At 45.3% G+C, this 57,671-nt stretch carries 51 protein-coding genes (1 of these 51 cut by a window edge); 32 read left to right on the top strand and 19 right to left on the bottom strand.

The features are described from left to right. From accC to purD, 7 genes are all read left to right on the top strand, one after another. Positions 1 to 820, top strand: the 3' portion of a protein-coding gene (gene accC, locus OA79_RS05330) for an acetyl-CoA carboxylase biotin carboxylase subunit (RefSeq protein WP_063332177.1). 521 nt of this gene lie to the left of the window's left edge; only the last 820 of its 1,341 coding nucleotides appear in the window; its start codon lies off the left edge, out of view; its stop codon occupies positions 818 to 820. A gap of 117 nt (positions 821 to 937) precedes the next feature. Next, positions 938 to 1,828, top strand: coding sequence for a 50S ribosomal protein L11 methyltransferase (gene prmA / locus OA79_RS05325; RefSeq protein ID WP_063332176.1), 891 nt, complete (start codon positions 938 to 940; stop codon positions 1,826 to 1,828). Between the two features lie 45 nt (positions 1,829 to 1,873). After that, entirely contained in the window at positions 1,874 to 3,280 is a 1,407-nt protein-coding gene (locus OA79_RS05320; protein WP_063332175.1) for a zinc-ribbon and DUF3426 domain-containing protein, read from the top strand. Positions 3,281 to 3,446: 166 nt separating this feature from the next. Continuing rightward, positions 3,447 to 4,415 (top strand): tRNA dihydrouridine synthase DusB, encoded by a 969-nt coding sequence (dusB, locus tag OA79_RS05315; protein ID WP_082825384.1) that lies wholly within the window; start codon positions 3,447 to 3,449, stop codon positions 4,413 to 4,415. Positions 4,416 to 4,518: 103 nt separating this feature from the next. Continuing rightward, a complete protein-coding gene (gene fis / locus OA79_RS05310; protein ID WP_013795600.1) occupies positions 4,519 to 4,797 on the top strand; it encodes a DNA-binding transcriptional regulator Fis in 279 nt (92 codons plus the stop codon). Positions 4,798 to 4,879: 82 nt separating this feature from the next. After that, complete coding sequence (purH, locus tag OA79_RS05305; RefSeq protein ID WP_063332204.1) at positions 4,880 to 6,457, top strand: bifunctional phosphoribosylaminoimidazolecarboxamide formyltransferase/IMP cyclohydrolase; 1,578 nt, start codon at positions 4,880 to 4,882, stop codon at positions 6,455 to 6,457. A 59-nt stretch (positions 6,458 to 6,516) separates the two neighbouring features. Further along, positions 6,517 to 7,803, top strand: a complete 1,287-nt coding sequence (gene purD / locus OA79_RS05300) for a phosphoribosylamine--glycine ligase (protein WP_063332173.1) — start codon at positions 6,517 to 6,519, stop codon at positions 7,801 to 7,803. Between the two features lie 86 nt (positions 7,804 to 7,889). On the opposite strand, the gene OA79_RS05295 is transcribed toward purD, so the two are convergent. Next, a complete protein-coding gene (locus OA79_RS05295; RefSeq protein WP_063332172.1) occupies positions 7,890 to 8,141 on the bottom strand; it encodes a hypothetical protein in 252 nt (83 codons plus the stop codon). Between the two features lie 58 nt (positions 8,142 to 8,199). Here OA79_RS05295 and OA79_RS05290 point away from each other — a divergent pair, with 58 nt between their 5' ends. The 4 genes from OA79_RS05290 to pdxH are packed head-to-tail and all read left to right on the top strand — an operon-like array spanning position 8,200 to position 12,193. Next, a complete protein-coding gene (locus OA79_RS05290; protein ID WP_231908805.1) occupies positions 8,200 to 10,518 on the top strand; it encodes a 7TMR-DISM family protein in 2,319 nt (772 codons plus the stop codon). Positions 10,519 to 10,557: 39 nt separating this feature from the next. After that, the gene (locus OA79_RS05285; RefSeq protein ID WP_063332170.1) at positions 10,558 to 10,899 is read left to right on the top strand and encodes a histidine triad nucleotide-binding protein; all 342 of its coding nucleotides are present in this window, start codon (positions 10,558 to 10,560) and stop codon (positions 10,897 to 10,899) included. A 14-nt stretch (positions 10,900 to 10,913) separates the two neighbouring features. Continuing rightward, complete coding sequence (gene coq7 / locus OA79_RS05280) at positions 10,914 to 11,546, top strand: 2-polyprenyl-3-methyl-6-methoxy-1,4-benzoquinone monooxygenase (RefSeq protein ID WP_063332169.1); 633 nt, start codon at positions 10,914 to 10,916, stop codon at positions 11,544 to 11,546. 2 nt (positions 11,547 to 11,548) lie between these two features. Further along, positions 11,549 to 12,193: a pyridoxamine 5'-phosphate oxidase gene (gene pdxH / locus OA79_RS05275; protein WP_063332168.1), complete on the top strand. Its 645-nt coding sequence runs from the start codon at positions 11,549 to 11,551 to the stop codon at positions 12,191 to 12,193. A 32-nt stretch (positions 12,194 to 12,225) separates the two neighbouring features. On the opposite strand, the gene OA79_RS05270 is transcribed toward pdxH, so the two are convergent. After that, positions 12,226 to 12,783, bottom strand: a complete 558-nt coding sequence (locus OA79_RS05270) for an alpha-ketoglutarate-dependent dioxygenase AlkB family protein (RefSeq protein WP_063332167.1) — start codon at positions 12,781 to 12,783, stop codon at positions 12,226 to 12,228. Positions 12,784 to 12,806: 23 nt separating this feature from the next. On the opposite strand from OA79_RS05270, the gene OA79_RS05265 reads away from it, so the two are divergent. The 4 genes from OA79_RS05265 to yfaE all read left to right on the top strand — a co-directional run bounded on the left by OA79_RS05265 (position 12,807) and on the right by yfaE (position 17,691). Then, positions 12,807 to 13,550, top strand: a complete 744-nt coding sequence (locus OA79_RS05265; protein ID WP_063332166.1) for a heparan-alpha-glucosaminide N-acetyltransferase — start codon at positions 12,807 to 12,809, stop codon at positions 13,548 to 13,550. 302 nt (positions 13,551 to 13,852) lie between these two features. Then, the gene (gene nrdA, locus OA79_RS05260) at positions 13,853 to 16,117 is read left to right on the top strand and encodes a class 1a ribonucleoside-diphosphate reductase subunit alpha (RefSeq protein WP_063332165.1); all 2,265 of its coding nucleotides are present in this window, start codon (positions 13,853 to 13,855) and stop codon (positions 16,115 to 16,117) included. Between the two features lie 127 nt (positions 16,118 to 16,244). Further along, entirely contained in the window at positions 16,245 to 17,378 is a 1,134-nt protein-coding gene (gene nrdB, locus OA79_RS05255) for a class Ia ribonucleoside-diphosphate reductase subunit beta (RefSeq protein WP_063332164.1), read from the top strand. Then, the gene (yfaE, locus tag OA79_RS05250) at positions 17,362 to 17,691 is read left to right on the top strand and encodes a class I ribonucleotide reductase maintenance protein YfaE (protein ID WP_082825383.1); all 330 of its coding nucleotides are present in this window, start codon (positions 17,362 to 17,364) and stop codon (positions 17,689 to 17,691) included. Before nrdB ends, yfaE begins: the two co-directional genes overlap by 17 nt. A 7-nt stretch (positions 17,692 to 17,698) precedes the next feature. Here yfaE and OA79_RS05245 read toward each other — a convergent pair whose 3' ends face one another. Beyond that, complete coding sequence (locus OA79_RS05245; protein WP_063332163.1) at positions 17,699 to 18,304, bottom strand: CDP-alcohol phosphatidyltransferase family protein; 606 nt, start codon at positions 18,302 to 18,304, stop codon at positions 17,699 to 17,701. A 79-nt stretch (positions 18,305 to 18,383) separates the two neighbouring features. Here OA79_RS05245 and OA79_RS05240 point away from each other — a divergent pair, with 79 nt between their 5' ends. Continuing rightward, on the top strand, positions 18,384 to 19,139 hold the full coding sequence (locus OA79_RS05240) for an alpha/beta fold hydrolase (RefSeq protein WP_063332162.1): 756 nt from the start codon (positions 18,384 to 18,386) through the stop codon (positions 19,137 to 19,139). Between the two features lie 27 nt (positions 19,140 to 19,166). Here the strand turns inward: OA79_RS05240 and OA79_RS05235 are convergent, their stop codons facing one another. The 3 genes from OA79_RS05235 to OA79_RS05225 are packed head-to-tail and all read right to left on the bottom strand — an operon-like array spanning position 19,167 to position 22,998. Further along, entirely contained in the window at positions 19,167 to 20,033 is an 867-nt protein-coding gene (locus OA79_RS05235) for a hypothetical protein (protein ID WP_063332202.1), read from the bottom strand. A gap of 53 nt (positions 20,034 to 20,086) precedes the next feature. Then, positions 20,087 to 22,126, bottom strand: coding sequence for a TonB-dependent receptor plug domain-containing protein (locus OA79_RS05230; RefSeq protein ID WP_063332161.1), 2,040 nt, complete (start codon positions 22,124 to 22,126; stop codon positions 20,087 to 20,089). 5 nt (positions 22,127 to 22,131) lie between these two features. Beyond that, on the bottom strand, positions 22,132 to 22,998 hold the full coding sequence (locus OA79_RS05225; protein ID WP_063332160.1) for a prephenate dehydratase: 867 nt from the start codon (positions 22,996 to 22,998) through the stop codon (positions 22,132 to 22,134). Positions 22,999 to 23,091: 93 nt separating this feature from the next. On the opposite strand from OA79_RS05225, the gene yidD reads away from it, so the two are divergent. Then, entirely contained in the window at positions 23,092 to 23,349 is a 258-nt protein-coding gene (gene yidD / locus OA79_RS05220; RefSeq protein WP_082825382.1) for a membrane protein insertion efficiency factor YidD, read from the top strand. Between the two features lie 19 nt (positions 23,350 to 23,368). On the opposite strand, the gene OA79_RS05215 is transcribed toward yidD, so the two are convergent. From OA79_RS05215 to OA79_RS05200, 4 genes are all read right to left on the bottom strand, one after another. Beyond that, a complete protein-coding gene (locus OA79_RS05215) occupies positions 23,369 to 24,022 on the bottom strand; it encodes a response regulator transcription factor (RefSeq protein ID WP_063332158.1) in 654 nt (217 codons plus the stop codon). 29 nt (positions 24,023 to 24,051) lie between these two features. Continuing rightward, positions 24,052 to 26,010, bottom strand: coding sequence for an acetate--CoA ligase (gene acs / locus OA79_RS05210; RefSeq protein WP_063332157.1), 1,959 nt, complete (start codon positions 26,008 to 26,010; stop codon positions 24,052 to 24,054). 140 nt (positions 26,011 to 26,150) lie between these two features. Then, positions 26,151 to 26,891 carry a class I SAM-dependent methyltransferase gene (locus OA79_RS05205; protein WP_063332156.1) on the bottom strand — a complete coding sequence of 247 codons (741 nt, stop codon included), beginning with the start codon at positions 26,889 to 26,891 and terminating at the stop codon, positions 26,151 to 26,153. A gap of 83 nt (positions 26,892 to 26,974) precedes the next feature. Next, entirely contained in the window at positions 26,975 to 27,595 is a 621-nt protein-coding gene (locus OA79_RS05200) for an HAD family hydrolase (protein WP_063332155.1), read from the bottom strand. A 290-nt stretch (positions 27,596 to 27,885) separates the two neighbouring features. On the opposite strand from OA79_RS05200, the gene OA79_RS05195 reads away from it, so the two are divergent. The 8 genes from OA79_RS05195 (at position 27,886) to OA79_RS05160 (ending at position 38,663) form a co-directional block, all read left to right on the top strand. Further along, on the top strand, positions 27,886 to 28,914 hold the full coding sequence (locus tag OA79_RS05195; protein ID WP_063332154.1) for a TAXI family TRAP transporter solute-binding subunit: 1,029 nt from the start codon (positions 27,886 to 27,888) through the stop codon (positions 28,912 to 28,914). Positions 28,915 to 29,009: 95 nt separating this feature from the next. Beyond that, the gene (locus OA79_RS05190) at positions 29,010 to 31,133 is read left to right on the top strand and encodes a TRAP transporter permease (protein ID WP_063332153.1); all 2,124 of its coding nucleotides are present in this window, start codon (positions 29,010 to 29,012) and stop codon (positions 31,131 to 31,133) included. A gap of 262 nt (positions 31,134 to 31,395) precedes the next feature. Beyond that, positions 31,396 to 32,082 (top strand): response regulator transcription factor, encoded by a 687-nt coding sequence (locus OA79_RS05185; protein WP_063332152.1) that lies wholly within the window; start codon positions 31,396 to 31,398, stop codon positions 32,080 to 32,082. Next, positions 32,079 to 33,461 (top strand): sensor histidine kinase, encoded by a 1,383-nt coding sequence (locus OA79_RS05180; protein ID WP_063332151.1) that lies wholly within the window; start codon positions 32,079 to 32,081, stop codon positions 33,459 to 33,461. The genes OA79_RS05185 and OA79_RS05180 overlap by 4 nt, the downstream gene beginning before the upstream one ends. Positions 33,462 to 33,588: 127 nt before the next feature. Further along, a complete protein-coding gene (locus OA79_RS05175; RefSeq protein WP_063332150.1) occupies positions 33,589 to 35,556 on the top strand; it encodes a TonB-dependent receptor domain-containing protein in 1,968 nt (655 codons plus the stop codon). 74 nt (positions 35,557 to 35,630) lie between these two features. Then, positions 35,631 to 36,809 (top strand): ABC transporter substrate-binding protein, encoded by a 1,179-nt coding sequence (locus OA79_RS05170; RefSeq protein WP_063332149.1) that lies wholly within the window; start codon positions 35,631 to 35,633, stop codon positions 36,807 to 36,809. After that, positions 36,802 to 37,908: a FecCD family ABC transporter permease gene (locus tag OA79_RS05165; RefSeq protein WP_063332148.1), complete on the top strand. Its 1,107-nt coding sequence runs from the start codon at positions 36,802 to 36,804 to the stop codon at positions 37,906 to 37,908. The genes OA79_RS05170 and OA79_RS05165 overlap by 8 nt, the downstream gene beginning before the upstream one ends. Further along, positions 37,905 to 38,663: an ABC transporter ATP-binding protein gene (locus OA79_RS05160; protein ID WP_063332147.1), complete on the top strand. Its 759-nt coding sequence runs from the start codon at positions 37,905 to 37,907 to the stop codon at positions 38,661 to 38,663. Before OA79_RS05165 ends, OA79_RS05160 begins: the two co-directional genes overlap by 4 nt. 1 nt (position 38,664) lies before the next feature. On the opposite strand, the gene OA79_RS05155 is transcribed toward OA79_RS05160, so the two are convergent. Further along, positions 38,665 to 40,035 carry a peptidoglycan DD-metalloendopeptidase family protein gene (locus OA79_RS05155; RefSeq protein WP_063332146.1) on the bottom strand — a complete coding sequence of 457 codons (1,371 nt, stop codon included), beginning with the start codon at positions 40,033 to 40,035 and terminating at the stop codon, positions 38,665 to 38,667. A gap of 405 nt (positions 40,036 to 40,440) precedes the next feature. Here OA79_RS05155 and fdhD point away from each other — a divergent pair, with 405 nt between their 5' ends. Together fdhD and OA79_RS05145 are read left to right on the top strand one after the other, a co-directional pair. Continuing rightward, positions 40,441 to 41,280: a formate dehydrogenase accessory sulfurtransferase FdhD gene (gene fdhD / locus OA79_RS05150; RefSeq protein WP_063332145.1), complete on the top strand. Its 840-nt coding sequence runs from the start codon at positions 40,441 to 40,443 to the stop codon at positions 41,278 to 41,280. Next, positions 41,270 to 43,603, top strand: a complete 2,334-nt coding sequence (locus OA79_RS05145) for an FdhF/YdeP family oxidoreductase (protein ID WP_063332144.1) — start codon at positions 41,270 to 41,272, stop codon at positions 43,601 to 43,603. The genes fdhD and OA79_RS05145 overlap by 11 nt, the downstream gene beginning before the upstream one ends. Positions 43,604 to 43,625: 22 nt before the next feature. Here the strand turns inward: OA79_RS05145 and OA79_RS05140 are convergent, their stop codons facing one another. After that, positions 43,626 to 45,080, bottom strand: coding sequence for a TrkH family potassium uptake protein (locus tag OA79_RS05140; RefSeq protein ID WP_063332143.1), 1,455 nt, complete (start codon positions 45,078 to 45,080; stop codon positions 43,626 to 43,628). Between the two features lie 196 nt (positions 45,081 to 45,276). Between OA79_RS05140 and OA79_RS18545 the strand changes: the two genes are divergently transcribed. Further along, entirely contained in the window at positions 45,277 to 45,399 is a 123-nt protein-coding gene (locus OA79_RS18545) for a hypothetical protein (RefSeq protein WP_269447822.1), read from the top strand. 50 nt (positions 45,400 to 45,449) lie between these two features. On the opposite strand, the gene OA79_RS05135 is transcribed toward OA79_RS18545, so the two are convergent. From OA79_RS05135 to OA79_RS05110, 6 genes are all read right to left on the bottom strand, one after another. Further along, the gene (locus OA79_RS05135) at positions 45,450 to 45,860 is read right to left on the bottom strand and encodes an acyl-CoA thioesterase (RefSeq protein WP_063332142.1); all 411 of its coding nucleotides are present in this window, start codon (positions 45,858 to 45,860) and stop codon (positions 45,450 to 45,452) included. 1 nt (position 45,861) lies between these two features. Further along, positions 45,862 to 47,715: a feruloyl-CoA synthase gene (locus OA79_RS05130; RefSeq protein WP_063332141.1), complete on the bottom strand. Its 1,854-nt coding sequence runs from the start codon at positions 47,713 to 47,715 to the stop codon at positions 45,862 to 45,864. 154 nt (positions 47,716 to 47,869) lie between these two features. Next, entirely contained in the window at positions 47,870 to 48,637 is a 768-nt protein-coding gene (locus tag OA79_RS05125; RefSeq protein WP_063332140.1) for an SDR family NAD(P)-dependent oxidoreductase, read from the bottom strand. Between the two features lie 46 nt (positions 48,638 to 48,683). Continuing rightward, on the bottom strand, positions 48,684 to 49,445 hold the full coding sequence (locus tag OA79_RS05120; RefSeq protein ID WP_063332139.1) for a crotonase/enoyl-CoA hydratase family protein: 762 nt from the start codon (positions 49,443 to 49,445) through the stop codon (positions 48,684 to 48,686). A 188-nt stretch (positions 49,446 to 49,633) separates the two neighbouring features. Beyond that, complete coding sequence (locus tag OA79_RS05115) at positions 49,634 to 50,836, bottom strand: thiolase family protein (protein ID WP_063332138.1); 1,203 nt, start codon at positions 50,834 to 50,836, stop codon at positions 49,634 to 49,636. Positions 50,837 to 50,864: 28 nt separating this feature from the next. After that, positions 50,865 to 52,430, bottom strand: coding sequence for an acyl CoA:acetate/3-ketoacid CoA transferase (locus OA79_RS05110; RefSeq protein WP_063332137.1), 1,566 nt, complete (start codon positions 52,428 to 52,430; stop codon positions 50,865 to 50,867). 283 nt (positions 52,431 to 52,713) lie between these two features. Between OA79_RS05110 and OA79_RS05105 the strand changes: the two genes are divergently transcribed. The 4 genes from OA79_RS05105 to OA79_RS05090 all read left to right on the top strand — a co-directional run bounded on the left by OA79_RS05105 (position 52,714) and on the right by OA79_RS05090 (position 56,210). Next, positions 52,714 to 53,748 (top strand): TRAP transporter substrate-binding protein, encoded by a 1,035-nt coding sequence (locus tag OA79_RS05105; RefSeq protein ID WP_063332136.1) that lies wholly within the window; start codon positions 52,714 to 52,716, stop codon positions 53,746 to 53,748. A 26-nt stretch (positions 53,749 to 53,774) separates the two neighbouring features. Then, positions 53,775 to 54,278 carry a TRAP transporter small permease gene (locus OA79_RS05100; protein WP_231908804.1) on the top strand — a complete coding sequence of 168 codons (504 nt, stop codon included), beginning with the start codon at positions 53,775 to 53,777 and terminating at the stop codon, positions 54,276 to 54,278. Then, positions 54,271 to 55,590, top strand: a complete 1,320-nt coding sequence (locus OA79_RS05095) for a TRAP transporter large permease (RefSeq protein ID WP_063332135.1) — start codon at positions 54,271 to 54,273, stop codon at positions 55,588 to 55,590. Before OA79_RS05100 ends, OA79_RS05095 begins: the two co-directional genes overlap by 8 nt. Before the next feature lie 161 nt (positions 55,591 to 55,751). Continuing rightward, entirely contained in the window at positions 55,752 to 56,210 is a 459-nt protein-coding gene (locus tag OA79_RS05090; RefSeq protein ID WP_063332134.1) for a MarR family winged helix-turn-helix transcriptional regulator, read from the top strand. A 79-nt stretch (positions 56,211 to 56,289) separates the two neighbouring features. Here OA79_RS05090 and OA79_RS18540 read toward each other — a convergent pair whose 3' ends face one another. Continuing rightward, positions 56,290 to 57,609, bottom strand: coding sequence for a methyl-accepting chemotaxis protein (locus OA79_RS18540; RefSeq protein ID WP_063332133.1), 1,320 nt, complete (start codon positions 57,607 to 57,609; stop codon positions 56,290 to 56,292). Between the last annotated feature and the right edge of the window lie 62 nt (positions 57,610 to 57,671).

The raw sequence follows: 57,671 nt of genomic DNA, 5'->3' as shown, positions 1-57,671 counted from the left end.
CGAAGGCAGCCTACTAAAATCCATCAGCGTTACTCAATCTGAAGCGGGTTCTTACTTCGGCGACAGCACGGTTTACATGGAAAAATTCCTGACCAACCCACGTCACGTTGAAGTACAAGTTTTGGCTGACGGCCAAGGCAATGCGGTTCACCTATACGATCGTGACTGTTCTTTGCAACGTCGTCACCAAAAAGTATTGGAAGAAGCGCCAGCGCCTATGCTGGACGAAACGTCTCGCCAAGCTTGTTTGAAAGCCTGTGTGGACGCTTGTATCAAGATCAACTACCGCGGTGCAGGTACGTTCGAATTCCTATACGAAGATGGTCATTTCTACTTCATTGAAATGAACACTCGTGTTCAGGTAGAGCACCCTGTCACTGAAATGGTAACGGGCGTCGACATTGTGAAAGAACAATTGCGCATCGCCAGTGGCTTGCCATTGTCTTTGAAACAAGAAGACATCAAGCTGAACGGCCACGCAGTTGAGTCGCGTATCAATGCGGAAGATTCAAAAACCTTCATGCCAAGTCCAGGTAAAGTGGAATACTTCCATGCACCAGGCGGTATGGGTGTTCGTGTTGATTCTCATCTATACAGTGGTTACTCGGTTCCACCAACGTACGACTCTATGATCGCTAAGATCATTTGTCATGCGGCGGATCGTACTGCTGCTCTAAAACGCCTTTCTGGCGCGCTAGATGAAACCTTCATCGACGGCATCAAAACCAACATTGAGCTACAAAAAGATCTAGCCAATGACGCTAACTTCATCGAAGGTGGCGTAAATATCCATTATCTGGAGAAAAAGCTCGGTCTTTAATGATTCGCGCTCAGAGTCTGGTGAATAAAATATTCACCAGACTCTGTCATTTTCCTCTCGCCTCATGCATCAAGCTTCGTTATTCTATTCCTGTTTATTCATTGTTGGACATCTTTTATGCCTTGGTTGCAAATACGTATTCACACGACTCCTGACCATGTCCCTGCTTTCGAAGACACTCTATTAGAGTGTGGCGCCATGGTGGTTACTTTTGAAGACATCCATGACGACCCTATTTATGAGCCAGAGCTCAATACTACTCCGATGTGGAAGAACACCAAGGTAACTGGCCTATTTGAAGCGGAAGCCAAAATTGACGAGATTCGTCCCGTACTAGAGCACAAAGCTCAAGCCATTGGCGAAGCTGACATTGATCTAAAAATCGAAATCCTTGAAGACAAAGATTGGGAAAGAGAATGGATGGACAATTACCATCCGATCCAATTTGGGGAACGCTTATGGGTTTGCCCAAGCTGGCGTGATGTGCCAGACCCAAGTGCCGTCAACTTAATGCTGGACCCAGGTTTGGCGTTTGGTACGGGCACTCACCCAACCACAGCATTGTGTCTAAAATGGTTAGACAGCATCGATTGCCAAGACAAAACCATCATAGACTACGGTTGCGGTTCTGGTATTTTAGGCATTGCAGGTTTATTGCTTGGTGCCAGCAATATGGTGGGCATTGATATCGACCCACAAGCGGTACAAGCCACCCAAGAAAACGCGTCACGTAATGACATTGACCCTAGCCGCTTGGAAGTCAAACTGCCACCTTACGAATCGGATTTGCAGGCTGACATAGTGGTCGCTAATATTTTGGCTGGCCCACTGGCCGATCTAGCCCCCACCATTGCGGCATTGGTAAAAACCGGAGGTCAGTTGGCCTTATCTGGCATTCTAGCGAACCAAGCGCAAGAAGTGATTTACGCTTATCAAGATTGGTTTACCATTGAAAACGTTACAGAATGCGATGAATGGGTGCGCATTGTCGGTACCAAACACGCATAAAACACAATCAGCACCATTGTTTTAGATTAAGGAAGAAACACGCCCATGGCCAATAGCTTAACCACTCGCTGCCCTAAATGTTCAACGGCATTTCGTGTCAGTGACGAAGTATTGAGTATGGCCAAGGGCAAGGTACGTTGTGGCCAGTGTTTTCATATTTTTGATGCGGCGAAAGCGGTGGCCAATCGCCCTAAACGCACAGATGCGCCTTCTTCCGACGCTCAATCTAACACGCCATCTAAAGCGCCTAAGCCTACAGCGAAAGAGACACCATTTGACGCAAGCCCTGTTCAGTCACCTGACGCGTTAAAAGAAGACCTGCATGCAGACAACCGTCTAGCGCCCGCTGACGACATCGTCAATCCAGATTGGTTGCACACCTTATTCACTGACGAGGATTTACAACCTGCCAGCAAGCAAGATCTGGATCATATCCATTCCAACTCCATGATGGAGCATGACGACGCATTCGACTTTCAGCCGCGTCGTCAAGCTGCCCCTCAGACTCCGCACACACAGCCAAGTGACGAACTAGCGCCGTGGGAAGTAGAACTGGCCGAAGTCGAAGCGGCACTGCAAGCTAAATCACAGCGCACTGACAGTAAACCGCAAATACGCACCAATCCTTCTCGACCGGAAGCAGAGGACCGATTTGCGACCAAAGCGAATGCACAGACAGCGACGGCCAACAAGCCCACTCAACAAGGTGCAGACCGTTTCTCTGAAAGTGCCGCTATGACGGCGACGTCCACCCAAAACACTTCCGCTCAAGCAAAAGACGACACAGCACCAAGCCCTGAGCCGGATTACATGACCGCGTTGCATACCTTAGCGCAAAATGCTGCTGAGCAAACCCGCCCTTCTGAAGCTGGCCATCAGCACAGCTTTTTAGAACAATTGTCGGCGCAGCAAAGCCTCGCTCCCTTACTAGACGAATCTACCCCCAGCAAGCCAGTCAAACGCTCACACCCTTGGTTGTGGTTCATGGCCATGTTAGTTGGTTTCGGCATTCTGGTTGGACAAGTAGCCAATCATTACTTTGATGAAGGCAGCCGCTCTGCTCATTTCCGTGGTTTATATCGTATGCTTTGTTCTTACACTGGCTGCACACTTCCAAGGTTTGATGATGTCAGTGCGATTTCCATTCAACATGTGCGCATCCAGAGTCACCCTGATATTCCGAATGCCTTAATGGTCAATGCCATCATCACCAACAACAGTGCGTTTTCTCAGCCTATGCCGAAAATCGCTCTAGAATTCTATGATTTGAATGGTAAACCGGTAGCCGCCCGCCTATTTTCGCCTAGCGCCTATTTGCACAAGGACTTCCTCGACATTACCTTCATGCCACCCAACACACCAATCCACTTAGTGATTCCAATACAAGATCCTGGCGCTCGAGCCGTCACGCATGAATTAAAAGCCTTCCCAGCGGAGACGCGTTCTTACTAAAACAGGGTATTTCTAGAGAAGTTTTCCAACAGGATCAAAAAAAGCACAAAAAATAGCCAATTTTTCGCCTGTCAAGACTTCAAAAATACAAAATGCCTAGGTATTATTCACGCCCGCTCGACACAGTCGAAGATCTTTAACATTCAATCCAGTATTCAGGAACATCATGGCATTTGCTATTGGCCCATATTGCGTTGAAAAGCCCGTTATTCTGGCCCCTATGGCTGGCGTAACCGATTTGCCTTTTCGCCGCCTTTGTCATGACCAAGGTGCGGGCCTAGTCGTTTCCGAGATGGTTACCTCGGATGTCAGGCTGTGGAACTCAACCAAAAGTCGTCATCGTTTGGTTCACGACCATGAAGTGTCCCCTAGATCCGTTCAAATTGCCGGTGGCGACCCTCAAATGATGGCCGAAGCTGCTCGTCAAAATGTGGCGTTAGGGGCTCAGATCATCGACATCAACATGGGTTGTCCTGCTAAAAAGGTTTGTAATAAAGCCGCAGGGTCAGCTCTATTGAAAGATGAAAGCCTAGTTCGCGATATACTGGAAACGGTGGTAAATAGTGTGTCGGTGCCCGTCACCCTTAAAATTCGCACGGGTTGGAGTCAAGAGCAGAAAAACGCAATGACCATTGCCAAGATGGCAGAAGACATTGGCATTCAAGCGCTCGCCATTCATGGCCGCACCCGAGAATGCAAATTTCAAGGCAACGTCGAGTACGACACCATTGCAGAAGTCAAGCAGGTTATTCACATCCCAGTGTTCGCCAACGGTGACATAAAGGACGCGAAGACCGCTCGATTTGTAAAGGACTATACGCAAGCGGATGGCATTATGATTGGCCGTGCGGCACAAGGGAAACCTTGGATTTTCAATGAGATTAATCACTATTTACAGACCAATGAATTGTTAGATCCACCCTCTCTTGCAGAGGTGAAAGCATTGGTTATCAAGCACGTACACAATTTGCATCAGTTTTATGGTGACTATCTTGGTGTGCGTATTGCTCGCAAACATGTTGGTTGGTATCTGCAAACGTTAGCAGATAACACTCAGTTTCGTAGCGTGTTCAATCGTATTGATAATACGCAAGAACAACTCGATCAGTTAGAAGAATTCTTTGCTCGTCAGTAGGCGAACAATTTTGGTACCGAATGCATTGATGTTTAAACGGTGTATCGTTTAATCACCAGTGCCATTGTTAAATGGTTAGCTTTAAAAAATAGAAGGTCATTCTGTGGTAGAACAAACTCAAACACATACGTTTCAAGCCGCTTCTTCTGAGCAGTCACAAACCCTTCGTGACAATGTTGAGAAAGCACTACAAAATTATTTCGCTCATTTAGATGGGCAGCCGGTTACTGATTTATACCAATTAGTATTAGCAGAGGTTGAGGCGCCTCTTCTTGAATCGGTGATGAATTACACGAAAGACAATCAAACTAAAGCATCCACACTCCTTGGCTTAAACCGAGGCACGCTTCGCAAGAAGCTAAAACAATACGGCATGCTATAAGCATTACTAAAAAGGGCGGGTTCGCCCTTTTTTTGTTTCTTCCCCTTGTTTATTTAATGTTAACTACATTGCGAGAACCATGATGGCAAATCAAAAAACAGTGACTCCAATCAAACGAGCGTTAATCAGTGTTTCCGACAAAACAGGCATTGTCGAATTCGCCCGCGAACTGACCGCTCAAGGCGTTGAAATCCTTTCTACAGGTGGTACTTACCGTCTATTACTAGACAACCAAGTCGCCGCCATTGAAGTGTCCGATTACACTGGCTTCCCTGAAATGATGGATGGTCGCGTTAAGACTCTGCACCCGAAAGTACACGGTGGTATTCTTGGTCGTCGCGAGATCGATGGCGACATCATGAAAGAACACGGCATCAATGAAATCGACATGGTTGTGGTCAATTTGTACCCATTCGAAGCGACCATTGAACGCCCAGACTGCGATCTTCCTATGGCCATTGAGAACATTGATATCGGTGGTCCCACTATGGTTCGTTCTGCCGCAAAAAACCATAAAGATGTAGCCATTGTTGTTTCTCCTGACAGCTACTCTGCTATTTTGGCGTCTCTAAACACAGAGGGCGGTCTGAGTTATGAACAACGTTTTGACCTTGCGGTAAAAGCGTTCGAACACACGTCACATTACGACGGTGCCATTGCCAACTTCCTCGGCAAAAAAGTAGACGGCGGTAGTGAAGAGTTTGCTCGCACCTTCAACCTACAGTTCAACAAACAAGAAGAAATGCGCTACGGTGAGAACCCTCACCAAAAAGCCGCATTTTACGTGGAAGCCAATCCACAAGAAGCGTCTATTAGCACCGCCAAACAGCGTCAAGGTAAGGCTCTGTCTTACAACAACATTGCTGATACCGATGCGGCACTAGAATGCGTTAAAAGCTTCCAAGAGCCTGCTTGTGTGATTGTTAAGCACGCTAATCCTTGTGGTGTTGCGACAGCAGCAAGCCAGCTAGAAGCATATGACTTGGCGTTCAAAACAGACCCGACGTCAGCCTTTGGTGGCATCATTGCGTTCAACCAAGAATTGGATGCAGAAACAGCACAAGCCATTATTGACCGCCAGTTCGTTGAAGTCATTATTGCCCCTAGCGTTAGCCAAGCGGCGGCTGACATTGTGTCAGCAAAACAAAACGTCCGTTTGCTAGAATGTGGTCAATGGTCACAAGACCGAATCCCAGCGATGGATTACAAGCGTGTTAACGGTGGCTTATTAGTACAAGATCGCGACGACGGTGCCATTACGTTGGACGATCTAAAAGTGGTATCAAAACGCCAACCGTCAGCGGAAGAGCTAAACGACCTATTGTTCGCTTGGAAAGTCGCTAAGTTTGTTAAATCCAATGCGATTGTTTACGCGAAAGCAGGTCAAACAATCGGTGTCGGCGCAGGCCAAATGAGCCGTGTTTACAGTGCGAAAATCGCTGGCATTAAAGCGGCGGATGAGAACCTTCAAGTAGAAGGCTCAGTCATGGCGTCGGATGCTTTCTTCCCATTCCGTGACGGCATTGATGCCGCCGCTCAAGCTGGCATCACCGCCGTCATTCAACCTGGTGGCTCTATGCGCGATGAAGAAGTCATTGCGGCAGCGGATGAAGCGGGTATGGCAATGGTCTTCACGGGCATGCGCCACTTCCGCCACTAAGAGGTTTCCATTGGCGTTGTAGCCCCTTCTACAGCGCCTTAATGATGAAGGATTAGACTATGAAAGTGCTTATTATTGGTAACGGTGGTCGTGAACATGCCTTGGCATGGAAAACAGCGGAATCCACCCAAGTTGAAAAAATCTTTGTGGCCCCTGGAAACGCAGGTACAGCCTCAGAGAACAAGGTTGAAAATGTTGATATTGGGGTAACCGATGTGGCCGGTTTAGTGGCTTTTGCAAAACAGCAGAGCATTGACCTGACCATTGTCGGCCCTGAAGCACCCTTGGTTATTGGTGTGGTTGATGCGTTTGAGCAAGAAGGTTTGGCCATCTTTGGCCCAACACAAGGCGCAGCACAACTGGAAGGCTCTAAGGCTTTCACTAAAGACTTCTTAGCACGCCATAAGATACCAACCGCAGCGTACGGTAACTTTACTGAAATCGCTCCTGCTGTGGCTTACATCAAGGAGCAAGGTGCGCCTATCGTTGTCAAAGCTGACGGCTTAGCTGCAGGTAAAGGCGTTATCTTGGCTGAAACCGAAGCCGAAGCCATTGCCGCGGTTGAAGACATGCTACAAGGCAATGCCTTTGGTGATGCCGGTAACCGCGTCGTGATTGAAGAGTTTTTGGTTGGCGAAGAAGCCAGCTTCATCTGCATGGTCGATGGCGAAACCGTCTTACCAATGGCCACCAGCCAAGACCACAAAGCGCGTGATAATGGCGATAAAGGCCCCAACACTGGTGGCATGGGCGCTTACTCTCCTGCCCCTGTCGTCACACCTGAAATTCACGATCGCATTATGAATGAAGTCATTATGCCGACAGTGACAGGCATGAACGCGGAAGGCAATCGCTACCGTGGCTTCTTATACGCTGGTGTGATGGTTGCTCAAGATGGCACGCCAAAAGTATTGGAATACAACTGCCGCTTTGGTGATCCAGAAACGCAGCCAATTATGATGCGTTTGCGTTCTGATTTAGCGCAAATGTGTTTGTCTGCTATTGCGGGCAAGCTGGACACAGTTGAAGCAGACTGGGATCCTCGCGCTAGCTTAGGGGTGGTTCTGGCCGCTGGCGGTTACCCTGCCGATTACGCTAAAGGCGATGTCATCTCTGGTTTGGATACAAAACTTCCTGCTCACCAGAAAGTCTTCCAAGCGGGTACAGCATTGCAAGAAGGCGATGTAGTAACCAATGGCGGACGCGTATTGTGTGCTGTGTCACTAGGCGACACAGTGGCCGAAGCGCAAGCGGGTGCCTATGACGTGGTAAACACCCTGTCATGGGACAAGGTCTATTTCCGTACTGACATTGGTCACAGAGCCATTGCTCGCGAGCAAAAGTAAGTCTGAAACCTGTTAACACGATTCAGCTAGATCAAAGACCATAAAAAAAGGCTTCTTATGAAGCCTTTTTTGATTTTCAGACACGGTTACTTTTTCAATTGGTTTGCCTTTCGATCCAACCAAGTTTTAAATATTCGGCCCACTTCCAGCACCAGCAAACCAAACATTATGCCCGCGACCCAATCTAGGGCTAATAGAAAACCCAACACCACGATCATGCCATAGCCATACAGGTAATTGCTGCGCGCTTCAGGCTTGTCTCTCCGAGTAAACCAAGTGACTAGTAAAAGCAGTAAGCCAAACCAAACATAATGCTCCACTAAAATTGGATATAGCATTCAATCCCCTATCTAGTTAATAATGAGAGCCTTTACTGACATAGCATGGGCCAGCATTTTGCTTCATCGATTCATTTTACTCTTTTTACTCTGCGCCTCCAACATTGCGTGGGGGAAAGCCAGTATCGCGATCATAGACGATGCGCACTCCACCTTTAACATCGGCCAGAGCGCTTTTTACTACATTGATGACACAAAAAGCCTCAGTTATCGAGACATCTCATCAGATGAATACAGTAAGCGTTTCCGTCCACTCGCACGCGACTATCTGCAATTCGGCATGGTAAAAGGTAATATTTGGATACGTACTGAAGCCGCGATTCAGACCACTTCCCAAGTGCCAATTATTCTTGATATCAGCGCACCACGATTGCAACAGCTCGATTTATTCTTACCCAATTTATACGGCAATCAAGCTCAAATAGAGTTAGGTGGCGCTCGACCTTATGCCAATCTACCGATTGAAGGTTTGAGTTACGCGTACCCGATTCCAAGCAATATCCCACCCATTTTCACCATCTACATTAAGATGTCGTCACACTTGCCAATTAATGCCAACATTGAGCTAAAAACCTTATCTGAAGCGACCAAAGGTTCGCAAAATGAAATTTTAATCACTGGATTACTGATTGGCATATTACTGACATTATTCATTTGTAATGTGTTTTTCTTTATCAAGACATCCCATGCCATGTATTTAATCTATGGCTTAATGTTGGTTGGTATTGCGGTTTTACACCTAACCTTGCACGATCACATTTCACAGTTTTTTCCGAATCACCCTGGCACCACAGAACGAATCTACAATCTCGCTTCACTAAGCTGTTTAACGGCCGTGGTCTTCTTCTCTCGCTTGTATTTAGATACTAAGCGCCACTTACCAACCATGGACAAGGTGCTCATCTTAATTGGCTCAATTAATGCCTTGTTAGCGGTTATCTTTACCATGATGCCGGACAAAATTAACATCATGATCTTGTCTGCCATGGCGGTCGCAACACTGATACTACTCACCTTCCATGCCGTTTATGCGTTTGTTAAAAGTGTGCCCTATTCAGGTTATTACCTTACCGCTAGAATCCTACTTTTTACTGGGCATTTTGCTTGGATTTTATCCATCTATGGCGTCCTTCCAAGCCCTGTTTTATTAGAGTGGGGACTCACCCTCACCATCATTTTAGAAGCCTTAATTCACTTCACGGGGATGGTTGCTCAGACCACACCACTGCTACAAAAGTACGCCCATCGTCGTGGCTACTCTCAAGCCGAAATGTTCGACCTGCTGTCTGATTTATCAAGCCGTTTACGTCGTCAAATCAATGTCATTGGCGGTGGCATAGCGCATTTAAAACCGGCCTTAAAATCCGTTGAGGCCCGACTTTTTCTAGAGTCCAGTCAGGTCGCGAACAACAACATTAAAGGCTTAATCGAACGGGTGGATGTGCTCACCGACATCAAAGACAACCTGACGCCAGAGCAAGCCATGCCTCTGGCCTTAAACAAGCTTATTGATGAAGCCCATGAACACTTCCTACAACTCGACCAAGATGACACCCATCTTACGATCAACACAGAAAATACAGAACAGGTAGAAGTGCTTCAAAATACGGCGCTCATAACCCACTTAATTGAAGTGCTCGCACAGGAGTTCAAGCATTTCTCTGATCAAGCCCTCAATTTTCACTTTATCTGTCATGAGATCAACCGCGAAGGCATTACCATACTTGAGATTCAGTGCAGTCCCTTGCCAACCAGAGTACACAACCAGTATTCTCACTTCGATTTAGGCATGAGCTATATCCAACTTATTGTCGACCATTTAAATGGTAAATTAGTTGACCTAAACAACACCGCAGCCGATGAAAACACCCAATCGCATCGTAGCATTAACATTCAAATACCGATCCGTGTACACCTACGCCAAACACAACCTCTGGACCAATTTGCCGACCAATTTGATATTATTTTGTTCGGACAATCAGACGACGACATGCAGAAAGCGCAGGCTCTGACGAACAATCACAGCCATAAGGTGGAACAATTTAGCGAACTAGAAGCTCTGATTGGCTATTTCCAACGCCCTGATTTACGTCAGTCTGGTTCAATCATCTTGGTGTTTGATAATGGCGGTCATATTCCGCACGTGACGTTGCAGCGTTTGTTACCCTTAATGCGCGATGAAGATCAGTGCTTACTCATCAGTAAGAATGTTAAAATGTCTTTAGACTACGCTCAAAAGCTGGGCTTTGATGATTTATTGTCCTGTGCTGACATCGATGATCATTTAGAAAGCCGATTAACCAAACTGATTCAAAAAGGCGTGCGATTAAAATCGTCACCCTTGTCACGGATCAAAGCTTTGCGTAAAAGCCCTTGATGCTAATCCGCTAAGCTTAAATAATACGTAGGAGAAGAAATGGACTGTTTATTTTGCAAACTGGTAAAAGGCGAGATTCCCGCCACTATTTTGTACCAAGACGATGACGTGATTGCTTTTGAAGACATCATGCCACAAGCACCTTGCCATTTTCTGGTCATTCCAAAGCGTCATATTTCGACCTTAAATGACTTAACCGACGAAGACGCAAGCCTAGTCGGTAAGTTGCAAATCACGGCGGCCAAAGTCGCTAAGCAAAAGGGCATCAGCGAAGAAGGCTATCGCGTGGTGATGAACTGCAACGAGATGGGCGGCCAAACCGTCTACCATATTCATATGCACGTACTCGGCGGCCGCAACATGACCTGGCCGCCAGGTTAATGAGGAGAAGGTGAATGACATCCTTTGTTGATAAAGCCGTATTACACTTTGATCGGGCACTACAAACGTTAGTACCTCATGCTGCACATGCATCACGCCCTTCCCCTGCAAGACAATTTGAAGAGGGCGAACTGGATAACAGCGAACGCAAGCACGCGGCGGGCTTAATGCGAATCAATCATACCGGTGAAGTTTGCGCTCAAGCCCTATACGCCGGTCAGGCCACCACGGCTAAATTGCCCAGTGTGCGCGCAGAAATGGAACATGCCGCGGATGAAGAGATCGACCATCTGGTGTGGTGCGAACAAAGACTGTACGAACTTGGTAGCCAACCAAGTATCTTCAACCCTCTGTTTTTTGGCGCGTCTTTTATGATTGGTGCGGGCGCGGGCTTCATTAGCGACAAACTCAGTTTGGGGTTTGTGGCCGCGACCGAAGACCAAGTCTGTGTTCACCTAGAAAAACACATGGCCAAATTGCCTGAGCAAGACAAAAAAAGCAAAGCCGTGTTGGAACAGATGTACATAGATGAAGCCAAACATAAAGCCATGGCATTAGACGCTGGCGGTTATGAGTTTCCAACCCCTATTATGAATATCATGACTAAGGTATCGAAAGTCATGACTCATTCGACCTACCGGATTTAATTATGAACAGAGACCTGCAATCGATTCGTCGTGATTATCAATTCGAAGACTTATTAGAAGAGCAAGCCGGTGACAACCCACTTAGCTTATTCGATCAATGGCTCGAAGCGGCTATTGAAGCTTGTCCTGATGATCCAACGGCAATGACCCTCAGTACGGTTGATTCAGATGGCTGGCCACATTCTCGCGTCGTGTTATTAAAGCAAAGAGACGACAGTGGCTTTACCTTTTTCACCAACTACGACAGTGAAAAAGGCCAGCAATTAGAAGCCAACAATAAAGCCTGTATGAATTTTTTCTGGCCGGCTTTGTCTCGCCAAATCCGCATTGAAGGCCGTATTGAGAAAGTAGAACGTCATGTGTCTACCGAGTATTTTGCCACCCGACCTCGCGGTAGCCAGTTAGCAGCAAGAACCTCGCAACAGAGTGCCACCATTGCGAATCGAGGCGAACTGAAAAGCGCCTATGACGCCGAAGAACAAAAGTTTCAACCAACTGACGACATTCCCTGCCCAGAGAATTGGGGTGGCTATGTACTCACCCCCAATTTCATAGAGTTTTGGCAAGGTCGCCCCAGTCGTTTGCACGACCGAATCTGTTTTGTTCGTCATCAAGACAGCTGGTTAAGGAAACGCAAAGCCCCTTAGATTTAGGGCTCGGGCTTGTCTAAACGAAAAGGTCAGAGTAAGCAGCGAAAGGTTAAACTTATGCGCTCTTCTTTGACCTTTTTTCTGACCGGTAACGTGTGTTGCCACAAGACTTGAACCGAAGACGACATGATCAACCAAGAGCCGTCTTCCAGCTCAAGGCTGTGCTTGATTGTATGATCTTGCTTGTAACGAAAAACAAAACTGCGCTGAGCTCCCAAACTCAACATAGCCACCACAGGTGCGGGGCCCAAACTGGGTTCATCGTCGGCATGCCAGCCCATGTATTCTTCACCATCTCGATACCAGTTTAGCAAGACAGCATTAAACGCTTGCCCAGCGATCGACTCAGCTTCTTGCTTGAGTCCGAGTAAACTCTCCGGCCAACCTTCGCCACGATGATCTTTGCCTGAATATCGATAACTTAAGCCCTGGTCTGCCACGAAAGCCACCTGCCTTGGTACTAGCACGTCTCGACCATAGATTCGCAAAGCTTCGCGCTGCCAACTCAACTCGCGTTTCAGTTGTGCCAACAAACCTTGCTTGCTTGAGCTGGAAAATAAGTAACGGTATGATGGTTTCATCGTCATTTAAGCCTGTGCCTCGGAATTCAATGCCTACCTCTGCTGTTACTCTACCTTATGTACCTGTTGCCAAAAAACGCAGTTTGTTTCTTGATGCTTATCGAGGTTTCGCTGTTGCCTTAATGATTGTATTTCATTTTTGCTGGGATTTACGCAATTTTGATTTTCTGCAGTTTTCGATTCATGACCCATTCTGGGTATATTTTCGCAGCCTGATTCTAACGCTGTTTCTCACCGCTGTCGGCTGGTCCGCTTACCTAACACGTCAATCAAAGCGTCCAAACACCTTATGGGGTCGTGATCTTAAACTCTTCATCGCGGCCGCGGCCATTTCCTTTGCGACCTATTTAGCCGCGCCAACTCAATGGATCTACTTTGGTATATTGCACTTTATTTTAGTCGCTTCCCTACTCACTCGACCTTTGCTGCGCTGGCCTATTTCATCGGCGCTACTTGGGGCCTTAATCCTTTACGTGTATCACTTCACCGATTGGCTACTGTTTCCTAATGCATTTGATTTTATAACACAGCATGTCATCGCTTTGCCCACTCGAACCTTAGACATTGTTTTTCCCTTTCCTTGGATTGGTATCGTACTGATTGGCCCACTACTTGGCTACCTTGGCTGGCACACCTTATCAATCGGAGAAAGCTTGGCCGTCAAAATACTGGCCTTTATGGGGCAATACGCGCTGCCCATATACTTACTTCACCAAGTGGTTTTATTCAGTGCGGTTGCCACGTTCAAAATGGTGCTGGTGTGGTTTTCTTGAGTCTTTTTTGTGCATTGAATATCGCGCTATTTTCAGCAAAAAAAAATGTGAAAAATTCCTTTCTAGCGCTTGCCAATTCGCCATCATCGAAAGCATGAGGCAAGCAAGGTAAGTAACCACTTAGCCATGATGAATTTCTTATTTCTGCACTTTTTTCAAGCCTTGATTTTCAATCCATTGGGCACTATTGTTCGTTACAGATTTCAAATAAAACACTATATGTAGTGTTTAGATATATAAACAAACACTACATAATGTGTGACACCACTTTTTCAAACAATGCGCTAATGGGAAGTTAAGGCATGAGTACTCTCACAGTTACTAAACGTAACGGGACGACCGAAAATATCAATCTAGAAAAGATTCATAAAGTCATTATGTGGGCCGCTGAAGGGTTAGATAATGTCTCCGTTTCCCAAGTCGAATTGAAAGCTCAAATTCAATTCTTTGAAGGTATTCGTACAACGGACATACACGAAACCTTAATCAAATCCGCCGCTGATTTAATTTCTGAAAACACGCCGGATTATCAGTACTTAGCGGCGCGTTTAGCCATCTTCCACTTACGTAAAAAAGCATTTGGTGATTTTGAACCACCTCACCTACATGTCCATGTCAAAAACCTTGTCGCGCAAAAACGTTACGATGGTCATTTACTAGAAGATTACAGTGAAGCCGATTTCGAACAAATGAATGGCTTTATGGATCACTCTCGTGACATGAATTTTTCTTATGCTGCCGTTAAACAGTTAGAAGGCAAGTACCTTGTTCAGAACCGTGTAACTGGCGAGATTTACGAAAGTCCTCAGTTTATCTACATCCTAGTCGCAGCTTGCTTGTTTGCCAATTACGATAAAAACACTCGTTTAGACTTAATTCGTCGTTTCTACGATGCCGTATCGCAATTTAAAATTTCGTTGCCGACACCTATTATGTCTGGCATCCGTACCCCTACTCGTCAATTTAGTAGTTGTGTATTGATTGAATGTGGTGACTCCTTGGATTCCATCAACGCCACGTCCAGCGCCATCGTTAAATACGTGAGTCAGCGTGCTGGTATCGGTGTGAATGCCGGTGCGATCCGTGCTTTGGGTAGCCCTATCCGTGGAGGCGAAGCATTCCACACGGGTTGTATTCCTTTCTACAAACACTTCCAAACAGCCGTGAAAAGCTGTTCTCAAGGCGGTGTTCGTGGTGGTGCTGCTACGGTGTTTTACCCAATTTGGCACTTGGAAGTCGAAAGCTTATTAGTACTGAAGAACAACCGTGGTGTGGAAGAGAACCGTGTTCGTCACTTAGATTACGGCGTGCAGTTCAACCGCTTGATGTACCAGCGTTTGATCAAAGGTGAAAACATCACCCTGTTCAGTCCATCTGATGTACCAGGTTTGTACGATGCTTTCTTTGCGGATCAAGAAGAATTTGATCGCTTGTACACGCTTTACGAAAAAGACGACAGCATTCGCAAACAAACCATCAAAGCCTCTGAGCTATTTACCTTGTTCGCCTCTGAGCGAGCCAGTACTGGTCGTATTTATCTACAGAACGTTGACCACTGTAATACACACAGCCCGTTTGACCCTAAAGTCGCTCCGGTGAAACAAAGTAACCTGTGTTTAGAGATTGCATTGCCAACCAAACCTCTGGAACGTGTTGACGATCCTGAAGGTGAAATTGCCCTATGTACGTTGTCAGCGTTCAATTTAGGCGCACTAAAAGACTTAAACGAACTAGAAGAATTGGCGGAGTTAATCGTACGTGCTCTAGACAGCCTACTGGATTATCAAAACTACCCTATTCCAGCGGCTCAACGCGCGACTGAATTACGTCGTACTTTGGGTGTCGGGGTTATTAACTACGCATACTACTTAGCGAAAAATGGCGTGAAGTATTCAGATGGCAGTGCCAACGAATTGACACACAAAACCTTTGAAGCGATCCAGTACTTCTTGCTGAAAGCGTCAAACAAGTTGTCTAAAGAATTCGGGCCTTGTCTTGCGTTTAATGAAACAACGTATTCAAAAGGCATTTTGCCAATCGATAGTTACAAAAAAGAAATCGATGCGGTTTGCCCAACGGCCTTGGAATATGACTGGGAAACACTGCGTAAAGAGATTGTTGAACACGGTCTACGTAACTCGACTTTGACTGCATTAATGCCTTCTGAAACTTCGTCTCAGATCAGTAATGCAACCAACGGTATCGAGCCGCCACGTGGTTTCGTCTCGGTCAAAGCTAGTAAAGATGGTATCTTGAAGCAGGTGGTTCCAGAATTTGAACGCCTCAAAGACAACTACGAATTATTGTGGAGCATCCCATCTAACGATGGTTACCTACAGCTAGTTGGTATCATGCAGAAGTTCGTTGACCAAGCGATTTCCGCTAACACGAACTATGACCCACAGAAATTTGAGTCTCAAAAAGTCCCAATGAAGGTCATTTTGAAAGACCTATTAACGGCCTACAAACTGGGTGTGAAGACACTTTACTACCATAACACTCGTGATGGTGCCGAAGACAAACAAGAAGACATGGATGATTGTGCAGGCGGTGCTTGTAAGATCTAAAATCGTCAAACCGACGTAATAACTAAGCCCCATTTCATTGGGGCTTAGTCATGTTAAAAAGCCATACACATTAATTAATAAGGCACGCTATTCCGCGGGCTTTCGTATTAGAGGATATTATTGCGAGATGAGTTATTCGACTTTCAACCGCAAACATTTCGACAGCATGAAAGAACCTATGTTCTTTGGTGAAAACGTCAACGTTGCTCGTTACGATCAACAAAAGCACCCAATTTTCGAAAAGCTGATCGAAAAGCAGTTGTCCTTTTTCTGGCGCCCTGAAGAAGTCGATCTCTCTACTGACCGCAAAGATTTTCAGCGTTTAGAAGAACACGAACAACATATTTTTCTAAGTAACCTAAAATACCAAACGCTACTCGACAGTGTTCAAGGCCGTTCACCAAACGTCGCCTTGCTGCCGATTGTCTCGCTACCTGAGCTAGAGACTTGGATTGAAACCTGGTCATTCAGTGAAACCATTCACAGCCGCTCTTATACGCACATTATTCGTAATATCGTGAATGATCCGACCAAAATCTTTGACGACATTGTAAATAACGAAGAAATCACTAAGCGCGCTGACAGTGTATCGAAATACTACGACCGCTTAATTGAAATGGTAAACCTGTACAACACAATGGGATTGGGTACCTTTCATGTGCCGGGCAAAGGCGATGTTGAAATCTCCATGCACGCACTGAAAAAAGCACTGTATCTCACGGTTGCTTCAGTCAATGTTTTAGAAGCGATCCGTTTCTACGTCAGCTTCGCTTGTAGTTTTGCGTTTGCAGAACGTACTTTAATGGAAGGGAATGCCAAGATCATCAAGCTGATTGCGCGCGATGAAGCCTTGCATCTCACCGGTACTCAACACATGCTTAACCTGATGGCGTCAGGTAAAGATGACCCAGAAATGGCCATCATTGCGGCAGAGTGCAAAGATGAGATACGCCACATTTTCATCGAAGCCGCAGAGCAAGAAAAAGAATGGGCCAGTTACCTATTTAAAGACGGCTCCATGATTGGCTTGAACGCTCAGATCCTCGGTCAGTATGTTGAATACATTAGTAATGTCCGCATGCAAGCGGTTGGTTTAGACACTCATTTTGAGACTAAGCACAACCCGATTCCTTGGATCAACGCTTGGCTCGTCAGCGATAACGTGCAAGTCGCGCCACAGGAAGCGGAAATCAGTTCCTATCTGGTTGGGCAAATTGATAACGATCTAGACGAATCGGATTTCGATGACTTCGACCTCTAAAGTAGAGCATTTTCAACCTGAGCTAGGTGAGCAAACCACGCCTACTCAGGATAAGGATCAAGTTCATCGGGTGTTGCTTGGTAAGAAGCAAATTCTAGTAACCGAAGATGAACCTCTATTGATCCAACTTGAGCGAGCTGGTATTCATGTTGAATACCAGTGTCGTGAAGGCTACTGTTCATCTTGTTCCATTAAGTTATTGTGGGGACAAGTTAGCTACCCATTTGAACCCCTTGCTTGGGTACAAAGCGGCTATCTGCTAGCCTGTTGTGCCATTGTTAAAAGCGACATCGAAATCGCTTTTTTTGACTAGCCTCAATTCACTTCAAGGTTTGATAAGCCGCATAAACTCGAGTCACTGTCGTAACCCAGCACACCAGACCAAAAACATACGCCAGTTCGACAAAGTAGCTCGGCAATAGACAGATCAAAACGAGGAAGCCAATGGTTTCTGCCCCCTCCGCTAAACCACCCAAAAAATACAAAGATTTATGACCATATTCTAAACGCTCAATGCTGCGTTTTTCCGCCATGATCGCAAAAGCTAAAAAGCTACTCCCTGTGCCCATAAACGCAAAAATCAAAAAAGCCGCTGCAATAGCATTGGTTTCAGGATTCGCCAACACAAAGCCGAACACCACACCAGAATAAAAAATAAAATCTAACGTAATGTCCAAATAGCCGCCCAAATCAGTCGGCCCCTGCACTCTCGCAACCGCCCCATCCAAACCGTCCATTAGACGGTTTATGACAATGCACAACAAGGCTAAGCCATAGGCCTGATAATACAAGGACGGCAAGCTCATCATGCCGACAAAGAAACCAAAAAAAGTAATCTGATTCGCTTTCATTCCCATGGCATCGATACGCCATGCCAATGTTTGCAGGGGAGATTTAAGCTGTTTTATAAAAAACGGGTCAAACACGTTAATACCACTCTAATAGAAGACGCCAACCAATATCGCTTGCTACAATAGCCTGAAATTCGGATAAAGCAAGGTTAGTATGACACACGTAAAACAGTATGGTTCCACAGGCCCCAATCTCATTGTCATTCACGGTTTATTCGGCAATGCCGATAATTGGCACTCCATCGCTCAATCCCTTGCTGAACACTTTACCGTGTATTGTATTGATCTTCCAAATCATGGCCAGTCCTCGCCTATGGCAGAGGCCACCTATCCTAAAATGGCGCAAGCAGTGCTGGATTGGACTCAGGAAGCGGGCTTAGAACGCTTCCATCTCTTAGGCCATTCAATGGGGGGTAAAGTCGCCATGCAAATGGCCAGCTTAACCGACAATATTGACAAGCTCATTGTGGTCGACATTGCGCCAGTAGATTACCAACCGAGCCACACAAAGATCTTAGAAGGTTTGCAAGCCCTTAAAGCCCAACCCCTCTCTAACCGTAAAGAAGCAGATAGCCTACTTGCGCCATATGAACCAAGCTTGCCCATTCGTCAATTCCTATTAAAGAACCTTTCTAAAACGGCTCAAGGCTTACAATTGACGTTAGCTGTGGAGCAGATTGCAAAGGCCTATCCAACCATTTTGGCCAAACCTGAGCTGAAAGAAGGCAATCCCGTTGCCACTCTTTTCATCAAAGGGGAAAAATCAGATTACATAGTGGCGGAGTATCAAGACAGTATTTTACGCGCTTTCCCGAATGCCAGCTTTAAAATAATAGCAGGTACAGGTCATTGGTTGCATGCTGAAAAGCCAGTGCCTTTCACCAGTTTAGTAAAGCGTTTCTTAGGGTAAACTAGGCCGATTCTGAACAAGGCATGATTAGCAATTGGCGTCTGAACAGAGCCCAAATTGGTCTTTTAAATAAAGTTTGGAAGGTAAGACAATACCATGAGCTTTAACCAAGTATGGGTTAAAGCTGACTCGTAGCCATTCGGGGTAAGCCGCCTCAGCCATGGTCCCTGTCGCCGTCCACTCTTGAATCATCACACTCAATAGTGCCAACTTGTGCTTGGCATCTGAATGAATAGCAAACAAAGCCCCTGCTCGCACAAAGGCAAAGGACGGCCCCACCATGACTTTTTGCTGATGAAACAAGAGTTTTAAAATGTCTTGGGCATTACCTTGTTGATACAACTGACTATCAACAAGGGAAAAGATCAGATCCGAATCGTCCAACAGCAAACTCAATGACCTTAGCACGGAGAGACGGTCTGTCGATGTTTGCCAAAACACCAATTCAAAACCATATTCAGCCGCCAGTTTCTGCATTGAGACGGTATCCAGTTGAATAGCCTCAGAATACAACACCGCTAAAGGCTTCGGATTTAGCCAAATGGCTTTGAGCAGAGCCAGCCGCTTTTCCATTGGCGCCGCCGAAAAAACCGCACTGGTCGGTACAGAACAATTCATCCGAATGGTTTGATATTCTTCTTCACCAATAAAGAGAGCAAAAAGAGCGCCTCGTGACATGGATAAACAAGCTTGCTGAAAGCTATCACGACCAACCGAGATCACCACATCCTGATCTTCAATACGGCTAATACTATTCAGAAAGTGAGCTTGACGAATTGGGATTGGCGGGACACTACTGGCAAGACGCTTAGAAAGCTGAAACGTCAAGGATCGTACCGAACTCTCTTCCGTATCGTGCAGTACATAGATGGCGGCGGACGCATGAAACGTCAACAACCATCCCAAAAAAATAGAAAAAATCCTTTTCACTCTTTGATCAACCAAACTTAAAAGGTGAGACTTGCAAATACATAAGTATAGGCATCTTTTTCTAAAATGTTGTGTCTAGACACCAGGGCATTATTGTCTAAACGAGCCTCTACTCCAGCCCCCAAAGTCGCTTTGCTATACAGACCAAATGAATGACGATATGCCAGCCAACTGTTGACCAACTGATAATCTCGCCCTCCTAGCTCTTTGCCATACCAGTAATAGCCTTGAACAGACCAATGGTCTGATAATGGCACACTACTGAACAAGGACATCATAATTGGCGTGGTGGCGCGCTCTAGTCGAGAATTATCCGTTTGCGTATCTTGATAGGCATAGGTAAAACGCGTGATCGCACCGGAACGAGAACGCCAATCCAGCTCCAATTCTACGCCAGCAATCATGACGTCTTCTGTCACCCCTTCTTCGATCGGTGCGTCCGTACCAGACAGAGCACTAAAGACTTTTGAACTGAGCACCATATCATCCACTTCGTCATGATACAGCTTGACGTCCAATGACAAACCTCTGGTTGGCCAGTAATGATAATAACCCAATTCATAGGAGGTGATTTTTTCTTCTCCTTCGCCTTCATCGGCGTAGGTCACCGTTGAACTCTCGCCGTTTGATAAGACGTAGTGCCAGCGGAAATGTTGATCCGACAAATCGGGCGTACGAACCGCCTTTGAAACATTAAAACGCAGGGAATCTTGCTCTGATAGCCGATACGTCATGCCCAGTTTAGGAGACAAGAACGTCCCACTCAATTCGCTGTGTTCTAACATAGCACCGGTGTTCAGCACCCAATGCTGATCCGCTCGATACTCGATATTAGAAGACAAACGAAACACTTCATCCCGAGCGATACCTGACAAATAATGCTCCGATTCTGCTTTTTCCCAACGATAACCCAGCGCTGAAATCACCCTAAGTTGGTTCGCCGCCTGCCAAGTGCTTTGCAATTCAATATCATGACGAGTTTCAATTAAATCCACTTCGTAGGAAGCGTTAACATTATTCGTTTCTGAACCACCAAACATCAAGTTATAGAAGTCATCATTTAATAAAGCATCATGGAATTCATTCGCATCAGAATAGTCATAATAATATTGAAGCTTTAATTCATGATGAGTAGAGGTTTGCTGACTAAAGCCGACTTTAATGTATTCCCGATCGACGATTCGCAAAGGGTCATTCGTATCATATGAACCTGAATCTGATGTGGTCTCATACACAGAGGGGTCAATATTGGCTTTTAAATGACTTGCACCAATGTCTAGATCAAAGCGACTATCAGAGGTTTCTTGCTGGAGAAACACATTTCCCATCGTGGCACCATGACCGTCATGCCGATCTTCTCCATAAACGTCGACATCAAAACCGTCCACCCTAGTGGTTGAAGCCGATGCACGATAACTCCAATCCTTATTCAAACCACTGTGTTGACCATACAAACGCATGTCACCTTGGGATCCAGCATAAGCCGTTATGCTATTCCCTAGAGTCTCTAATGGGGAGCGTGTAATGATGTTTACAACGGCAAAAAAAGAATTAATACCGTAACTGGCCGCATTGGGACCTCGGTTGATTTCGACACGCGCCACATCTTCAATACTCAGCGGTAAAGTCGCCCACTCGACTCGCGCCAAGCCAACACTGTAAACAGAACGACCATTAATCAATACTTGGATACGACGATATTGTTCTAGTTCAGTGCCATGATAGGACGCCACAATTTGACTTGAAGCATGATAAGGCACGACAGAAAAACCGGGCACAAATTGCAGTAAATCTTCCACATATTGCACATTCACTCGACGAATGAATTCTCCATCTAACACAGACAAGGTAGAGGACACATCGACTCTAGGCTGAGGAATTTTTGACGGCGTGACAACGACGGGAATGTCTTCTAAAAAACCATCATATCCCGAAAAATCTGTGTCCGGCAGATTCGATGTGGCCAAAAAGTCCACATCCGAAAATAATAGATCGTCCTCAGCCCATGCTGTAACACTGCAGACACACAATAAGAATAAAAAAAAGTGAGATCGCATACTGTCTATTTCAGCCTATACTCATCTGCTAAATAGGTGCCTAAGATTCGTACCTCTTCTGAAAAAAATCGTAACTCTTCTAACGCAGCTTGCATGGCGGGTGCTTGAAAATGCGCTTCCACATCCACATAAAACTGAGTCGCGGTAAAATTGCCATTGACCATATAACTTTCCAGTTTGAGCATGTTAATCCCTTGCGTGGCAAAGCCTCCCATGGCTTTATACAAAGCCGCAGGGATGTTGCGTACACGAAACATAAAGGACGTAATATAAGTATGCTCTGATTCGTACACAGGCATTTTTTGCTGACGAGAGAACACCAAAAAGCGTGTAGTATTGCCTTGGGTATCATTAAAATGGGTTTGTAATACCTTTAAACCGTAGAGCTCAGCCGCCAATTCAGATGAAATCACCGCTAATCCAGGTTCATCTTGCTCAGCAATGTGTTTGGCGGCACCCGCCGTATCGTACATCGCCAAGTTTTTCGCCCCCAACGCCTTTATATTACCATCGCATTGAGCTAACGCTTGTGGGTGACTGCCGATTCGTGTCACTTGATCTAGGGTCATATCATGACGGGCAATCAAACAGTGGTTAACCGGCTCAAAGTGTTCTTTGACAACAAACAACTGTGTTTTGCGTAATTCGCGATAAATTTCTTCGACACGACCAGCGGTAGAGTTTTCAACAGGAATCATGGCGTAAAAGGCATCACCTTGTTCAACCATATGCAGCGCGTCGGCAAACGTCGCACAATTAACGCTCGTCCAATCAGGAAAGGTGTGTTTGCAAGCCAAATGAGAATAAGCACCAGGTTCGCCTTGATATGCGACGATTTGACTGGCATCAAGTGTTAAAGAAGAATCAGGCATAATATAATAGGGTCTTAATAAGAATTGTTTTACATTATCAAATAGACACTAGGATATACATCCTTATTTCTGACAAAAAGCGGACAGAATATTATGATCAAAAGCCTTGCTCTGCTTTTAATAAAAGCCTACCAATATGGGATTAGTCCATTGCTGGGCAATAACTGTCGATTTTACCCAAGTTGTTCTCAGTATAGCCTGCAGGCCATAGAGCGTTTTGGTGTGATAAAAGGCAGTTATTTGAGCATCAAAAGATTGTCTAAATGTCATCCATGGCATGAAGGTGGCGAAGATCCAGTGCCAGAGAAGGCATCATGCTGTCACGCTAAAACGGATTCCGACAAAGAATAACCACAACAATCGAATGTCCTTATGACTCATTCGAAGACATTTGCAATTTGAGTTCACTGGCCACCAATACCGCTTGCGTTCGATTATTAATGTCCAGCTTTCTAAAGATGGCCGTTATGTGTGCTTTTACCGTTGCTTCAGAGATTGATAGTTCATAAGCAATCTGTTTATTCAACAAGCCTTCATGCAAATAACACAACACCTTATATTGTTGTGGTGTCAATTCTGCAACACGCTTTTGCATGCTTAAATCAGCGGTTGGTTGGTTGTCGACTTCTCTTTTAAGCGATTCTGGTAACCAGATATCCCCTAATAATATTTCATTAATGGCTTCAACATACATGGCTGGTTCACTGGTCTTTGGTATGAATCCCAATGCCCCCGCTTCGATCACTTTAGCGACTAACGCACTGTCTTCACTGCCAGAAATAATGGCCACAGGAACATCAGGGTAATCTCGACGTATGCGGATCAATCCATACAGTTCACCACTGCCCGGCATGTTCAAATCTAAGAGCAAAAGATCGAGATCTTTCACCTGCTCCAAACAGCGTAAAGTCGAATCCAAATCATTGGATTCGACTATGTCTACGTCTTTAATTTCGGCCCGCAACGCACTACTCAGTGCGCTACGGAACAATGGATGATCATCCGCTATAACAAGTGACAGCACGTTTTATCCTTATTAGATCGGTACTATGTCTACTCATTTAAACGGTTTTCAATCAAATCATCAACTACACTAGGATCCGCTAGGGTACTGGTATCACCTAATTGGTCTTGTTCATTGGCTGCAATTTTACGCAAAATACGACGCATAATCTTGCCTGAACGAGTTTTAGGTAGACCTCGACTCGCCCATTGGATCAAATCCGGTGTGGCAATTGGGCCAATTTCCTGACGCACAAACTGTTTAAGAGATTTACTCAAATCTTCGTCAGGCGTCACACCGGCTACGGGAGTCACATAGACATAAATGCCTTGCCCTTTGATGTCGTGCGGATAACCAACAATGGCAGCTTCCGCTACCGATGGATGCGCCACCAAAGCACTTTCAATTTCAGCCGTACCCAAACGGTGACCAGACACATTTAATACATCGTCCATACGACCGGTAATTAGATAATGTCCGTCTTCGTCGCGTGAAGCCCCATCTCCCGTGAAATACATGCCATCAAACGTACTGAAATAAGTTTGTTCAAAACGTTCGTGGTCACCATAAACGGTTCGCGCTTGACCAGGCCAAGAGTCGGTTATAACCAAACCGCCTTCAACCTGCACACCTTGCTGATTTTGAATCGCCCCTTGGGCATCCACCAAAGCGGGTTGAACACCATATAGAGGACCGGTACAGAAGCCAGGTTTAATGTCCCCTTGACCAATTCTTGGCGTCATCATCATGCCGCCCGTTTCCGTTTGCCACCAAGTATCTACGATAGGGCAAGACGAGTTACCGATCTCACTGAAATACCAAGACCATGCCTCTGGGTTAATCGGTTCACCAACACTACCAAGAATACGCAAGGATTTACGTTCACTGCTTCTGGTGGCTTCGTCACCTTTTGCCATCAAAGCTCGGATGGCCGTTGGCGCTGTGTATAAAATCGTGACATCAAACTTGTCGACCACTCGACCAATGCGCCCAGAATCTGGAAAAGTCGGCACGCCTTCAAACAATATGCTGGTTGTGCCATTGGTAAGGGGACCATACACCATGTAACTATGGCCAGTAATCCAACCCACATCCGCGGCACACCAGTACACATCGTCCGCTTTTAGATCAAACACCAGCTCATGAGTTATCGAGGCATAAACTAAATAGCCTCCTGTGGTATGCACCACCCCTTTAGGCTTTCCTGTAGAACCTGAGGTATAAAGAATAAACAATGGGTCTTCAGCGTTCATCGGCTCAGCTGGGCATTGTGTTGATTCATTCGCCGTTTCTTGCGCCCAGTCCAAATCACGCCCCGCCACCCAAGGGATGTCTTTTTGTGTGTAACGACATACCAGGACTTTTTCCACCGAAGGACAAGCATTATTGTCTAAGGCCATGTCAACGTTATGTTTCAATGGAATCGTATTACCGGCACGTTTACCTTCATCTGCGGTAATCACCAGTTTCACACCGCAATCGTTTAAACGATCGGCAATAGCATGGGCTGAGAAGCCGCCAAAAATAACCGAGTGAATAGCACCAATTCGTGCACAAGCCAACATACTGTAAACCGCTTGTGGAATCATCGGCATATAAATGGCAACACGATCCCCTTTTTGAACCCCTTGGCGTTTTAATACATTCGCCAATCGGCCCACTTCATCGTGTAAAGTTTGATAGGTTATCGCAACCTTTTCATCGCTTTCCAAATCCCCTTCACAGTAATAAGCCACTTTGTCGGCAAGTTGAGGTAGGTGGCGATCGATGCAATTGTGAGCCACGTTTAACTCACCATCTTCAAACCATTTTATGCTGATGTTACCTCGTTCAAACGAGGTGTTTTTGACCTTGGTATATGGCTTAGACCAATCTAAGCGCAAACCCTCTCTGCCCCAAAATTCGTCTGGGTTGTCAATCGATTCTTGATAGCGTTTTTCAAACTCGGCCTGACTGATATTGGCCTGATTTTCCGCTTCAACTGAAATTGCGCTATATAATGATTTCATAACCCGCTCCATTGTTAATGTTTTTATTCGGATGCAGAACTACTATAGCGGTCTGCCAATGCCTAGCTATTCCACTTTAGTCTTAATTTTATCTTTTGCCTTCCTAGCGAAAGGTAAATTAGGGGCAACAAAGCCTTGTATCAATTAAATCGACCGGCTTTGACAAAAAACGGTAAGTTCACTTCTTGTTTTTGATTTGGCGCACTCCAAACGGTTTCCAAAGGCTCAAAACTCGCCAGTAACGCCTCTTCACCATGCTGAGCAAGGAACTCTTGTGCCCCCGACCAACTGAAAATGAAGTCTTTTACTTGTGTCACAGACCAATGACAGATCAATTCAAAATCGGGCACATCGATCAACTCTAGGGGGAATTCAATGTCACGATACTCATTCCACAACAGTCGACTTTGTTGAGGCCAGTAAGGCGCTAATAAAGGCATCACATGTTGCGTGATCGCTTGATCCTCAACCTCCCCCACTGACAATCGGTTATAACCCCAACAAACAAACAAACCATTCGGTTTCATTACTCGTTTTAATTCTGTCCAAAAAACGTCTAAATCGAACCAGTGCAGTGCATGGGCAACGCATACTAAATCAAAATGCTGATCTGGGTAGTGAGTCATTTCCGCCGGTGATACCTGGTAGTTAACACGACGATGTGGTGTGGCGGCATTAATTTGAGACTCACTGATATCGGACGCCTCAATTTGGCCAAAATAGGCTGCTAGATCCACAGACGCTTGCCCTGTTCCACAAGCACAGTCCCACACTACGCTGGAAGCATTCACCTGCTGAAACAACCAATAATAAAATTCGGCAGGATACAAAGGCCGAGTACGTGAATAGTGACTCGAACTAAGCCCATCAAATCCTTTCATCTAACCTCCTCAAATTATCCACCTAGGGCTCTTTATCTTAACACCCTGCTCTAAGTCATATGTTGACATTAATTAAAGTAACGCTATGTCGCTAATACCTGATATTGCGTCAAAATCTGTCGAGCCTCTGTTACGCCTTTTACTCGGTGAGCATGAATCCCCAAGGCTGTTGCGGCATCGATGTTTAGCTGGTTATCATCAATAAATAAGATGGCTTGTGGCGCGACGCCTAAGCGTTTCACGACATCCTCATAAACGGCACGATCTGGCTTAACTAAACCAAGTTGATGAGACGCAAAATAGTGATGAAAATGCCCAGCTAAGCCCATTTCGCCCATGAGTCTTGGCCAATGAGCCGCATTGGTATTGGACAAAATAGCACGATGATATTCAGGTTTAACCTGATCCACTAAGTCCAAGGCGCCGGCATATAAACCTCTTGGCCAAGCTTTAAATGCCTGCATAAAGGTGTGTTTGTCCGTGTCACTTTCCACCTCCTCTAACAAAGCATCAGCAAAAGCATCAAACGTCATTCGGCCCGAATCAAATGCCGCGACAGCAGGAGATCGTAGCCACTGTCGCCATACCTCAGACTCCTCGCCTTGAGTATTCAACATAGCATGCATTTCCCCAACGTCGCCCAAGTCCACCAGCACATTTCCTAAATCAAACATTACAACACGAATATTATGATCTTGTTTCATTTTATGTTTTCAGCTCCATCGGCAAAATATTGCTTATACTAAGGTATCTATTTGTAAAAAGAACAGACAAAAAGGGCTTTTTCGCTCTTTCGCCATAAGCCATTTTTTGCCGATCCGTTCCTTTCGACGATCAGCAAGAATCGGCTCAAATCTTGATAAAAAAAGGACAAAAACCTGACAGAAAAATTAAAAGCCTTATATTTCAATTAGATAAAAAGTTGGTATGCATTTCGCTATAGTAAAACGCTATAGTTAAATTGGACTCACCCCATAATGAGGAGAAAAATAATATGAAATTGGGATTTGTAACCAAAGCTATTCTAAGCAGCGCTACCGTCGCTGCCATCGCCCTATCATCTGGTGCGGCTTCAGCAGACGATAAACGTAATTACATCCTAGCCACCGCTTCAACTGGGGGCACCTATTACCCTGTCGGCGTGGCCATTGCGACGTTGAGTAAAGTAAAACTCGAACCTAAATTTGGTTTATCCGTTTCCGCTATCAGTTCCGCAGGTTCAGGTGAAAACATTAAACTTTTACGTGAAGACCAAGCTCAATTTGCTATTTTGCAAGGTTTGTATGGTGCATGGGCTTGGGAAGGTGAAGGTCCTTTCAAACAATCCGGTAAGCAAACCGAGCTACGCTCTGTTTCCATGCTTTGGCAAAATGTTGAACACTTTGTATTAAAGTCTGATTTGGCTAAAACAGGTACGGTTGCCGACCTTAAAGATTTAGAAGGGACAAACAATAAGTTTTCCATCGGTAAGAAAAACTCTGGAACGGAAGGATCAGGTCGCCAACAATTGAGTGGCCTTGGCATTGATCCAGACAAATTCAGCTTAGCTTACATGGGTTACGGTGCCAGCGCTGACGCCATGCAAAACGGCAACATCGAAGGTATGAATACCCCAGCTGGTGTTCCTGTGAGTGCGGTAACACGTTTATACGCGTCCATGGGCGACAAAGTGCAAGTACTGGACTTCACCGATGAGCAAATGAAAGAAGCCAATGGTAATTACGAATTGTGGACTCGCTATGTGATTCCGGCGAACACTTACCCAGGTCAAACTAAAAACATCAACACGGTCGCTCAGCCAAACTTCTTGGCAGCACGTGCGGACCTTTCAGAAGACGATGTTTACCAGCTAACCAAATCCCTTTATGAAAACCTCAGCTACTTGAGCGCAATCCATAAAGCGACATCTGTCATGGCTATTGAAAAAGCCATTGCTGGGTTGCCGGTACCTCTTCACCCAGGCGCAGCACGTTACTATCGTGAACGTGGCATTGATATTCCAGCACGCTTGATTGCGGAATAACACGCCTTTTTAATGCAGCGCCATAGTTTGCCGATGCTCAATTGGTTTTATCTATGGCGCTTTGTTTGTTCTTTATGTATTCCTAAGGTAGCTTAATGACTGCTTCAACACCCTCTACAGACGACCAAGAAATCAATCTTGAGGACTTCGAAACCAAGCACCGCTCCAGCCCTTGGATCAATCGTTTTGTCTTTACTTTGTCGATATTTTTAGCGGTTGCTCATATTTACATCAACACCATAGCAACCTTGCCCGAGTTATGGGTGTCTGCTTTTCATTTCGCTGGCTTTGGTGCCTTGTGTGCGCTACTGATTCCTGCCAGCCCTAAGTGGCAACAGAGTAAGCTCGCCTTGCTGTGTGACAGCCTCATTGTCTTGGCACTCGCAGGCATGGTGCTTTACATCATTTTCTTTGAAGATGCGCTCTATGCCAGAGGCGTCACCTTCGATACCGCCGACTGGATTGTGTCCAGTGCCGCGGTGCTCCTTTCATTAGAATTAATCCGCCGAACCAGCGGTTGGTTTATTCCTGTTTTAATCCTTATCGCCTTAAGCTATGTGGTTGTTTGGGGGCAATGGCTAGGCGGCATGTTTACCTTCCCAGGTTTAAGCATGGAAACGCTTCTGTATCGCAGCTTCTTTAGTACCGATGGCATGTTTGGTTCCATCTCCCGTATTTCGTGGAGCTTTGTCTTCATGTTTATCTTGTTCGGTGCTTTTTTAGTGAAATCAGGAGCCGGCGATTTCATCATTGATTTGTCTCGCGCTCTGGCCAGTAAAATGATTGGCGGACCGGGCTTTGTGGCGGTTTTAGGCTCGGGGCTAATGGGATCTGTATCCGGATCTTCTGTTGCTAATACCGTGTCCACAGGTGTGATTACGATTCCTTTGATGAGACGCGCTGGTTTCCCAGCCCGCTTTGCGGCAGGTATTGAAGCCGCGGCTTCTACTGGAGGGCAATTAATGCCTCCTGTCATGGGTGCGGGCGCGTTCATTATGGCCTCTTATACTCAGGTGTCTTACGTTACCATTATTGGTGCTGCGGCCATTCCAGCTCTGCTTTACTTCTTATCGGTTGGTTTTTTTGTTCGTGTTGAAGCCAAACGCAGCAAAGTCATCGCGACAGAAGATGACAGCAACATTGTCGTGTCTCAAGTACTCAAAGAAGGTTGGCATCATATTTTGCCACTGGGTGTACTGGTCACCTTATTGGTGCAAGGCTTTACCCCAACCTATGCAGCGGGCTTGAGTATCATTGCGGTCATTTTGGCTTCGTTCCTTTCCAAAAAGCACAAAATGGGACCTGTCGCCATTTTAGATGCCATGGCACAAGGTGCGAAAAACATGTCCACCACGGCAGTGCTGTTGATTGGTATCGGTCTGGTGGTCAATGTCATCAGCACAACCGGCGTCGGTAACACCTTTTCTTTGTTGATCACGGATTGGGCGGGCGGCAGCTTGTTCTTTACTATTGTTCTGGTGGCCATTGCGTCTTTGATATTGGGGATGGGCTTACCTGTGACGGCGTCTTATATTGTACTAGGCACCTTATCGGCTCCCGCGTTATTCAACCTCATCTCAGAAAGCCAATTGGTTGATATGATTGCCTCAGGCACGCTTCCTGAAACCGCTCACGCTATTTTCATGTTAGTCGACCCAGGTGTCGTGAGCGCTCTTGCTCAAGGGATGCCAATAGATCAAGCTCAAGCTCTGGTCGCTCAAGTGCCAAATGATTTCAAAGGCATGCTGATGGATCAAGCATTAGGGGCAGAACATGTGGCCATGATTTTGGTCACGGCACACATGATCATTTTCTGGTTATCTCAAGACAGTAACGTCACACCACCGGTTTGTTTAACCGCGTTTGCAGCGGCAGCGATTGCCAAAACACCGCCAATGTTAACGGGGATGACTGCCTGGAAATTGGCCAAAGGTTTATACATAGTGCCGCTATTAATGGCCTATACCCAGCTTATTGGCGGTGACGCGGAAACACTCATGCGTTTATGCTTCTTCGGCGTCTTTGGGTTATACGCATTGGTGGCAGCGATGGAAGGCTACTTAGAAGACAAATTGTCGATTCCATTTCGTGTCTTGGCACTGGCAGCGGCCGTTTTAATGCTGTGGCCTAATTTAGATATTTGGTTACAAGCCATTGGGTTAGGTGTTTTCTTAGTACTCTTTATCCTCGGCAATCGAAGTTATCGAGTCACGGTGTAAACCGTGGCTCATAATGTTTACTCAAAGAGTATTTATCCCGATTAAACATCACTAGACAACCCTATGTGATTTCAAAAGGCTAGCCCATTCCGTTAACGTAAACGTTCCTGTCTGGTCCATCAGACATGAACGTTTCTCTTAATAGTCAATCATCCCAGTCCTGAAAGTTCGAACTGAGCTTTTCCCCTACGGTTTTTATTTATGTGACTTTACAAAAGAAAAACAATAAAATGAAAATCATTTTCATTTACTGGAATTTATCATGTCAACGTCAAAAATTTTGATTATTGAAGATGATGTTTTTTTAGGACAAAGAATATCTCAATTACTCGAATCTAAAGGATTTCAAACCAAACTGTGTCAGGACGGTGAGCAAGGCCTACTAGAAGCCATCAAACATTCTTTTGATTTAGTGTTACTGGACGTTATGTTACCCAGTTTAAATGGACTGAATGTTTTAACCTTGTTACGCAAAGAACGTCAAACGCCCGTTATGATGTTAACAGCACTCGGTGCCGAAGAAGATCGTATAAAAGGGCTCAGTATTGGTGCCAACGATTACCTCTCCAAACCCTTTAATTTTACCGAAATGTGGCTACGGGTCGATGCTCTGTTGAGACGCACCTTGCAATCTAAAGAGACCAAAAGCACCTTAAACCTAGTAGACAACTTACTTACCTTGTCGCGCATTGGACAAAGTACTCATTACGATCAACAGATCATTGACCTCTCTCCTATCCAATTCCGCTTATTATGGCTTCTGGTGGAAAATCAAAACACCACTCTCAGCAAAGCTTTTTTGTCTCAAATGGCACTTGGTAAAGCACACAATCAATATGACCGCAGCCTCGATATGCACATCAGTCGTATCCGTAAAAAGTTAGTCGCTGCTGGTATGCACAGCGAGCAACTTTCTACCGTGCATGGCCAAGGATATTGCTACCGATGAAAAATCGTTTACTTTGGAAACTCTTTTTGGTGGTTGCCGTTAGCACTGTGGTGCTGTTTTGGCTTATCGATCTCGTCGCTCAGCATACTGAGGAAAGTATGAGCTATATTGATCAATCCTATCGAGAAGAGCTGAAAAACTACGCTAAAGAAGCGGAGAGGATTCTTAACACAGAAGGCGAGGAAGCTTTAGCTGAATGGGTCGATCACCTAGAAAAAAAGGAAAATACCTGGATAGCCATAGCCACACCGACCATTTCAACGTTAGCGAATACAAAGTTATCGCAACACTATCTCGATGCCTTTACCTTGGGTCGCAGCATTGAGTGGAAAATTCACCTGTACTTTACTCAAAATCCAACAATGGATATCCCTTTTGCGGATGGTCATACACGATTCTTGATTCAACTACCGCAGAGGATGCGCCCAGGTAATAATTTGCTGATTGTTGATTTGATACTGCAAATCGCCATTCCCTTTTTACTACTCTGTTTGATTACTTCTGTTTTATATAAACATGTCATGAAGCCCTTAAAAAAACTCGAAAGAGCCACACACCAATTTAGCGAAGGCAAATTTGATGTCCGAGCGAATGAAGGCTTTTCACACCGTCATGATGAACTCACCAATCTGGCTTCTACCTTTGATCATATGGCAGATCGAATCAGTACACTGATCATAAATCAAAGACAGCTATTAGCGGATTTATCACATGAACTAAGAACACCATTAGCACGCTTGAATATTGCAGTAGATTGCGTTGAGCAAGACTTGGATTCGAAGAAAGCATTAGAAAGATTACGCTATGAATCTTCCAATATGCAAGGCCTGATAGAAGATGCACTAACACTGGCTTGGTTTAATACGGAGTCGCCCTCGCTCGCATTAGAAGAATTAGAAATAACCTCTCTTCTACAAGTCATTGTCGACGATGCTCGATATGAATTTTCTCAACATAATATTCAACTGATACAACCAGATCATGACGTATTCATCGACAGTGCTCATCAAGCATTAACAGCGGCGCTGGAAAATATTATCCGCAATGGTTTGTTTCACACTCCGACAGGAAAAACCCTCACTATAGAGCTAGACCAAAAATCAGATCATCTAAACATTGAGATCAAAGACCAAGGACATGGCGTACCAAATGAACATTTAGAAGACATATTCACTCCTTTTTTTCGTCTAAAACAAAACCTGCAGAATAATCAAAATGACGACCCTAGTATCAGCTCCAATAAGAGTGGCTATGGTCTCGGTTTGGCACTGGCCAAACGACAAATACTGGCACTTGGTGGCTCAATTCATGCTGAGAACATCAATCAAGCCCCAGAAAACGGTTTACGAGTGTTGATTCGCCTTCCATACAAAGACTGAAAGAGAGCATGGACACACAGCCTAACAAGATAGAAATGTAACAGATGTAAAAGTCATTCACATTATTGACATAAAACACATAATAGCCCCCATCAATGTAAACAATTCTCATTTATAGAGGTTAATTATGTCTTCCCCTAGCGTATTTACTAAGTCTCTTTTGGCTACCGCCATCTTCCAAGCCGCTTTATCAACCCAAGCGATTGCAGAGGAAGCAACCGTTCTCGATGAACTAAAAGTGGAAGGTCGTGCGATCACTGAGCTGGATCAAGCCATCTCTTCCGAAGACATTGACAAAAGCCAGGCGACTGACCTTGCAGGCCTATTCCGCAATAAAAGCGAAGTCACGGCGGGCGGTTCAGTAAAAATGGGACAAAAAATCTATGTACGTAACATAGGTGAAGATGCGCTTAACATTACCATAGATGGCGCAGAGCAAGCTGGTAGTATATTCCACCATACGGGGCGTATTACCATTGAGCCTGAGTTATTGAAGCGTGTTGAAATTGAGGCTGGCGCAGCCAATGCCACTTCAGGACCTGGTGCATTAGGGGGATCGGTTCGCTTCATCACCAAAGACCCAAGTGACTTGCTAAAAGACGGTCAAAATCTTGGCGCATTATTAAAATCCACCGTGAGCAGCAATGGTGATGGTATCAAAAATAGCGCGACTATTTATGGCCGAACGTCATCCGCTAAAACAGAAGCCATGCTGCATTTGACAGACTCAAGTCATAACAATTATGAAGACGCTGATGACAACGAAATCAAAGGAACAGAACTGGATGAGACTCTTGGTTTCTTAAAAATCAAAACTCACTTAACGGATGAACAGACGCTTTCGGTCACCTATGAAGACTTAACCGAAGAAGGAGATGTTTTGTACAAACCAGAACATTTCGCCAGCGCTGGAAACGTAGAGGAACCCACATCTGGAGACAGACAAACCACAACCTTAAATTATCGATTCACGGATTTTAATAACGATTTGCTCGACACCAAGGTAACTGTGTACCAAACCAACAATGAGCAAAGCCGTGAGTATACCGGCACAAAGTACACAGGGAATGTCGAAACGTCTGGCCTAACCATAGAAAACACTAGCCTAAGCAACCAACATGAAGTGACGTACGGTATAAACTATCGAAATGATGAAAGCTATTTCAAAGAAACGACTAAATACGTCGAAAAAGGCACCGTAGTAGGCATCTACATTCAAGATAATATTGAAGTAACCCAAAAATTGATGCTGTCCGCTGGTGCTCGTTATGACCAATATGAACTCACCGATGTGAATGACAGTGAATTTTCTGAAGGCGGATTATCCCCTAACATTGGAGCGGTTTATCACATTAATGATGCTTTAAATGTAACCGCAAACTACGCTCAAGCGCTTCGTGGTCCAGAAATAAAAGATGCTTATAAACTCTCCACTGGCATTAGTAACGCCGATGATTTACAAGCAGAGACTGCCAACAACCTTGAATTAGGCGTCAATTACCGAAAAAATCAATTAGCCTTTGGGGCAGGTATTTATAAATCGACCATTAAGGACGGTATAGGAACTGAATTGCCTTGGTCTAAAGTGTCTGATAATTATGAGTTTGATATTGAAACAGAAGGTTTCTATCTGGATCTAACCTATCAGATGGATAAACTGTTAGCAGGTCTTCACTTCCATAGCGCCGACACCATAGCCAATAAGCAGATTGCCACACGTTATGTATATGGCTCTACAGCTAACTCCATAGGCGATACCTTAGTATTGAGTCTAGATTATCAAGCAAGCAATACATTTGAGGCTGGCTGGTCTGCTGAATTTGTAAAAGGCATACACAATATTCATCAAACGGTAGGAACATCAGACTTAGAAGTGGATAAACCTGGCTATGCAGTTCATAACCTCTATGCCAAATGGTTGCCACTGGGAGATGACCAATTAACCCTCTCACTGTCCGTTAACAATCTGTTTAACAAACAATATATCAGCCATGCCAGTGTAGCGGATTACACAGCAAACACTGGTTACGGCAGCATTTCTGGCTCCGCCTCTGCCGGTCGCGACATTCGCTTGAGTGCTGCTCTGAAATTCTAGTCATCACCCCTTTCCCCTTTCGCCAACGTTTATTCATAAACGTTGGCTTTTTAATACAAGGAGATTTTCTTACCATGGCATTTTCATTTGCGTTAAATAACATCAGATTATGCTTGGCATTTTTGCTATTCAGCACCTTGAGCTCAGTGATTTATGCAGCGCAACCCCCCTTTACAGTAACCGATTTAGCAAACCGCAAAATCACCTTTTCTGAGCACCCAAAACGGATTATTTTGGGTGATAGTCGCTATCTTCATGCCTTGTCTATCCTAGACCAGGATAATCCGATTAAACCCATAGCAGGTATGCTATCCAAACTCGAATGGGTAGATTACGGCAGTTATCTTGAGTACCAAAAACGTTTTCCAGAAATTGATAACATCCCCATTATTGGTCGCTCTTCCGCAGACAGCTTTAGCATTGAAAGTGCTATTGAATTAAAGGCAGACTTAGCCATTTTCAGTCTTGATGGTCATGGTCCTAATGCTCGCCATGCCAATACCATTAGAATTCTTGAAAAGGCAGGCATTAAAGTCCTTTTTGTTGATTTTAGAAAAGCCCCGTTAAAAAACACGCCTATCAGCTTAATGCTTCTAGGCAAAGTCTTAGATAAAGAGGCGCAAGCACAACGTTTTATCCGCTACTATCAACAACAACTTAACAAAGTCACCGCCACTATTAACAAGCTATCTCCGACACAAAAAAAACAGGTTTTCATTCACAGTCGTGTCGGCGTCTTAAACGCGTGTTGTGAGACCATGAGTCGAGGCATGATGGCGGATTTTATTGCTACTGCAGGTGGCCACAACATTGCGTTATCCGTGATTCCTGGTGTGGCTGGCGTCATGAACCAAGAATATCTGTTAGCACAACAACCTGATGTCTATATCGCAACGGCCGTTGGATCAAAAGGCATGCCTAAAGAAAGTCCTGATGATGAACTTCCCTATGTCATGCTGGGAGCAGGTGTCCCAGAAAATTACGCAGAACAATCTCTACATCAGGCCTTAGTTCGCTATAACCTGACCTCGCTGACAGCCGTTCAAACACAGCAAAGTTACGCTCTATGGCATGGTTTCTATAATTCACCATTGAATGTCGTGGCCGTACAAGTTGTCGCAAAGTGGCTATACCCAGAAGAATTTGAAGGTCTAAACCCTAACGAGACATTGCAATATTTTTTCCGCCACTTCCAAGCAATACCACTAACAGGTGTTTATTGGACAAAGCTCCCTAAGGTTGTTCATGAATAAGAAAAATTGGCCATTGTCATTGCTCTTTCAACCATTCAAAAAGTCACCTAATCCGTCAGACTCTTTGGCGAATCAATACCGTCATCATGTCGGCACTCGCATGCTGTTTTTGACGTTATTGGCCGTGAGTATCGTGGTGGCGTTGTTATACGACTTATCGACTGGACCCTCCTCTCTTTCCTATGTCGATTTAATTAAAGGCGTGTTGTCTCCTAACTCATTACCCATGTCTCAACAGGTCATCATTTGGGACATTCGGCTTCCTTATGCTCTTATGGCTATTTTGGTGGGCGCCTCTCTTGGTCTGGCAGGAGCGGAGATGCAAACCGCGTTAAACAACCCATTAGCGAGTCCATTTACCCTTGGCGTCGGTTCAGCAGCCACCTTTGGTGCCTCCCTAGCCATTGTGTTTGATTTTAGTGACTATGGTATTAACCAAACGTATTTATTGCCTATCTTTGCTTTTTCCTTAGCATGTTTAACCTCACTCATTATTCTTGGCGTGGCCAACAGCTTAGGGGGCAGTATTCAAAGTGTTTTATTATTTGGCATCGCACTCATGTTTGGATTAAATGCCATGGTCGGTGTGATTCAATTTATTGCAGAAGAAGGAGAATTACAGCAAATCGTATTTTGGACCATGGGAAGTCTCGCAAGAGCGGATTTAGAAAAAGCCGCCATTGTCAGCTTAGTCTTACTATTCTGCTTTGTAATCAGCTTACGTCATTCTTGGTCTATGACGATACTTCGCAGTGGTGAAGAGCAAGCTCAGAGTATGGGAATCAATGTAAAACGCTTACGATTAACCACTCTAATTCGGGTCAGTTTAGTCACTGCCGTCGCCCTTGCCTTTGTCGGTGAGATTGGCTTTATCGGTTTAGTCGCTCCGCATATTGCGCGCATGATCATCGGCGAAAGTCATCGTTTTTTTATTATTGCCAGCACCTTGTGTGGCGCACTGCTGCTGTCTCTTGCCTCAATAGTCAGTAAAGGCTTTATCCCTGGTTTGGTGTTACCCATTGGCATGGTTACCGCACTCGTGGGGATACCGTTCTTCATTGCTCTCATCTATCAACATCAAAAGCGCAATCCAATATGAGTTTAGAACTGAATAACATTGGCGTCGCATACGGCACCAAACAAATCCTGTCAAACATCACAACCGACACGATAAAACCGGGGAGCTTAATCGCTTTATTAGGTCAAAACGGCGCAGGTAAATCTACCTTTGTAAAAAGTTTAGCTGGATTAATCCCTTATCAAGGGAAGGCTTGTTTAGAAGGTATGGAGCTGGCCAAGATGCATCAACGCGAGCGTTTAAAAAACATTGGCTATGTACCACAAACACTGCCTCAAAGTAACAGTTTGCTGGCCTATGAAGTGATTAAAAGCGCAGCCAGTGCTTTTCCGCAACACAATCAAGAAAAAGTCATCGAAGAGGTATTTGAACGCCTGAACATTGCCCATTTAGCACTCTATCCAATGCATAAACTGTCCGGTGGTCAAAGACAAATGATCAGTTTAGCGCAAGCCCTTGTGCGCCATCCTAAACTGTATTTATTAGATGAACCAACCAGTGCGCTTGATCTTAACTGGCAAATGCAGGTACTCAATACGATCCGAGAAGAAGTCAAGTCACACAACGCGATTGCCCTACTGATCAGCCATGATATCAATTTGGCTTTGCGTTATTGCGATCAAGTCATTTTATTGCATCAGGGCAACATTTTGAGTATCGGAACGCCTAAAAACAGTTTAACGACTGAACACCTCGCACAGGCTTATAAGGTCGAAGCACGAATTGAAACCTGTTCTCAAGGTCATCCTATTGTTCTCGTAGACAGACCCATCTGATTTAGGACGCTGATGGGGGTTGATCTGTCATCGATGACTCATCTTTCGCCATCATTTCAATCCACTGTGCGACGTTTCGCTCGTATTCGTCTCTTTGGTCTGCCGGTACGGATTTCGCCGTGGGAATTTTGGCTGTCATTGGGTTCACTGGACGACCTCTAACATGCAATTCGTAGTGCAAGTGCGCACCAGTGGTTCGTCCCGTGTTGCCTGATAAAGCAATCACTTGACCACGTTTTACCTTCTGCCCTTTTTTCACCAATATTTTGTTCAAGTGTAAAAAACGAGAGCCGTAAGGCCCAGTGTAATCAATCACTATGTATTTGCCCGCGTATTTGTGTTTCGCCACTCGTGTTACCACACCATCGCCAGTCGCAAGGATTTTGGTGCCGACAGGCGTCGCTAGGTCAACCCCATTATGTGGTGCGGGATGCCCTGTAATAGGGTGAAGTCGATTGGCATTGAAAGGTGAACTGATGCGGTAATGTTTCGCCGTGGGCCAGCGTAATAAGGCGGGGGTTAAACTGTTTCCGTCTTGGTCGTAAAAGCGCCCATCAGAGTGCACAAAAGCACGGTATGTTTTGCCCTGAACTTGAAACTGCAAAGCCTCAATTTGAGTATCGCCAACAGAAACACCATCAATGCTGCCGTTCTTGACGATCAAATCAAATTCATCATTCGCCCGCAAATCCTTGCGGAAGTTTACACGACCTTTAAGCACGTCATGAATGATTAAAATGTTGTTGTCTGATAAGCCGACTTTTTTCGCCGACAGATAGAAGTTACCGGTTATTTTGCTGTGTATACTGGTCTGTGTATAGGTAATGGGCTTAATGTCTTCCTGATAGGTAAAACCACCACTACCATGACGGACGTAAGACACACTTTTACTGATGTCAATGCGGCGTGTCAGGGTTTGCAGCTGGCCGTCACTGTCCAACTTAAAGGTAAAGTGATTATTAGGCAGTAAGGGTTCCAACACCAAGTATTCTTGGTCAGCCTCTAAAACGGCGTACATGGATTCGCGAGATAAACCAAAGCGAGAGAAGATTTTCGCTAATGTATCCCCTGGCTTGATGACATAGTCAATACTCGGCGGCGCGACACTGGCTTGCTCCACCTCTTCTATCGGATCAGTAGACAGCAAAGAGTCAAACGCAACCTCGTCACTCCCCGAAGGTTCGATAAGATGCTTTTGAATACTGGTACTGGTTGAACTAGTCGGCAAAACGTAGTCTTTAGGATTGCTTTCTGAAGGCGAAACCAGCGCTCGATAAACCCATAAAAATAGCAAAAAAACAGCCAGGATAATGGCTAGCCAAGCTCGCTGGTCATCTAGGAGCCAACGAGAAAGGCGTTTTAAAAACGGCATATAAAAACTCATAAGGAAATGTGGACTATTGAAAAGCCCAACTACTTACTGAACACAACGTCGCACACTTTCTCTATGTTAAACAGGACGTAAGACAAAACCTGAACATACTGTGTCGTATGTCTGTTTCGACTGCCACTCTTGTTGCGTAAAAATCTCCCTTGATGCCTGATCTGAGATATTTTTTACAAAATACATACAAAAAACACGTCATTTTATTTGAGGGCGCTAGAATACGGCATTTCATTGTTTAAATAAACACCTCTTCCGAGCAATCCATTTGTCAATGGCCAGACGTCAATTCCAGCCGCAAAAATGCACCTTGTTTTCACCACAAAACCATAGACGAGAAACCTCCTCCTACGTACTATGATGTTTGATTTTCTTTCTTCAACAAGGTCTCTTATGTCACTCAATTTAGTGAAGTTTCATGGCTACCGCAGTTCTACTTTCACAAGGGAAGCGGATTCTCTTGAGCTAGACAGTGTCGATCTTGTAGAAGAAGTTCCCCTGAGCCTAAGCATCAACGACATTGCTTACGCGGTCATCATGATCACGCCTGTCAATGTGGAAGAGTTCGCCCTCGGTTATGCCTTGAGCGAAGACATCATCCAACACCGACAAGATGTTCGTGACATCGACATTCAATCACATACCAGCTCATTGAATATTGAAAGCATACAAGTCAACTTGATCATCAGCAGTCGCCGTTTTAGTGAGTTCAAAAGCAAACGTAAAATACACCTTGGGGCCAGTGGCTGCGGATTATGTGGTATTGAATCACTTGATCAAGCCTTGCCAGCATTAATGCCATTAGGGCCATCTAAGTGCTTATCACCAGAAAGGCTTTTCACGCTCAGGAATCGACTCAATCAAGCGCAACAGCTTGGCCAGAAAACCGGCGCGTTGCATGCGGCTTTGCTCTTATCAGAACAGGGTGACACACTTGCTTGCATGGAAGACATTGGTCGACATAATTGCTTGGATAAAATCATTGGCTACGCCGCACAGCAAGGCATAAAACTGCACAATCACAATGTGGTTATGTCCAGTCGATGCAGTACAGAGTTGATTCAAAAAGCCGTCAGAGCAGGATTGTCTAATCTAATTCATCTTGCTTCACCCAGTCACCTTGCCGTGAAACTCGCCAATCAATATGGCTTGACCCTAATCCATCTTAGCAAACAAAATGCACCAAGATTTTTTGCCCCTACCGCTCGAAAGGACAATCAAGATGACCAATAAAACGCATACTTACACGCCTTACAAAGGACCCGCTGGTGGTTGGGGCGCACTGAAAAGCACCGCACAACATTGGTTGAAGAGTGAAAACGCCACGCGCAATATTTTTACCTTATTGAAAACCAACCAACCGCAAGGCTTCGATTGTCCGGGCTGTGCTTGGGGCGAAAAACATGATCCCGCTAAGATCCGCTTTTGTGAAAATGGGGCTAAAGCGGTGAACTGGGAAGCCACCTCTCGTAAGGTTGACGCTGAGTTTATGGCCCAGCACAGTGTGAGTTGGCTGAAGACGCAAAGCGATTATTTTCTAGAATATCAAGGCCGCTTAACCGAGCCCATGCGTTATAACTCTGCCACCGATCACTACGAAGCCATCTCTTGGACTCAGGCATTCAGTCAAATTGCAGAGGCGCTCAAAAGTCAAAACTCACCAGATAATGCCGCTTTTTACACGTCTGGCCGAGCCAGTAACGAAGCGGCTTTTCTCTATCAATTATTCGCTCGAGCCTACGGCACAAACAACTTACCTGATTGTTCAAATATGTGCCATGAAGCCAGTGGTTACGGGTTAACCAGTAGTATCGGCATTGGTAAAGGCACCATAGAAATAGACGACTTTGAACGTGCTGATGCGGTGTTCGTATTTGGTCAGAACCCCGGAACCAACCACCCTCGTATGTTGGAAACCTTAAAAGAAGTGGTGCAACGCGGAGCGCAATTGCTCACCTTTAATACCTTAAAAGAGCGGGGATTAGAGCGCTTCCAAAACCCACAAAACCCCATTGAAATGCTGACCAATTCCTCAAAACCAACCAATACTGCCTACTACACACCTAAAATTGGTGGCGATATGGCAGTCGTTCGAGGCATGGTGAAAGTCTTGATCGAAATGGAAGAAAACGCTCAGCGTGAAGGCAAAGCCGCCATCTTTGATCATGAATTTATTGCTCAACATACTCAGGGGATGACGCCCTATCTTGAACGAGTAAAGCAAACTTCGTGGGATGATATTCTAAACCAAGCAGGTTTAACGCGAGAACAAATACAACAGGCCGCAAAGGTCTATGCTAGCGCCAACAGTGTCATCGTTACCTGGGCCATGGGCATCACTCAACACCACCACTCGGTGGCCACCATTCATGAAATCGTCAATCTACTGGCCTTACGTGGCAACCTTGGTAAACCGGGAGCTGGCGCGTGTCCAGTTCGCGGCCACAGTAATGTCCAAGGCGACCGCACTATGGGGATTAATGAACGCCCTTCTCATGCGTTTTTAGATGCCATGGAAAAACGTTTTCACTTTACGCCACCACAGCAAGAAGGACTCGCCGTGGTTGATACCATTAAGGCCATGCGCGACGGCAAGATAAAGGTGTTTATTGCCCTTGGGGGCAACTTTGCGGCAGCCACACCCGATTCTCACGCTACCGCCGCGGCTCTAGAAAAATGTGACCTCACGGTCCAAATCAGTACCAAGTTAAATCGATCTCATCTGATTATCGGCAAAGAAGCTCTGATCTTGCCTTGTCTTGGTCGAACCGACATTGACCATCAAGCCAATGGGCCACAAAAGGTCACAGTAGAAGACTCATTCAGCATGATCCACGCATCTGGCGGCGTTCTGGAACCCATGAGTAAGCTACAAAAATCGGAACCCGCCATCATCGCTGGCATAGCGCAAGCGACGCTTGGTAATCACCCTGTTGAATGGTCATCTCTAATCGCAAATTACGACACCATTCGCGAGCACATTGCCGCCGTTGTTCCCGGCTTTTCAGACTTCAATCAACGCATTTTACACGACGGCGGGTTCTATTTGGGCAACAGCGCCAGAGAAAGAAATTGGAACACGCCAGCCGGTAAAGCCATTTTGCATAGCCACCCTCTACCCGATTCTATTTTGCCTAAACAAGCAAAAGACTTATTGACCGAGAAGAGTTTCATTCTGCAAACCTTACGCTCTCATGATCAATACAACACGACGATTTATGGCTTAAACGATCGATATCGTGGCATTAAAAATGAACGTAAAGTGGTGTTTATCAACCCTGCGGACATCAAACGATTAGGCTATCAAGAAGGTCAAAAGGTCAGCATCCGTTCTCTATGGAACGACGGTGTGGTCCGTAAAATAGACGGTTTTAAACTCGTGCCCTACAGTATTCCTGCTGGCAACTTAGCCGCGTATTACCCTGAGACGAACCCATTAGTGCCGCTGGATAGTCATGGTGAGTTTAGCAACACACCAACGTCAAAAAGCATCGCTGTCGAACTGGAACCGAGTGACGCCAATCCGAACGATGAGCTGTCTGTCACCAACCTTTAGAGTGTATCGCGGTAGAGATGCGTTAATGACGCCATAGCGCTGGTAAGAACAGCACCAGTACGGTGAAATATTCTAAGCGACCCAGAATCATGGCAAAGCTCATTAGCCAGGTTCCGGTGTCACTTAAAGGCGAAAAATTGTTACCCAATTCGGCAAAACCTGGCCCTAACACGTTTAAACAAGCCGCCGTGGCACTCAATGACGCCATAAAACTCATGCCTGTCATCATCAACAATACGGTGAAAAAGACCGTGACCATCGCCGCCACACACATAAACCCCATAACGGAATGACGCACATCATCACTGATTCGTCGTCCTTGAAACTTCATGGTAAAGACCCCGTTAGGGTGCACCAAACGCTTCACTTCCATACTAATGGACTTCAACGAAATGATGTTACGAATGACTTTATTGCCGCCTGCCGTTGAGCCCGCACACCCACCAATGTAACCCACAAAAATAAGCACAATTGAGGTCACAGCAGGCCAAGCGCCAAAATCAGTAGCGGCAAAACCAGTACTGGTAATGAAGGAAATGACATGAAAAAAGGCTTGGGTAATTGCATTCCAAACGCCTTCTTCCGATCGACTTTGCAATAAAAACAGTGCCAACAGTAGAGCCACTACCGTAATGATCCACACAAAACCATGGGTTTCCTCATCTTGCCAATACAATTTAATGCTACGTGCAATATAAACACGGTAATGCAAGGCAAAATTGATGGCCCCCAACACCATAAAGAGATTACAAATCCACAGGATCAAACGACTATCAAAATACCCCATACTGGCATCATGAGTTGAAAAACCACCCGTCGAAACCGTGGTAAAACTGTGTCCTATGGCATCAAATAAAGACATACCCGCCAAATAATAAGCGATGGCACACAATACCGTGATGGACAAATACACCATCCACAGATAACGAGTAGTACTGGATACTCGCGGAGACAGCTTATCGTCTTTAATAGGTCCTGGTGTCTCAGCCTTCAATAAACGCATTCCACCAATGTTCAGCATGGGCAAAATGGCAACCACAAAGATCACCACCCCTAATCCCCCCATCCACTGTAAAAATTGGCGGTACATCAAAAAACTCGGTGGCATATTATCTAGACCAGATAAAATCGTCGCGCCCGTGGTGGTCAACGCACTAATGGATTCAAATACCCCGTCGGTGAAAGACACATGAGTCACATTGATAATTGGAATGGCACCTAAGATTCCCACGACCAGCCAGGTTAATGACGCAAACAACATTGCCTCTCTCACATTGACGGAAGGTAACGGGTATTTCTGAAAGGCAAACAAGAGTGGTAACGCCAGCATAAAAGTCGTCAGAGCCGGTACAAAAAAAGCATCACCAACCCTGTCCTTAAACAACATAAACGACAGTTCAGCAAACACAAGTTGTACCAGACTTATCCATAAACATGGCATGGTCAGTAAGCGTAAGATTAATAGAGGACGAATCATTTGGACAGCAGCCCCAAGCGATGAGGTCAAATACAAAAAGTGGGATAACTATAAGGGAATCACAAAACGGACTCTACAAAAGGCTTAAGTCAATTGAGCAAATTAAAGGATTAAAAAACCAAAAAAGTGCAAAAAATATGGACGACACTCAATAAATGTGCTTTATTAATTAATAACACTCACTGAGGAGCAAAATATGGATATGCTTTTACTAGACGATGTTATCCATCTAGCGGCACTTGCCATTACGGTTGGAAGCTTTGTCATAATTAGCGGTAAGCGCGTTATTGAGTTGTGCGTCCAAACTCGCTCAGAATAAACACCAAAAAGCCGAATGAACATTCGGCTTTTTATTAGCCACTCAATGTACTAAGCCAACATACGCTTCCGGACCACATCCGGAATTGCTTGCGCCTTTAGTTCACCTTGCTCATTGAAACCTGCCCAAACCCGTTTTTCAGAGCACTCCACTGCCAGTTTCTCGTTATTAAACAAACGATGCTGGATACCAAAACTGGCGTGCCCTACTTCGGTAATTTGGCTTTCGATAAGCACGATGTCGCCATACTTAGAAGGCTTATAAAACTGCGAACGAGTGTCTACCATAGGAAAACCAACCTGATTCGCTTGCCCTCGTATGTCTCTTAAAGAACATCCCATCGCCGCAAATAATGCCCCCGTAGAGGCATCAAAAAAAGCGAAATAACGAGGATAAAAGACAATGTCAGCTGGGTCACAATCGCCCCATTCAATGCGCAGTTCTCGCTGATGCTTAAACATATCAGAGGCTGATTACTTGCGGCGCGATGGGCTCTTGATACAAGAGCGCCACTTGATCCTCACGATGGGTTTGCACCGCTCGTTGATTCAAAGACCCTTTATCAGTAATTTCATGAGCATCAATACTGGCTGGGGTTGCCTGTAAGATGATGCGCTTGACCAGAGTAGAGCCACCTGTATTGTGTTTTGCACACTCTATCAGTTTGTCTTTAAAAGCTTGTCGAACCGCATCATGAGCAATCACCTCTTCATTCGACTCCACCACGTCATGAGGTAAAATGGCGCGACAATGGGCCCAATCCGGAAACACCATGGCAGTGATATAACCACGGTTCGTGCCACACAATACAACATCTTGGGCAAACGGCGCCAAAGCACTGATGAACTTCGCTCGTAATGTGCCCGCACTGACCCAAGTACCGCTGTCGAGCTTAAAGTCTTCTGATACACGACCATCAAAACGGAAGCCGCGCTGTGGCTGTGTTTCATCTAAGAAAGCAAAGGCATCGCCTAAACAGTAGTATCCGTCTTCGTCAAAGGCTTTAGCAGTCAATTCCGGTTGACGCCAGTAACCCGGCATGACCGTAACCGCTTTGACCCGAGCTTCTAACTTGCCTTCATTTGGCACCAGTTTAATGGACACCCCTGGGGCTGGCACGCCAATCACACCAGACGTGGATTCTTCTACGGAAGCAAAAGTGGCAGAAGGTGCGGTTTCAGTACAACCCAGACCAGTCAGCATGGGGATTTTCTTACCTGTGTACTGAATCGCCAAAGCATCCAGATCGTCCCAAATATGCTGTGCTAAACCAGCCGCGGCGAAAAAGGTAAACTGCAAACGCGAAAAGAATTTCTTCGCAAACGCATCATCCGCTTTCAGTTTTTGTACCAATAGTTCGAAACCTTTCGGCACATTAAAATACACCGTTGGCGAGATCTCAGCCAAATTCTTCAAGGTTTTGTCGAATAATTTTTCCGTTGGCTTACCATCATCAAGATACAAGCTGCCACCGTTATACAAGGCAATACCAACATTATGGTTACCACCAAACGTATGATTCCAAGGAAGCCAATCCACCATAATAGGCGGCTGATCTTTGAGAAACTGCATCACTTGATGAATCATCACTTGGTTCGCACAAATCATTCGTTGCGTGTTGATGACCCCTTTTGGCATGCCTGTGGTGCCAGAGGTAAATAAAATCTTGGCTACAGTATCGCCATTAACCTTGGCATTTTCTCCATCAAGGTGTTCTGAAATAGGTAGGGTTAAACACGCCTGATAAGACATGGTTGGGTTGGCGATTTGCTGTGCCTGAGTACTTCCCTTAATCACCATAACGGGCGTCTGCTCATCACGACACACCGCTTTGATGGCTTTTTCGTAAGGTGCCAGTTCATCCACCACGATCAACCCTGGTGTCAAAATATCCATAATGCCTTGCAACTTGGCGTAGTCCGTGGCGATCAAGGAATAAGCAGGTGACAAAGGAGAATGCGCAATGCCCACATACATACCAGCCAAAGCCAACATCAAATGTTCTGCACTGTTGCCACATAAGAAAACAATCGGACGGTCCGTTGACACAGGCTGAGTCAATAACCAAGAAGCAATGCGACGTGCTCGCGTCACGGCTTCAGAGTAGGTAATTTCATCCCACTCACCATGCTCGTCTCGCTGGGCGACAAACACACGATCAGGGGCTTCTTTCGCCCAATATTCCAGCTGATCTGTCCAGCATCGAGCAAACGCATCTAATGGCTTTTGACTGTTAATAATCTGCACCCCATCATCCTGTTTGATTACCTCAATCGGATGGGCCACTACCTTAATAGGATGAAATCCAACACTCATGTTCTGCTCCTAAAACCACTTTGCTTGTTTTTGTGTGGCTTAAGTTGTGTTTTTTGAGTCATTAATGACTGCGTCACTAAAACTATTATTGTTATTCTCTCGATGGCTCACGCTTTTGATATTACTACCCTTAGCATGGAACCAAGCTCACCTATTATTTGGCAGCCATTCGAATAGCACCGTCTAAACGGATCACTTCGCCATTCAACATGCTGTTCTCAATAATGTGCTGAGCTAAACTGGCATATTCATCTGGCTCCCCTAAACGAGGTGGAAATGGCACCGCTTCGCCTAATGACTGCTGTACCTCTTCAGGTAACACGTCCATCATTGGCGTTTTAAATAAGCCTGGAGCAATCGTCATAACACGAATACCAAAACGTGCTAATTCACGAGCAATTGGTAACGTCATCGCACAAACACCGCCTTTTGACGCCGCATAACCAGCCTGGCCAATTTGTCCGTCAAATGCCGCCACAGACGCGGTATTAATCATCACACCACGCTCTAGGTTATCCGCTGGCTCATTGTGTTGCATCTTATCCGCGACTAAGCGAATCATGTTGAACGTACCAATCAAATTAACCGAAACCGCACGTTGGAAACTGGCCAGTTTATGCGGGCCTTCTCGTCCAACCACACGCTCAGCGCCAGGAATACCGGCACAGTTAATCAAACCATCAATGGCCCCGAACTCTGCAACCGCTTGATCAACGCTCTTCTGCACCGACACTTCATCAACAATATCGGTCATGCAAGCTTGTACTCGCTCACCTAAATCCGCTTTCACACGAGCCAGACCCGTTTCATTCACATCTACCAAGGTGATGCTGGCCCCCAAGCCATGTAAGCGACGCGCAACCGCTTCGCCAATACCCGATGCCGAACCCGTCACAATGAAGTGTTTACCTTGAATTTGCATACTATAACTCCTGAATCTTGTTTTTGTTCTGAGAAAAAATCGCTGACTAGGATTTTTTACGGTTCAAAAAAGCATCAATGCGAGCTTTCACTTCTTCACTGGTTTGCGTAATACCGCAGATCAGCGATTCTGTGTACAGGCCTTCTTGAGCCGACATATTGTTGATACGACTTAGCCCCGTCGTCATCGCCCAGTTGGAGTATTTAGAATTTTTGTTAATACCTTTGGCAATTTCAAAGGCTTTATTCAAAGCTTCGCCTGCTGGCATCACATAATGGCCTAAACCAATACGGTGACCTTCTTCGGCGCCCACATCACGGCCTGTTAACATCATTTCTGTCATACGACTCGTACCAATCACATTGGCCACATTCACAGAGGCACCACCACCCACAAAGATACCGTGCTTACCTTCTGGTAAACGATAAAAGGTATTTTCTTCTGTGACACGAACGTGAGCACAAATGGCCAGTTCCAAACCACCGCCAATCACCGCACCATGCATTGCCGCAACAACAGGTGTGCCAGAATCACGAATATGACCAAATACGCGATGCCACATTTGTGAGTGTTTAACGACTTCAAAAGGTTCACGTGCTTTATGCTCACGTAGATCAAGACCTGAACAAAACTCAGGGCCATTACCAGACAAGACGATGACATTAACGTCATCGGAAAGATTCAAAAAAACATGCTCGATTTCAAGGCAAAGGCTGTCATTAATCGCATTCTTCTTTTCAGGACGATTCAGTTCTAAATGCCCAATACCATTCTCTACCGAGAAGTTAATAAATTCATACGTTACCATTAGAAGCCTCTATTTTTATGTTTATGGGCCAAGCGCCAAGCTCAACACTAAAACGCACCCTTGACGTTATTCATCAAATAATAGTTTAGTAGCTAAACAAATGTCAAAATAAACTATTATTGTTTATAACTATATTTTTAAGTGTAAAAAAAACCGTGGGTAAATACCCACGGCCACAACACCATTCTTTAACGGTCTGAGACTTTAATGACCACCGCCATTCCAGTGTCACCCGCGGCACAACCGGTGAAAAGGCCATAGCCGCCACCCGTAATAACCAACTCTTCAATCAACTCAATAACAGCACGCATACCAGTTGGCCCTTGTGGGTGGCCCCAAATAAGAGAACAACCATAGTTATTCATGGCCATCACATCCACATCCATCGCTTTCGCAAAGGCCACATCGTTAACTGCAAATGGATTGTGTGTTTTGATGGCTTTGACTTGTTTAATATCGATACCCGCTACGGCAAGCGCACGTTTCGCGGCTTCTATTGGCGCAGCAGGCATGTAAGCTAGGTCGTCTCTAGCTTGACCAAAGCCCAATACTTCAATTTTTATTTCAGGACGAGAGGTTAAGTTAGCCACTTCTTCAGAACGACACAAAATAGCCGAAGCATTACCGTCTGCTGGGTGCGTCTGATTACCAAAGGTAATCACCCCGCCTTCTTGAATGGGTTTTAACTTCTGCAAACCTTCCAAGGTGGTTGGAAATATCCCTTCATCGCCAAAAATAACCGTCTCTTCTTTTTTGAAGTTCGCTGTAGGCACTGATAACGGCAAAGTCATATAACGTTTTTGGAACGCCTGATCGTCTTTAAGGGCATCTTGATACTGCTCGTAACGTCGAAAAGTGACGGCATCCAATTCTTCACGGGTAATGTCGAAACGCTTCGCCACATTTTCCCCTGTTTGCATCATAGAATGCCCACCAACACAATCATTCATCATGTTATAAGTGACCTGATCTTCTGATGCACCCGCTGGCCCTTTGGCATTTGGGTAATATATATGCGGCCCATTCGAACAACGATCGGCCGTCATTAACAAAGACACATTCGCCATACCACAGACAATTTCAGAAGCGGCAGCAAATAAACCTCGTGCACTGGTGGCACACACCTGATTCACAGCATGTCCGGCCGTATTCACCGCACCAACATCATACAAAGGCCAAGGCGCACCATTAAAAGATTGGTATTGGTTAATGGTCATCCCCAACACGCCTGAGTCAAACACAGTTGGATCAATATCGCGTTTGGCCAATTCTTGTTTTGTCACATGTGCTGCAAACTTCATGGAATGCAGATGCTGTAGAGAGCCCTGCCATTTGGTAAAGGGGGTGCTCCAATAAGCGCCATAAGGGATTTCAACATTCTTGATCGACATACTCGTACCTCAAATTTGGTTATTGTTTTTATTGACCTTGCGCTGACATAATCTCGCTTAAACCGCCCCACTGTTCTGCAAAAATAGCTTCTGGCATGGTTTTCAGATCGTCGGCGATCAAAGGACGGAATGACATGGCAGCTAATACGTCTTTTTCCAAATCCAAACCAGGGGCAATTTCGGTCAGCACCATACCTTGTTGGCGTAATTCCAATACACAACGCTCAGTAACAAACACCACAGGCTGATGATTCGCACGCGCCACATCACCACTAAAAGTAATGTGATCCACCGCGTCGACAAACTTCTGCACCTTCCCTTCTTCAATGACTTGTACCTTACCTTCGCTGAACTCAAGCTTAGCGCCATTGACTAAGGTGCCACAGAACACGACTTTTTTGGCACTTTGTGAAATGTTAATAAAGCCACCTGGACCGACTACTTTTGGACCAAACTTACTGACGTTCAAATTACCCTGTTGATCGGCTTGCGCTAGACCTAGGAAGGCAATATCCAAACCGCCACCGTCATAAAAATCAAACTGCGCTTCGTGTTCAATAATGGCATCCGCATTCCAAGCTGCACCAAAATCCGCACCCGAAGCCGGAATACCGCCATAAGTCCCCAACTCTGTCGTTAAGGTAAATAAGTGCGATACCTTTTCTTCTGCCGCGATGGCCGCCACACCGTCAGGCATACCAATGCCTAAATTCACCATCACATTGGCTTCGAGCTCCATGGCCGCGCGACGCGCAATGACTTTTCGAGCACTAAAAGGCATCGCAGGTAAGGCATTTAAAGGTACTCGTGAATTGCCTGCCAAACCAGGGTTGTAAACGCTACCAATGGTTTGCTTGTGGTCCTCTGCTGGTGCGACGGTGACATAATCCACCAGCACACCGGGTACTTTGACTTCTTTTGGATGAATTGAGTGACGCTCGGCAATGTATTTCACCTGTGCAATCACAATACCGCCATTATTTTTAGCCGCTTGCGCCATAGGCAAAATCTCCGCCAACATGGCCTCTTCCTCAACCGACAAGTTACCATCTTCATCCGCAGTGGTTGCGCGAATAATGACCACATCGAGTGGGAATTTCTTAAACAACAACCACTCTTCGTCTTCAATACTGATGCGCTTAACCAAATCGTCTTTGGTTTTAGCCGTTACCTTGCCACCACTCACGAGAGGGTCGACGTAAGTGCCCATGCCGATTTTGGTAATAACACCAGGCTTATTGCCTGCAATCTGACGCCACATGGTTGTCAAGACGCCTTGTGGCAGTAAGTAAGCCTCGATTGCGTCGTCAGTAATCATCTGCGCCATTTTAGGCGCTTGACCTGTGTGACCTGAAATAAGTCGTTTTACCAAATTAGGGTAAGCAAGATGCGACATCCCGGCATCTTTCCCATCACCGCAACCACAATCATGAATAAGAGTAAGCTGTTGCGGATGGCCCGTATTGACAAAACGTTGCTCTACGGCTTTGGCGACCGCTTCCGCAAAATACGACATACCAACCGTAGACCAAGCCACTGACGCACCGTCTTGAATTAGTCCTGCTGCCTGATCTAGAGAAATCACCTTACTCATCTTGTAACCTCATATTATTGTTATGCTGTAAGCCATATAAAAAACCAAAAACTTGTTGTACATCACAACAGTTAATTTCGCAAACATTTTAATGTTTTTTTACACCCTCTTGCTTTTTTTGAATACACTAAGCAAAAAAGTCATACGCAATAGGATTGAATTAGCACAGGGTTATGGCCAAAATGATTTTAAGTCTCGGGAGCAACTAGGCACATGAGATCGTCAATATAAGCAATTGACTATACTGACACTGGATAAGACAAAAATAATAAGGTGCAAAACTATGAAAAATTTAAAACTCAAAGCGCTGGCTTTAGTCGCTGGAGCCGCTCTATCGACAAGCGTCCTTGCAGAAGCTGAATACACTTTCAAACTCCATCACTTCCTACCGCCGGTTTCAAATGCACAAGTGAACTTTCTTCAACCTTGGGCAGATAAAGTCGAAGCTGAATCGAACGGCCGCATTCATATTGATCTTTACCCAGCGATGCAACTTGGTGGCAAACCCCCACAATTATTTGACCAAGCACGTAAAGGCATTGTTGATATGTCGTGGACAGTCGGTGGCTACACACCTGGCCGCTTCCCAAAAGCAACCGTGTTTGAATTACCTTTTATGCCACTAAACTCTCGCATTACCAGTATGGCTCTGCAGGACTATGCCGAAACGGAAATGCAGGATGAACTAAAAGACGTTAAATTACTGGCTTTACATACGCATTTCCCAGGTTCTTTGCATTCTCGTACTAAAGACATCAAAAAAATGGAAGACCTGGACGGTATGAAAGTTCGAGCACCAAATAAGGTCATGGCAGAAGCCTTCGGTATTTTGGATGCAAATACCATCTTTATGCCAGTACCAACTATGCCAAGCGCGCTGTCAAAAGGCGTTATTGACGTGACCGCATTGCCGTTTGAAGTAGTTAAACCAATGAAGATTCATGAATTAGCACCACATCACACCGAGTTTAAAGGTGATCGAGGTCTTTACACTCAATTCTTCATCTTCTCAATGAACAAAAAAGCATACGATAAATTACCAGCAGACTTGAAAAAAGTCATCGACGATAACTCAGGTGTTCCACTTGCAGGTTTTGTTGGGGATGTATTCGACGCTTATGAAATTGGTGCTCGCAAAGACGCCGTGGACAATGGCAACACTTTCAATACCATTGAAGGTGCTGAGTACGATCGTTGGAAAGAAACACTGGCGCCTGTTACAGAGCAATGGATTGAAGATATGAATGACGATGGCTACGATGCTGACCGTCTATTGGAAAAGGCAAAAACACTGATCGAGAAGTACGAGAACTTTTAAGTTCTCGTTAGTTAGGTGATTTAAGCATGATGCAAAATACGGCGTTTTCAAGATCTCTTATTATAGAGCGTCTTGCCAATATCTTCGCATTGACGGGTGGTTTCATTATGTTAATGCTGGCAATCGTAACGGTTGCTAGCATTATCGGCCGCAGTCTGGTCGGACAATCCATTGTCGGCGATTATGAAATGACAGAAATGGGACTTGGCATGGCCATTTTCTTCTTCTTACCCAAATGTTATCAGCAACAAGGCCATGTAGTTGTTGACCTCTTTACCGCGCATTGCCAACCCAGCACCTTGCGCACATTAGGGATCATCAGCGACGCTTTGTTTACTGCTGTTTGTTTTACTTTTGCGTACCGCATGACCTTAAGCGGTCTAGAAGCGAAAGAATACCTTGAGCAATCCATGCTACTGGAACTTCCTACATGGTGGACTTTCACTGTTGGAGTCATTTGCATGACTCTTTGCGGAATTTGTGGTCTGAATAGACTGTACACCACACTTCGTGGAGGCAACCATGAGTAATATTGAGCTGGCCTTTTTAATGATGGCAGCCCTAATGGTGCTAATGAGCATCCGTATTCCCATTGCTTTAGCTATGCTGGTATGTGGTGGCGTTGGTTATATCATGATTGGCGGCATGCCTGCTTTATTGGATTACCTTGGTACGGCTCCCGTATCAAAATTTTCCAGCTATGATTTATCTGTTGTGCCATTATTTCTATTAATGGGAGAGCTGGCCACACGCTCAGGCATTACCGCGGAACTGTTTCGCACCTGTAACACGTGGATTGGTCGTCAACGAGGCGGTATCGCCATGGCAGCCATTGCTGGTTGTGCCGCATTTGGAGCGATTTGTGGCTCTTCATTGGCAACCGCATCAACCATGGGGAAAGTGGCACTACCTGAAATGAAGCGCCTGAAATACTCTGGCAGTCTAGCCGCTGGAGCCCTTGCCGCAGGCGGGACATTAGGGATTTTGATTCCACCTTCTATGGTATTGATCATCTTTGCAGTCTTAACGGAACAAAACATCTCAAAAATGTTTATTGCGGCCTTTGTTCCAGGCTTCTTAGCCGCTGGCGGTTACATTTTAGCCATTGCTATTTATGTGCGCATCTTTCCAGAATCGGGGCCTCGTGGCGAAAAGACGACGTTTGCACAAAAACTCAAATCAACGAAAGATGTTTGGCACATCACCCTCATTTTCTTGATTGTATTAGGTGGCATTTATCTTGGCTTTTTCACGCCAACAGAGGCGGCTTCAGTCGGGGTTATTTTAACCGCTATCTTAGCCTTAACCCACGGTAAAATGCGTCTAGACGGACTGTTAGTGTGTTTAATGAAAACCGCCGTCTCTTCTGCAATGATATTCTTTATCGTATTGGGTGCGGATTTATTCAGCGTCTTTATTGCATTGTCACGATTACCGGATGTGGGTGTGGAATTAATCACTAACTCGGGACTATCGCCTTATACCATTTTGACACTGATGCTACTCACTTACCTTGTTATGGGGTGTTTCTTGGACAGTTTGGCAATGATTTTGCTGACCATCCCAATTTACTTCCCGATCATCGTCGCAATGGACTTTGGCATTCCTGTCGCAGACGCTGGCATTTGGTTTGGTATCTTGGCTCTGATCGTTGTGGAAGTGGGGCTCATTACCCCCCCTGTTGGGATGAATGTGTTTATCATTAAATCTTTCGATGACAGCCTAAAGCTAAAAGAGTGTTTTAAAGGCGTTGTTCCTTTCCTAATTTCTGACGTTGTCAGGGTCGCTCTTTTGGTTCTTTTCCCAGGCATTACGCTCGGCTTGGTTCATTTAATTAGCTAAGCTGTTTTAACGAGACAATGTCTTTCAAAAGCCGACCACAGTGTCGGCTTTCTTTTTTGCGTTATTCCATCAAACTGTCAAAAAATACAAACAGTTTAGTGTCGCAACAATAGTGCTTTATATTACAATTGTTAAGATCTAACGAATATGAAGAGAATTAAATGTCTGACGAAACAAAACAAGCCGACAGCAACGTGGATTTTGGCATACTCAATAGTTTACTTGGTTATCGACTACGCCGCGCTCAAATGAATTTTTTCAGCAAATTTTCAGAAGTGTGTTCAGACTTGGGGATCAGCCCTGGACTGTTTGCCGTCATCGCCATCGTTGACCGCAATCCTGGTTTAACCCAAACGGCCGTGGCTCAAGCTTTAGGTAATGACCGATCGGCCATGGTAGCGGCCGTCGACAAATTAGAACAAATGGATATTATTGAACGACGCCCCGCAAAGAACGATCGTCGCTCCTACGCTCTATTTATGACCGAATCCGGAAAACAGTTTTTTAGCAGGTTAACTAATCGTGTCATGGAGCATGAAAAAGCCATGGCTCAACGTTTGAAAAACGATAAAGAAGTAGACTGGTTATTGGGCATATTAGATACTCTAGCGAAAGACTAGTTTTTCTAAACATAACTCATAAAATAAGCGTGCTAGTTAGAAACCAGCACGCTTATTCAGTACGATTGATGATGGCGTATCAATCGGTGGTAAACTGGTTAGCAAATTGCCCTACGGCATCCACTACTCGCTGGGCACCATCTTGAATTTCGATAATGACCTCCCCAGCTTCGTTCGACAAGGATAAACCTTGTTCGGCTTGCTCTTTGCCTTTATTGATTAGGGCTACCGCTTTCTCAGCTAATAACTGATTTTTTTCCACCACCCCAACAATCTCTTCAGTGGCTTCACTGGTACGTGATGCCAGTTGCCTTACCTCATCCGCAACAACTGCAAACCCTCGGCCCTGTTCACCCGCCCGAGCGGCTTCTATCGCCGCATTCAAAGCCAATAAATTTGTCTGATCCGCAATACCTCGAATACTTTGAATGATGGATCCCACTAATTGAGACTGTTTATCCAACTCAGAAATACCCTCTGCGGCTTCGGCCATTTGACCAGAAAGACCATGCATCACATCCACTGTGTCTTTCACCACTTGGCTGCCTTTTTGAGCACTTTCATCCGTTTGCTGAGACGTCGAGAAAGCAATGTCTGCGGCATCGGACACGGCCATCTCACGGTTCACCACATCGGTAATAATCGAAGCGAATTTTACCACCTTATAGAATTTTCCATGTACGTCTGAAATAGGGTTATAAGAAGCCTCTAGCCAAACCACATTACCGCGGCTATCAACTCGTTTAAATCGTCCAGTCGAAAATTGCCCTTGCCCTAAACGCTCCCAGAATTTAACGTATTCGTTGGAATTGGTTTCTTCCGCTTCACAAAACATGCGATGGTGCTGGCCCTTTATTTGTTCTAAGGTGTACCCCATTCCTTCCAAAAATAATCTATTCGCGCCCAAGATTTGCCCTGACAAATCAAACTCAATGACGGCAGTAGAACGTTGCAGTGCCGCGATGATATTTTCGTCTTCACGAGATTTGGTAATGGTTCGAGTCAAATCGTTACAATGGATTGAAAAGGCTTTCACCCGCCCATCAGAATTGAGAACCGGTTGAAAAATCCCTCGTAACCAAGCCTCCTGACCATCTTCTCGCATCATTTCAATGGCCCCGGCCCAATGACGGACCGATTTTATGGCGTCGTTTATGGCTTTAAAGTGGGGAGTGCCTTTCGCATGTTGAGGGGCCAAGTCAGACAGTGTCTTACCAACAAAATACGTTTCAGAACTATCTAACTCGGCCATCAATTTTTTATTCACGTTAACAATGACGCCGTCTGGGCTTAAGTTCATTACTAACATTTCTTCGTCTAGGCTATCCTTAACCTGATTAAGTGAGTAGAGCTTTTCCTCTAGCGCCTTTATGTCATTTTTCAAACCAGCGTTAAACATTCCTATTCTCCCAATTCCAACTGTTATCTATCGTTCAACCTAATCAAGCTAAAAAATAATCT

This window comes from Marinomonas sp. TW1, from assembly GCF_001625355.1.
Taxonomy (GTDB): domain Bacteria; phylum Pseudomonadota; class Gammaproteobacteria; order Pseudomonadales; family Marinomonadaceae; genus Marinomonas.
The sequence above is the reverse complement of the archived record's forward strand: the minus strand, read 5'-3'. Positions and strand labels throughout refer to the sequence as shown.

Coding starts and splice junctions, on each gene's coding strand:
- OA79_RS05230 (WP_063332161.1), bottom strand. CDS start 22,126: ATGCGATCTCACTTTTTTTTATTCTTATTGTGTGTCTGCAGTGTTACA.
- OA79_RS05155 (WP_063332146.1), bottom strand. CDS start 40,035: ATGCCGTTTTTAAAACGCCTTTCTCGTTGGCTCCTAGATGACCAGCGA.
- OA79_RS05285 (WP_063332170.1), top strand. CDS start 10,558: ATGGACTGTTTATTTTGCAAACTGGTAAAAGGCGAGATTCCCGCCACT.
- OA79_RS05205 (WP_063332156.1), bottom strand. CDS start 26,891: ATGAAAGGATTTGATGGGCTTAGTTCGAGTCACTATTCACGTACTCGG.
- OA79_RS05195 (WP_063332154.1), top strand. CDS start 27,886: ATGAAATTGGGATTTGTAACCAAAGCTATTCTAAGCAGCGCTACCGTC.
- OA79_RS05225 (WP_063332160.1), bottom strand. CDS start 22,998: ATGCCTGATTCTTCTTTAACACTTGATGCCAGTCAAATCGTCGCATAT.
- pdxH (WP_063332168.1), top strand. CDS start 11,549: ATGAACAGAGACCTGCAATCGATTCGTCGTGATTATCAATTCGAAGAC.
- OA79_RS05110 (WP_063332137.1), bottom strand. CDS start 52,430: ATGAGTAAGGTGATTTCTCTAGATCAGGCAGCAGGACTAATTCAAGAC.
- OA79_RS05095 (WP_063332135.1), top strand. CDS start 54,271: ATGAGTAATATTGAGCTGGCCTTTTTAATGATGGCAGCCCTAATGGTG.
- OA79_RS18540 (WP_063332133.1), bottom strand. CDS start 57,609: ATGTTTAACGCTGGTTTGAAAAATGACATAAAGGCGCTAGAGGAAAAG.
- OA79_RS05240 (WP_063332162.1), top strand. CDS start 18,384: ATGACACACGTAAAACAGTATGGTTCCACAGGCCCCAATCTCATTGTC.
- OA79_RS05185 (WP_063332152.1), top strand. CDS start 31,396: ATGTCAACGTCAAAAATTTTGATTATTGAAGATGATGTTTTTTTAGGA.
- nrdA (WP_063332165.1), top strand. CDS start 13,853: ATGAGTACTCTCACAGTTACTAAACGTAACGGGACGACCGAAAATATC.
- OA79_RS05135 (WP_063332142.1), bottom strand. CDS start 45,860: ATGTTTAAGCATCAGCGAGAACTGCGCATTGAATGGGGCGATTGTGAC.
- OA79_RS05130 (WP_063332141.1), bottom strand. CDS start 47,715: ATGAGTGTTGGATTTCATCCTATTAAGGTAGTGGCCCATCCGATTGAG.
- OA79_RS05125 (WP_063332140.1), bottom strand. CDS start 48,637: ATGCAAATTCAAGGTAAACACTTCATTGTGACGGGTTCGGCATCGGGT.
- OA79_RS05105 (WP_063332136.1), top strand. CDS start 52,714: ATGAAAAATTTAAAACTCAAAGCGCTGGCTTTAGTCGCTGGAGCCGCT.
- OA79_RS05320 (WP_063332175.1), top strand. CDS start 1,874: ATGGCCAATAGCTTAACCACTCGCTGCCCTAAATGTTCAACGGCATTT.
- OA79_RS05165 (WP_063332148.1), top strand. CDS start 36,802: ATGAATAAGAAAAATTGGCCATTGTCATTGCTCTTTCAACCATTCAAA.
- nrdB (WP_063332164.1), top strand. CDS start 16,245: ATGAGTTATTCGACTTTCAACCGCAAACATTTCGACAGCATGAAAGAA.
- fdhD (WP_063332145.1), top strand. CDS start 40,441: ATGTCACTCAATTTAGTGAAGTTTCATGGCTACCGCAGTTCTACTTTC.
- prmA (WP_063332176.1), top strand. CDS start 938: ATGCCTTGGTTGCAAATACGTATTCACACGACTCCTGACCATGTCCCT.
- OA79_RS18545 (WP_269447822.1), top strand. CDS start 45,277: ATGGATATGCTTTTACTAGACGATGTTATCCATCTAGCGGCACTTGCC.
- OA79_RS05115 (WP_063332138.1), bottom strand. CDS start 50,836: ATGTCGATCAAGAATGTTGAAATCCCTTATGGCGCTTATTGGAGCACC.
- OA79_RS05270 (WP_063332167.1), bottom strand. CDS start 12,783: ATGACGATGAAACCATCATACCGTTACTTATTTTCCAGCTCAAGCAAG.
- yidD (WP_082825382.1), top strand. CDS start 23,092: ATGATCAAAAGCCTTGCTCTGCTTTTAATAAAAGCCTACCAATATGGG.
- purH (WP_063332204.1), top strand. CDS start 4,880: ATGGCAAATCAAAAAACAGTGACTCCAATCAAACGAGCGTTAATCAGT.
- OA79_RS05170 (WP_063332149.1), top strand. CDS start 35,631: ATGGCATTTTCATTTGCGTTAAATAACATCAGATTATGCTTGGCATTT.
- OA79_RS05175 (WP_063332150.1), top strand. CDS start 33,589: ATGTCTTCCCCTAGCGTATTTACTAAGTCTCTTTTGGCTACCGCCATC.
- OA79_RS05145 (WP_063332144.1), top strand. CDS start 41,270: ATGACCAATAAAACGCATACTTACACGCCTTACAAAGGACCCGCTGGT.
- OA79_RS05295 (WP_063332172.1), bottom strand. CDS start 8,141: ATGCTATATCCAATTTTAGTGGAGCATTATGTTTGGTTTGGCTTACTG.
- coq7 (WP_063332169.1), top strand. CDS start 10,914: ATGACATCCTTTGTTGATAAAGCCGTATTACACTTTGATCGGGCACTA.
- OA79_RS05120 (WP_063332139.1), bottom strand. CDS start 49,445: ATGGTAACGTATGAATTTATTAACTTCTCGGTAGAGAATGGTATTGGG.
- OA79_RS05180 (WP_063332151.1), top strand. CDS start 32,079: ATGAAAAATCGTTTACTTTGGAAACTCTTTTTGGTGGTTGCCGTTAGC.
- OA79_RS05190 (WP_063332153.1), top strand. CDS start 29,010: ATGACTGCTTCAACACCCTCTACAGACGACCAAGAAATCAATCTTGAG.
- OA79_RS05140 (WP_063332143.1), bottom strand. CDS start 45,080: ATGATTCGTCCTCTATTAATCTTACGCTTACTGACCATGCCATGTTTA.
- acs (WP_063332157.1), bottom strand. CDS start 26,010: ATGAAATCATTATATAGCGCAATTTCAGTTGAAGCGGAAAATCAGGCC.
- OA79_RS05200 (WP_063332155.1), bottom strand. CDS start 27,595: ATGAAACAAGATCATAATATTCGTGTTGTAATGTTTGATTTAGGAAAT.
- OA79_RS05160 (WP_063332147.1), top strand. CDS start 37,905: ATGAGTTTAGAACTGAATAACATTGGCGTCGCATACGGCACCAAACAA.
- OA79_RS05090 (WP_063332134.1), top strand. CDS start 55,752: ATGTCTGACGAAACAAAACAAGCCGACAGCAACGTGGATTTTGGCATA.
- OA79_RS05100 (WP_231908804.1), top strand. CDS start 53,775: ATGATGCAAAATACGGCGTTTTCAAGATCTCTTATTATAGAGCGTCTT.
- purD (WP_063332173.1), top strand. CDS start 6,517: ATGAAAGTGCTTATTATTGGTAACGGTGGTCGTGAACATGCCTTGGCA.
- dusB (WP_082825384.1), top strand. CDS start 3,447: ATGGCATTTGCTATTGGCCCATATTGCGTTGAAAAGCCCGTTATTCTG.
- yfaE (WP_082825383.1), top strand. CDS start 17,362: ATGACTTCGACCTCTAAAGTAGAGCATTTTCAACCTGAGCTAGGTGAG.
- OA79_RS05265 (WP_063332166.1), top strand. CDS start 12,807: ATGCCTACCTCTGCTGTTACTCTACCTTATGTACCTGTTGCCAAAAAA.